The sequence below is a fragment of the Hylemonella sp. GW821-FHT12C09 genome, assembly GCF_058807395.1.
Genome location: NZ_JBXAQQ010000014.1, coordinates 1 through 54,311, shown reverse-complemented (window position 1 = coordinate 54,311; position 54,311 = coordinate 1). Strand labels below are relative to the sequence as shown.

Below are 54,311 nucleotides of genomic sequence, written 5' to 3'. Positions count from 1 at the left end.
AACCGGCCACGGGGGTGAAAGGCTCGCAGATCGTGGGCCTGGCCAAGGACCTGGCGCGTTCGCTCAGCCTGGTCTCGATCCGCGTGGTCGAGACCATCCCCGGCAAGACCACCATGGCTCTCGAATTGCCCAATGCGAAGCGCCAGTCCATCAAGCTCTCCGAGATCCTGGGCTCGCAGGTCTACAACGAGGCCAAGTCCATGCTGACCATGGGCCTGGGCAAGGACATCGTGGGCAACCCCGTGGTGGCCGACCTGGCCAAGATGCCGCACGTGCTGGTGGCGGGTACCACGGGTTCTGGCAAGTCGGTCGGGATCAACGCCATGATCCTGAGCCTGCTCTACAAGGCCGAGGCGCGCGACGTGCGCCTGCTCATGATCGACCCCAAGATGCTGGAGATGTCGGTCTACGAGGGCATCCCGCACCTGCTGGCGCCCGTGGTCACCGACATGAAACAGGCCGCACATGGCCTGACCTGGTGTGTGGCCGAGATGGAGCGCCGTTACAAGATCATGAGCAAGCTAGGGGTGCGCAACCTGGCCGGTTACAACCACAAGATCGACGAGGCCAAGGCCAGGGGCGAGTTTGTCTACAACCCCTTCAGCCTGACCCCCGAATCGCCCGAGCCGCTGGACCGGCTGCCCCACATCGTCGTCGTGATTGACGAGCTGGCCGACCTCATGATGGTGGTGGGCAAGAAGATCGAGGAGCTGATCGCGCGCCTGGCGCAGAAGGCCCGCGCCGCCGGCATCCACCTGATCCTGGCCACCCAGCGCCCCAGCGTGGACGTGATCACCGGCCTGATCAAGGCCAACATCCCCACGCGTATCGCCTTCCAGGTCAGCAGCAAGATTGACAGCCGCACCATCCTCGACCAGATGGGCGCCGAAGCCCTGCTGGGCATGGGCGACATGCTCTACATGGCCAGCGGTACCGGCCTGCCCATCCGCGTGCACGGTGCCTTTGTGAGCGACGAGGAGGTGCACCGGGTGGTCAAGTACCTCAAGAGCCAGGGGGAACCCGACTACATCGAGGGCGTGCTCGAGGGCGGCACGGTCGATGGCGAAGACGGCCCCTTGGGCGAGGGCGGCCCCAGTGGCGAGAAGGACCCCATGTACGACCAGGCGGTGGAAATCGTCCTGAAGAACCGCAAGGCCAGCATCTCGCTGGTGCAGCGTCATTTGAAGATCGGCTACAACCGCGCGGCGCGCCTGGTGGAAGACATGGAGAAGGCCGGCCTGGTCAGCGCCATGAGCACCAACGGCCAGCGCGACATCCTGGTGCCGGCGCGCGCGGAGTGAATTCCATGAAAAAATTGATTGCTATTATTTCGATAGCGTCTTGTGCCATGGCGGCTAGAGCCGATGGCCTGGGTGCGCTCGAACTCTTCCTCAAGACCGCGACCAGCGGCCGCGCCGATTTCATCCAGGTGGTGACGGCGCCGCCGCGCGAGGGGCAGCTGGCGCGCACGCGCACCTCCAGCGGCAGCTTCGAGTTCCAGCGCCCGGGGCGCTTCCGTTTCGTCTATGGCAAGCCCCTGGCCCAGACCATCGTGGCCGATGGCCAGACCCTGTGGCTGCACGACGTCGACCTGAACCAGGTCACGGCGCGCGCCCAGGCCAGCGCCCTGGGCAGCACGCCCGCGGCGCTGATTGCCGCGGCGCCCGATATGCGTGCCCTGCAGGCCGATTACCAGCTGGCCAACGGGCCCGAGCGCGAGGGCCTGCAGTGGGTGGTGGCGACGCCGCGCGCGCGCGACGGCCAGGTGCAGACCGTGCGCGTGGGCTTGCGCGAAGTCGAGTTGGGTGGCAAGAAGACGGCCGAGCTGGCGGCGCTGGAGATCGTCGACAACTTCGGCCAGCGCTCGGTGCTGACCTTCACCCGCGTGCAGCTCAATGTGGGCCTGCCGCCCGAGACCTTCCGCTTCAAGGCGCCGGCCGGCGCCGACGTGATCCGCCAGTAAGCGGACTCGCGCGGCGGCTCAGCGCTCGCGCGTGTACTCGTTGTGCAGGTGCACCGGCTTGGCGGAGCGCTTGCGCATGCGGATGTTGAGCATCTCCACCCCCACCGAGAAGGCCATGGCAAAGTAGACGTAGCCCTTGGGCACGTGGTGGTCGAAACCTTCGGCCAACAGCACCACGCCGACCACGACCAGGAAGGACAGGGCCAGCATCTTGATGCTGGGGTGGTCCGACACGAAACGGCCGATGGCCCCGGCAAACACCATCATCAGCGCCACCGAGGCAATCACCGCAGCGATCATGACGGCGATTTCGTCCACCATGCCCACGGCGGTGATGATCGAGTCCAGCGAGAACACCAGGTCGATGACCATGATCTGCAGGATCACGGCGGTGAAGGTGGCTTTCACGGCGCCGGAGGAATGGCCTTCTTCGCCTTCGAGCGACTGGTGGATCTCGCCGGTGCTCTTCCAGATCAGGAACAGGCCGCCGGCGATCAGGATCAGGTCACGCCCCGAAATCTCCTGGTTGAACACCGTGAACAGGGGGGCCACCAGGCCGATGATCCAGGACAGGACCAGCAGCAGGCCGATGCGCATGAACATGGCCATGAACAGGCCCAGCCGGCGTGCCAGTACACGTTTTTCGGGGGGGAGCTTGTCGACCAGGATGGAGATGAAGATGATGTTGTCGATCCCCAGCACCAGCTCCAGCATGGTCAGGGTGGCAAAGGCGATCCACGCCTGGGGGTCCGTCAGCAGTTCCATCATCACGTTCTCCTGTTGTTGTTCAGCGGTTCAATTCGAGGCGATGGCCTCGCGCACGGCGGCCAGCTGCCGGCGTGACACCGAAAGCAGCTCGTCCGAGCCACTCAGGCGTACGGCCCAGCCCTCGCCCTCTTCGGGATCGTAGTGCTTCTCCAATGCCCGCACGGCACGGCGGGCCACCAGGGCATTGCGATGGACACGCATGAACCGGGCGGCATATTTCTCTTCGAGTTCGCTCAGGGCACCGTCCAGGATGTAGGTCTTGGCCGGCGTGCGCACCGTGATGTACTTGAGCTCGGCCTTGAAGTAGAGCACTTCGGCCAGCGGCACGCGTTCGGTACGGCCGCGTTCCTGGATCAGCAGCACCTCTTCGGGCGCTGCCGTGGCGGCATCCGGGCGGTTGCGCAGCAGGCGCTCCACCTTCTGCAGGGCCTGTTGCAGGCGTTCCAGGCGCACCGGCTTGGTCAGGTAGTCCGCCGCCTCCAGCTCGAAGGCCCGCACGGCGTGTTCGGCGTGCGCGGTCACGAAGACCACCGCCGGAGGGCGAGGCAGGGTGTGCAGGGTCTGCGCCAGCGTCAAACCGTCGGCGCCGGGCATGTGGATGTCCAGCAAGGCCAGGTCGTAGGGCTGGCGGCGCAGCAGCTCGATGGCCTGGGTGGCGTTGGCGGCTTCGCCTTCCACGCTGGCCGCGGGTGCCTTGCAGTCGCCCAGCAGGGTGCGCAGGCGACTGCGCGCCAGGGCCTCGTCGTCGACGATCAGGACCCGCAGCGTCGTCATGCCGGCACCTCCATGCGCACCTGGTAGATGCCGTCCTTGTGCACCGTCTGGAAGCTGCACTGCACGTCGTGCAGCAGGCGCAGGCGGTCACGCACATTGTCCAGCGCCACGCCATGGCCGTGCGGGCCGGGGCCCGACGGCACGGTGTTGGTCACCTTGATCACTACGGTGGAGCCGCGGCGCTGGGTGGAGATGCGGATCTGCGCCCCGGTTGGGCTGGGCTCCACGCCGTGGCGCACGGCGTTTTCCAGCAGGGGTTGCAGCAGCAGCGGCGGCAGGCGGGCGCCGTCGGCCAGCGGGTCGAGCGCCCATTGGAGCTGCAGGCGTTCGCCGAAGCGCACCTGTTCGATGTCCAGGTAACGCCGGGCCAGCGCGATCTCGTCGCCCAGTGTGACCGACTCGCCCTGGTCCACCAGGGCGTGGCGGAACAGGTCGCTCAGGTCTTCCAGCAGGGCTTCGGCCTTGGCCGGTTCGGCACGCACCAGGGCGATGGCGCTGTTGAGGGTGTTGAAGAGGAAGTGAGGCCGGATGCGCGACTGCAGCTCGGACAGGCGGGCTGCAGTGTCGGCCGGCATGCGTCCGCGCGCTCGCAGGGCCAGCACGGCCACCAGCACGCCGGCCAGCAGGGCGCCGCTGGCGGCACTGGCCAGCCAGGGGGCGGGGCTGAGCAGGCCGGCCAGCAAAAGCATGCTGCAGCCGTAGAGGCCGGCCAGGGCGCCCAGCAGCACGCCGGCGCCGTACTGGGCCTGGCGCGGCAGGCGCCCCAGCGGGCGCTTGAAGAGGCAGGCCACGACCAGCCAGAACACCGTGGCCGGCAGGGCGCTGCCGGTCAGCAGGGCCAGGCGCACGATCCAGTCCAGCGCGGTGTTGGTGCCGTACATGGCGCCCACAGCCACCACGGCCTCCACGAAAAGCACGGCACGCAGGGCTACCCCGACCTGGCAGGCGTCGTACAGCAGCACGGCGGGCGCAGCGCTGGCCGGGCGCTCCGGGGCCAGTTCCTGGAAGGCCGATAAAATCTGGGTGTCTCTCATAGATGCTGGGGATCGGCCTTGGGGCCGACCCCATTATTGGTGAATTGGCTGTGGTCGCACAATGGCTATCACGCCGGTCCCTCGCTCCCTTCTCTTTTACGCCCGCCCGCCATGTCCCAAAACCAACTCGACAAGAAATCCCAAGCCTGGTCGGCGCTGTTCTCCGAACCCATGAGCGATCTGGTCAAGCGCTACACGGCCAGCGTCTTTTTCGACAAGCGCCTGTGGCATGCCGACATCACCGGCAGCCTGGCGCACGCCGAGATGCTGGCCGCGCAGGGCATCATCGGCGCCGCCGACCTCGCCGCCATCCGCGACGGCATGGCCCAGATCATCGCCGAGATCGAGACCGGCCAGTTTGAGTGGAAGCTCGACCTGGAGGACGTGCACCTCAACATCGAGGCTCGCCTGACCCATCTGGTGGGTGACGCCGGCAAGCGCCTGCACACGGGCCGCAGCCGCAACGACCAGGTGGCCACCGATGTGCGCCTGTGGCTGCGCACCGAGATCGACCTCATCGGCAACCTGCTGGTGGACCTGCAAAAGGCCCTGGTGACGGTGGCCGAGCAGAACGTGGAGGTGATCCTGCCGGGCTTCACCCACCTGCAGGTGGCCCAGCCCGTGAGCTTTGGCCACCACATGCTGGCCTATGTGGAGATGTTTGCGCGCGACGCCGAGCGCATGGCCGACGTGCGCAAGCGCGTGAACCGCCTGCCGCTGGGCAGCGCGGCCCTGGCGGGAACGAGCTACCCGCTGGACCGCGAGCGCGTGGCCAAGACCCTGGGCATGGACGGCGTCTGCCAGAACAGCCTGGACGCCGTGAGCGACCGCGACTTTGCCATCGAGTTCACCGCTGCCGCCTCCCTGGTCATGGTGCATGTCAGCCGCCTGAGCGAGGAGCTGATCCTGTGGATGAGCCAGAACTTCGGTTTCATCAAGATTGCGGACCGCTTCACCACCGGCTCGTCCATCATGCCGCAGAAGAAGAACCCGGACGTGCCCGAGCTCGCGCGCGGCAAGACCGGTCGTGTGGTGGGCCACCTCATGGGCCTGATCACCCTGATGAAAGGCCAGCCCCTGGCCTACAACAAGGACAACCAGGAAGACAAGGAACCGCTGTTCGACACGGTGGACACCTTGAAGGACACGCTGCGCATCTTCACCGAGATGGTGGGCGGTCAACGCAATCCCGCCACCGGCACGCTCGAAGGCGGCATCACGGTGAACGCGCAGGCCATGGAGCAGGCCGCCCTCAAGGGCTATGCCACCGCCACCGACCTGGCCGACTACCTGGTCAAGAAGGGCCTGCCTTTCCGCGACGCGCACGAGACCGTGGCGCACGCGGTCAAGGCGGCCATCACGCATGCCTGCGACCTGTCCGAGCTGCCGCTGACCGTGCTGCAGCAGTTCAACAAGAGCATCGAGAAGGACGTCTATGACGTGCTCTCGCTGCGGGGCTCGCTCAATGCGCGCCACACGCTGGGCGGGACGGCGCCGGTCCAGGTGCGGGCGCAGATCGAACGCCATCGCGCCCGCCTCAACTGACACCCGAAAGACAAGCGATGTCCTCTACCCACACCCTGAGCTGGACCGACGAACTGCTGCTCGGCGACCCGCGCACCGACCACACCCACCAGGAGTTCATCGACCTGGTCAACGCCACCACGGCGGCAGCGGCCGATCAGAAGCTGGGCGTCTACCGTCAACTGGTCCAGCACACCATCGAGCACTTCGCCCAGGAAGAGCGCTGGATGCTCGCCTGCGGCATCCAGCCCGACTTCTGCCATTTCGGCCAGCATGCCAGCGTGCTGCAGGTGATGCAGGAAGTCGAGCGCCGCGCGCTCAATGGCGAGATGGAATACATCGGCAGCATGATCGAGGCCCTGGTCGAGTGGTTCCCCTCGCACGCCAGCGGCATGGACGCCGGCCTGGTGAGCTATCTGCAGGAAAAGGGTTACGACACCGCGACCGAGACTTTCAAGGAAGGCGCCGCGGCCGACTCGGCAGCGCTGCCCTCCTGCGGTCATGCGCCGGATCAGCCCTGCGCCTGATCATCAAACGCGCATGACGCAGCCCATCCGACGCATCGCCATCAGCACCGGGGGTGGTGACGCCCCAGGCCTGAACGCCGTCATCAGTTCGGTGGTCTGGGCTGCGGCCAATCGCGGCTGGGAATGCGTGGGCATTCGCGACGGCTTCAACGGCATCCTGTCGCCGCAGCACTACGCCCAGGGCGGCGTGGAGCTGCTCACCCGCGACCGCGTGCGCGGCATCGCCCACCTGGGCGGAACCATCCTGGGCACCACCAACAAGGGCGATCCTTTTCACTACCCCGTACGCCAGACCGACGGCCGCGTGGTCGAGCAGGACCGCTCCGGCGAGATCCTGGACTACTTCCGGCGCGAGGGCATCGATGCGCTGGTCATCGCGGGGGGCGACGGCACCTTGACCATAGGCAACGAGCTGCACCGCCGGGGCCTGCGTGTGGTGGGCGTGCCCAAGACCATCGACAACGACCTGGACAAGACCCACACCACCTTTGGCTTCGACACCGCCGTCGCCTTCGCCACCGAATGCCTGGACCGCCTGCACAGCACGGCCGAGAGTCACCAGCGTGTGATGGTGGTGGAGGTGATGGGGCGCTACGCCGGCTGGATCGCCCTGCACGCGGGCATCTCGGGTGGCGCGCACGCCATCCTGATGCCCGAGCTGCCCTATGACATCGAGAAAGTGGCGGCCGCCATCCGCGAGCGAGACGCCCATGGCCGCCTGTACTCGCTGGTGGTGGTGGCTGAAGGTGCGCAGCCTCGCCAGGGCCAGCGTGCCCTGCTGGCGGCGGCCGAGGCTGGCCATGCCGAGCGCCTGGGCGGTATCGGCGAGCAGGTGGCCAGGGAGCTGGCCGGGCTGACCGGCAAGGATGCGCGGGTGGTGGTGCTGGGGCACCTGCTGCGCGGCGGCAGCCCCACCACCTTTGACCGCCTGGCGGCCAAGCGTTTCGGCACGGCCGCCGTGCGCGCGCTGGACGACGGGCACTCGGGCGTGATGGTGGCCCTGTCGCACCCGAATGTCATCTACGTCCCGCTGGAGGACGTGGCCGGCCGCATGAAGGCGGTGCCGCCCGACAGCGACACCCTGCAGACCGGGCGCGACCTCGGCATCTGCTTTGGAGATTGAGGGGCACGGCCAGGCCGGGCCCCGAGCATTTAACATTGAGAGACATACAGGAGACAAAACGATGCCCGTCATCACCAACATCGAAGACCTGCGCGTGCTGGCCCAGAAGCGCGTGCCGCGCATGTTCTACGACTACGCCGACAGCGGTTCCTGGACCGAAAGCACCTACCGCGCCAACGAAAGCGACTTCCAGAAGATCAAGCTGCGCCAGCGTGTGGCCGTCAACATGGAGGGCCGCACCACGCGCAGCACCATGATCGGCCAGGAGGTGGCCATGCCGGTGGCCATCGCCCCGGTGGGCCTGACGGGCATGCAGCACGCCAACGGCGAGATCCTGGCGGCGCGTGCGGCCAAGGCCTTCGGCATTCCGTTCACGCTCTCGACCATGAGCATCTGCTCGATCGAGGACGTGGCCGAGGGCACGGGCGGGCACCCCTTCTGGTTTCAGCTTTACGTCATGAAGGACCGCGACTTCATCGAGCGCCTGATCGACCGCGCCAAGGCGGCCAACTGTTCGGCCCTGGTGATCACGCTGGACCTGCAGATCATCGGCCAGCGCCACAAGGACCTGAAGAACGGCCTGTCGGCGCCGCCCAAGCTCACCCTGCCCAACATCATCAACATCGCCAGCAAGCCGCGCTGGGCCCTGGGCATGCTGGGGGCCAAGCGCCGCGAGTTCGGCAACATCGTGGGCCACGTGCACGGGGTGGAGAACATGAGCTCGCTGTCGGCCTGGACCAACCAGCAGTTCGACCCGCGCCTGAACTGGGGCGACGTGGAATGGATCAAGAAGCGCTGGGGCGGCAAGATCATCCTCAAGGGCATCCAGGACGTGGAGGACGCGAAACTCGCCGTCAACTCCGGTGCCGATGCCCTGATCGTTTCCAATCACGGCGGTCGCCAGCTCGACGGCGCCGACTCCAGCATCAACTCCCTGCCGGCCATCGTGCAGGCCGTGGGCCAGCAGATCGAGGTGCACATGGACGGCGGCATCCGCTCCGGGCAGGACGTGCTCAAGGCGCGGGCGCTGGGCGCGCGCGGTGTCTACATCGGCCGCTCCATGGTCTACGGCCTGGGTGCCATGGGCGAGGCCGGCGTGACCAAGGCGCTGCAGATCATCCGCAACGAGCTCGACATCACCATGGCCTTCTGCGGCCATACCGACATCAACACGGTGGACCGCAACATCCTGCTGCCCGGGACTTACCCGACGGCCTGAGTCGCCTGCACTTCCAGGTGGTACAGGCCCCAGGGGCATTGCGCATAACGCTCGACCAGCGGCCGGGCCATCACATCCGCGTGCCGGTCGGCGTCGAACACCGCCCATAGCGGGCCCAGGCCGCCCAGTGGCATGGGCTGGCCGTCCAGGTGGGTGGCGATGATGAAGCGGTAACGACGCGCCTGCGCCAACGTCAAGGTGACGTTGTAGCCGTCGATGGCGCGCAGCACCAGCTTGAGGGTGTTGTCCATGCGGGCACCCGTGGCCTCGATGACCTGCCCCAGCAGCGGACCCCGCAGGGTGTGGACCTTGGCGTCGTATTCCAGCGTCGGCTTGATGGTGATGCTGGGCAGCGCGCGCAGGGCCTCGAAATCAAAGACGTGGGCCTTGTCGAAAGCCAGTTGCTGCTTGACCATCATCTGGTCCAGCGCCTTGTCCAGCGGGCCGCGGTTGCCGTGGCCGATGGCGCCGGTCACGGTCAGCAGGGTGGGGCCGGTCCGCTGCGGGCGGTCCTGCGCGGCCGGTGCGGCGTTCGCCAGGGTGGTGGCGCCGAGGGCGGCCAGAAAGTGACGTTTTTGCATGGTGTCTCCCGAATGGCAGGGGGTTCCAGCACCTATTCTGCCTGCGCCGGCGCGCTATGCTAGCCGGGTGATTTCCCTGCCCTCCGCCAGCACTGGCTCACCCGCCTTGCGTCGCATCGCGCATCTGGACATGGATGCGTTCTACGCCTCGGTCGAGTTGCTGCGCTACCCGCAACTCCAGAGCCTGCCGGTGGTCATCGGGGGGCGCCGGCGGCGCGACGACGACGCGCTGCTGCAAGACCATGCGGGCCTGCCGCTGGCCGAGATTCCGGTGGTCGACTTTCCCCTGCTCAAGGACTATACCGGCCGCGGTGTCATCACCACCGCCACCTATGCGGCACGCCAGTTCGGCGTGGGCTCGGCCATGGGCTTGATGAAGGCCGCGAAGTTGTGTCCGCAGGCCATCCTGTTGCCGGTGGACTTCGACGAATACCGCAAGTATTCGCGCCGCTTCAAGGAGGTCATCACCGAGATTGCGCCGGTGATGGAGGACCGCGGCGTGGATGAGGTCTACATCGACTTTACCGACGTTCCGGGCGGCCAGCGCGATGGCGGACGCAGCCTGGCGCGTCTGATCCAGAAAAGTATTTTCGACGCCACCGGCCTGACCTGCTCCATCGGCGTGGCGCCCAACAAGCTCATTGCCAAGATGGCCAGCGAATTCAACAAGCCCAGAGGCATTTCCGTCGTTTTGCCCGATGACCTGCAGGCGCTGATCTGGCCCTTGCCCTGCCGCAAGATCAACGGCGTGGGCCCCAAGACCGACGAGAAACTCAAGGCGCACGGCATCCAGACGATAGGCGAGCTGGCGGCGCGCGAGCCCGGTTGGCTGATCGAGCACTTTGGCAAAAGCTACGGCGCCTGGCTGTTTGATGCGGCTTGGGGGCGTGACGAACGCCCCGTGGTGACCGAAAGCGAACCCGTTTCGCTGAGCCGCGAAACCACCTTCGAGCGTGACCTGCACGCCGTGCGCGACAAGGCCGAGCTTGGGGCCATCTTCACGAGCCTGTGCGAGCGCGTGGCGGCCGACCTGCAGCGCAAGGGTTATGAAGGCCGCACCATAGGCATCAAGCTGCGCTACGACGATTTCAAAAGCGTCACCCGCGATCTGACCCTGGAGCACTACACCGCAGACGCCAAAATCCTGCGCCAGGCCGCGGGCCTGTGCCTCAAGCGCGTGGACTTGAGCCGCCGCCTGCGCCTGCTGGGGGTGCGCGTCGGCTCGCTGCGTCGCCTGGGCACCGACGATGTTGCGTCGCAGCAGAAAAATGCGCATGCCAGTGCTTCATTGAGTGCTATTGATTCAGGAGCAGATACGCTGCCTCTGTTCTGATCCGCCGGCCAGCTTGGCCGGCATTGACAAGGGCTGACGTCAAACTTACAGTGGAGCCGTCCCCAGCGGAGGCCGTCATGCACCATCCCCTGACCCTGGCAGAAATCAAGCGTATCCGGCTCTGGCATGTCGCGCACAGGGAGGACCATCCGCTGGAATACCAGCTCTGGGATGGCGTGCTGTGCTGCTGGCTCATGGGCTGGGTCGGCTGGATGCCGGTGCTGATGTTCGACCTGCTCTGGATCGGGCCCCTGTGCCTGCTGGGCAGCGCCGCTCCCAGGCTTTACGTGGCCTGGCGTGCCCACGCGCACCGCGCGCAACGCCTGCGTTGCGACTGGTTGTCCGGCCGGGCCTGAGCACAAGCTGGGTAAAGTAGGGGCATGAACACCCTGCACTGCTTTACCCTTTCCATCACCGACCACGTCGCCCACCTCGTGCTGAATCGCCCCGAGGCGATGAACACCATGCACCCGCAGTTCTGGCGCGAACTGGACCAGGTGCTCACGCAGCTGCATGCCGGCACCGAGGCGCGTGTGCTGGTGATCAGCAGCACCGGCAAGCATTTCAGCGCCGGCATGGCGCTGGAGACCTTCAGTGGCGCGATCACGCTGGACGACAAGAGCGCGGAAGGCCGTGCCGCCATCTTCGACCTGTTGACCGACATGCAGGCCACCTTCACCAGGCTGGAGACGCTGCGCATCCCCGTCATCGCAGCCATCCAGGGCGGCTGCATCGGCGGCGCGGTGGACATGGTCAGCGCGTGCTGCCTGCGTTACGCCACGATGGATGCCTTCTTCTGCATCCAGGAGATCAATATCGGCATGGTCGCCGATGTGGGCACCCTGCAGCGCCTGCCCAAACTCATGCCGCTGGGTGTCGTCAAGGAACTGGCCTACACGGGCCGGCGCATGCCGGCGGCACAGGCCCAGGGCTACGGCCTGGTCAACCAGGTGTTCGACACGCCGCAAGCCTTGCTGGCCGGCGTCTTGCAGACGGCCAGGGAGATCGCATCCAAGCCGCCGGTGGCCATCTGGGGCAGCAAGCAGGCCCTGCACTACGCGCGCGACCACGGCGTGGACGACGCGCTCAAGCAGATGGGCTGGCTGCAAGGCGCGATCTGGAGCAACAGGCACGTGATGGAAGCCGTCACGGCCCTGAAGGAAAAGCGGGCAGGCCAGTTCCCGGAACTGGCGCCGCTACGGTCGTTCCGCGATGCGGGCCAGTAAGGCCGGTCGGGGCCTGCTCCTCGTCCTGGCTTGTGGCCTGACGCAGGCGGCCGAGAAGGACGACGCGCTGTACGCCAGCTACGCCTGCCAGCAATACGCCCTGGCGGCGCTCAAGACCCTGGGCAAACCCAGGATGGACACGACACGGGCAGCCACACCAGCGAACGACAAGCGCTGGGCGGGGATGGCCGACGTCTGGCTGGCCTCAGGCGCACTCCATGCACAGGCCAGTTTTGGTGCGGCCATGGTCCGTTCCGAGTACCAGTGCGCCGTGCAGAAGACGGCAGGAACCGGCTGGAAATTGCTCGATCTGCAATGGCCGCAGGGGCGCCCTTGATCCCGCGCCCTCAGGGCGCGCTCACTGCCGTGCCGTGCGGACGTTGGCCGGCAGGGCCTGCGGGTGGCTGGTGCGCCAGGGGTTGATGTCCAGGCCGCCGCGGCGTGTGTAGCGTGCATAGACCGTCAGCTTGGTCGGCTTGCAGCGCGTCCAGAGGTCCATGTAGATGCGCTCCACGCACTGCTCATGGAATTCGTTGTGGTTGCGAAAGCTCACCAGGTATTGCAGCAGGCCGGCCTGCTCGATCTGCGGCCCGCTGTAGCTGATCTGGACGCTGGCCCAGTCGGGCTGGCCGGTCACCAGGCAGTTGCTCTTGAGCAGGGAACTGGTCAGCACCTCGCTCACGGGCTGTTCGTCAAAGGCGGCTGTCAGCAGTTCGGGCGTCGGCGTGTAGTGTGTGCATTCGATGTCCAGCCGGTCCAGGCTCAGGCCGTCGAGTTCATGAATGGGCTGCTGGTCGAACAGTTCGGGCGCGATGATTTTCACGCCCACGGTGCCGCTCTTGTCGGAATCACGCCAGACCGCTGTGCTGATGTCGGCGCGGATACGCGCCTGCACCTCGGCCGCGTCGGCGAATTTCGTGTTGTTGTAGCTGTTGAGGTAGAGCTTGAAGGACTTGCTCTCGACGATATTGGGCGTCTCGCAGGGCACGGTGATCTGGGCGATGGCCACTTGTGGTTTGCCGCGTGCGTTGAGCCAGCTCAGCTCGTAGGCCGTCCACAGGTCCGCTCCCATGAAGGGCAGGGTGGCCGGCACGCCGATCTCCTGGCGCTTGGTCAGGCGTGGGATGGGAAAGAGCAGGCTGGCGTCGTACTGGTCGACATAGGGGGCCGCCTTGCCCAGCAGCGAGTCTTCGGGGTGGCTCATCTCAGTCCTGCACTTTCCGGCGGAAGACCAGGCGATCGGGTTGAGACGCCTGCGCCGCGTAAGCATAGCCCTCGAGGTTGAACTTCTCCAGCTGCTTCGGTGTGCTCAGGTGTTTGGTTGCCGCGTAGCGTGCCATCAGGCCGCGCGCGCGTTTGGCCAGGAAGCTGATGACCTTGTACTTGCCGCCTTTCCAGTCCTCGAACACGCACTCGATCACGCGGGCCTGGAGCGTCTTGCTGTCCACGGCCTTGAAGTACTCCTGCGAGGCCAGGTTCACCACCACGGGCGACTTGTCGGCTTGCAGGCGTTCGTTCAGGTACTCGGAGATTCTGCTGCCCCAGAATTTGTAGAGGTTCTTGCCCTGCGGGTTCTCCAGGGCGGTGCCCATCTCCAGGCGGTAGGGTTGCATCCAGTCCAGCGGGCGCAGCACGCCGTACAGGCCGCTGAGGATGCAGACATGCTCCTGCGCCCAGGCCAGGTCCTGGGCCTTGAGCGTCTTGGCGTCCAGCCCTTCGTAGACGTCGCCGTTGAAGGCCAGCACGGCCTGTTTGGCGTTTTTGGCGGTGAACTTCGGGCTCCAGGCCTGGTAGCGCGCCACGTTCAGTCCGGCGAGCGCATCGCTCAGGTCCATCAGTTCGGAAATCTGTTGCGGTGAGTAGCCGCGCAGGATCTGGATGAGCTCGCTCGATTGCTTGACGAACAAGGGTTGCGTGTGCGGCACGTCGCCGGCCGGGGTGTCGTAGTCCAGTGATTTCGCGGGCGATAATAAAAAAAGCATGTTCTTGCGTATCCTGTATCAGGACAATTATCTAGTAGCCGTGGACAAGCCGCCGGGGCTGCTGGTCCACCGCACGGGACTCGACGCCGGCGAGACCTTGTTTGCCCTGCAGTTGCTGCGCGATCAGCTCGGCCGCCCGGTCTGGCCCGCACACCGGCTGGACAAGGGCACCAGCGGGGTGCTGTTGTTTGCGCTGGATGCCGGCACGGCCCGCGTTCTGGGAACTGCCTTCGAGGCACCGGATCAGGTGCGCAAGAGCTACCAGGCGGTGGTGCGCGGCTGGCCGCCCGAATCGGGTTTGATCGATCACCCGCTCCAACGCATGGACGACGACGCCCGCGCTGGCCGTACGCCCGTGCAGGACGCCCGGACGCGCTATCGCACGCTGGCGCGGTACGAGCTGCCGCTGCCGCAGGGTGACTTTCCTACGACGCGTTGTGCGCTGGTGGAGCTGCAGCCCCTGAGCGGTCGGCGGCATCAGTTGCGTCGCCATCTCAAGCACATCGCCCACCCCATCATCGGCGACGCCACCCATGGCAAGGGGCCCCTGAATCGCGCGCTGGCGGCGCTGCTGGGGGCGCAGCGCCTCTGGCTGCATGCGCTGCGCCTGGAGCTGGTCCATCCGGTGCATGGCACGGCGCTGTCGCTGGAGGCCCCGCTCGGACCTGACTGGGCGCTGTGGCGCCGCAGCTTTGATGTGGGTCAAGATGGGCGTGCGGGCGCCGACTAGACTGGATTTCTTGCCGCTGTGTCGGCGCCGTTCCTGATCTGGAGATGCCATGAAGCTTCTTGTCAATTTCTTTGTGATGCTCGGCCTGCTGGCCTGCTTGGGGGCCCAGGCGGCCGATCCGGTGACGGAAGCCATCAACCAGGCTTACGCCCCCTACCGTGCGGCCTTGTTCCGCACCAACAGCAAGGCGCAGGCCGAGTCGGAGCAGGCCATGGTCCAGGCCCGGCAGGCCTGGCAGGCTATCCTCGACAGGTTCGCTGCCCAGCCTTCCATCCCCTACGACAGGGACCCTGAATTCCGTACCTCCCTGAATGCCGTGCTCAAGGTGTATGAGCAGGCTGCAGGCGAGGTTGGCCAGGGCAAGCTGGTGCAAGCGCATGAAACGCTGGAGCAGGCGCGCGACATCATGGCTGAATTGCGGCGGCGCAATGGCGTCGTCGTCTTCAGCGACCACATGAATGCCTACCACGCCGAGATGGAATATGTGCTGCAGCAAGGGCCTGCCATGACGAGCAATCCGCAAGCCATGCTGACGCTGGTGAAGCGGGTGGGCGTGCTGGAGTATCTGGCCCAGCGGCTGCGCAGCGAAGCCCCGAAGGCCCTGCAGAGTGACGCTGAATTTGGTGCCGCCCTGCAGGCGCTGGAGGCCTCTGTGGCTGCGCTGCAGCGGGCCGCCATGAACCTGGACGCGACCGCCGCGCGGGAGGCGCTGGGCCGGCTCAAGGGACCCTATAGTCGCATGTTCCTGAAATTCGGCTGACCCCCCCGGGGTGGGCGTCTGTCCGCGGGCTCAGGCCAGTTCGCGCAGCGCAGCGACCGTCTCCGCTTCCGTGCGGTAGAGACGATGGGCCGGGTCGGCGAGTTTCCAACCCGCCTGCAGCAGGGTGCGTTCCACCGGCAGCTTCATGCCGCTGATGTGCAGCAGCACACCTTGCTGGTGCAACTGCCCGCTGAGTTTGAGCAGGGCATCGACGCCCGTCGCATCGATGTGGTTGATGGGCTGGGCGAAGAGGCATACGTGGCGGGTGTCTGGTTGGGCCGCCAGGTACTCCACGACAGCGCGCTCGAACTCGGCCGCGGCGGCGAAGTCCAGCGCCGCATCCATGCGCAGGGCATAGGTGTTGGCGGCTAGCGGCGGCAGCTTCCAGAGGTGGCGATCACGCAGGCTGCCGTCCGGGTGCAGGCCCACTTCGATGATGCGCGGATGCAGGCGCTGGTAGAGGAAATAGCTCAGCGACATCAGCACGCCGGCAAGCACGCCCCAGTAGAGCTGGGGCGACACCAGCAGGGTGATGAGGAAGGTGGCGCCCGCGATCACCGCTTCGACCCGGGCGATGCGCCACAGGCGCAGGAACTCGCGCGGTTTGATCAGGCCCAGCACCGCGGCCACCACGATGGCCGCCAGCACGGCCTGCGGCACGTGGCGCAGCACCGGAATGAAGAGCCACAGCGCCAGCAGCACGACGCCTGCGGAGAACACCGTGGCCCAGCCGGTGCGCGCGCCGGCGTAGAGGTTGAGCGCCGAGCGCGAGAAGGAGGAACTGGTCGGGAAGGCGCCGCTGAGGCCGGCCGCCAGCTTGCCCAGGCCCTGGCCGATCAGGTCCTGGTCCTGGTCCCAGCGCGTGCCGCGGCGTTCGTTGTCGACCTTGGCGCTGGAGGCCGTCTCCAGGAAGCTCACGAGGGTGATGACCAGGGTGGGCAGCAGCAGCTGGCCCAGCACGGAGAACTCGGGCAGGGCCGGCAGGTTCAGCGCGGGCAGGCCCGCCGGCAGGGCCCCGACCACCTGGCCTCCTGCCGCCTCGAAGCCCAACCCGCGGGACAGTCCTGCCGCGGCCAGCACGATCAGCAGCACCGAGGGAAAGGCCGGGCGCCAGCGACGTGCTGCAAGCAGCAGCACCAGCGTGCCGATGCCGAAGGCCAGGGAGGGCAGGTGCCAGGGGGGCAGAACGCCGGATCGCAGGCTGTGCCAGCCCGGCAGGCCCATCAGGTCGGGCAGCTGCGAGGTGATGATGAGCACCGCCGCCGCCTGGGTGAAGGCCGTGAGCACCGGCGCATTGACCAGGTTGAGCAGCCAGCCGAAGCGCATGAAACCCAGCACCAGCTGCAGCAGGCCGGTGAGCAGGGCCAGCCAGATCGCCAGCTGGACCCATTCGGCCGAGCCGGGCGGGGCCAGTCCCGTGAGGCCGGCAGTCACCAGCAGGCAGGTCAGCGCCGTGGGGCCCACCGAGAGCCGGGTCGAGGCGCTGAACAGCACCGCCAGCAGGGCCGGCAGGATGGAGGCGTAGATGCCGGTGACGGGCGGCATGCCCGCCAGCACGGCGTAGGCCACGCCTTGGGGAATCACCATGAGGCCGACGGCCAGGCCGGCGAGGGCCTCGCTGCGCAGCAGTTCGGCCGTGGGACGTGGCCAGTTCAGGAAAGGCAGCAGTGCACGCAGACGGGCGGAGACAGGGGGCATGGCAGATAGTTTAGGGCCTGTTCAGGCGCATTTCTCAGGCGCGATCAGGCACGGGCTGCCCGCCCAGGCACAGGGCCCTGGCGCTGATGTGCGGGCCCTGTCGGCGAGGCCTACTTCAGGTCGCCAGCCAGGGAGGCCAGGGTCTCCGCGCTGACCGTGACGTGCGCCGGGTAGTTGGTGTGGTCGCAGCCCACCTTGACACTGGCGCCGGCCTTGACGGCGGCACACATGGCAGGCGTGAGCTCGAAGCGCACAAAGTGCACGGCCGAGGTCTTCTCCTCGTTCTCGCGGTCCAGGTCCTCGTCGGCAATGGCGTAGACGCGCGGGTAGCCTTCTACCTCGACGAACATGCGGTCTTCCACCCCGATCAGGCGGCCCAGCTCGCGCTTGCGTTCGTTGATGTCGGGGTATTCGATCAGCATCGTCGCCTTCCAGTTCGTGCCGTCGGGCACCAGTGGGGCATAGGCGTGGATCTCGTCCAGGACGCCTTCCTCTTCGAAGATCTTCTCGATGCGCAGCATCTCCTGGATCTGGTAGCGGATGGTCAGCTCGGACTCGAACTGCAGGTTGATGTGTTCGCCCAGTAGTACGCTGCGCAGCTTGCGGTGGGCGATGACCTCGCCCTTATGCGCCTTGCGCCACTTGCTGTAGGCCTCCAGCGACATGAGGTTGTCGGGGCTGATCTTGCCGGTGAGTTGCATAGTGTTTTCCGTTACCGTTTTAGTAACCAGCCCGCAACGCATGAAAGGGTCTAACCGCGGAACGCCGTGGAGCCGGCTTTGCCGGGCCACTGGCGTTGCCCCCTGCAAGGGGGGTGGCGGAGCGACACGCAGTGCGCGCAGCCTGGGGGTGTTTCATTTCAATCCGTACGCCATGCGCACCAGGCTCAGCGGGTGCTGCAGCTCGGGGGCGCCCAGGCCGTTGACTTCGAAGCCCTGTGCGATGTGGTGGCCGCCCAGCGGGCAGTCGGAGCTGATGTAATCGGGCTTGCTGCCGTCCTTCATGGTGGCCATGGCCTTGAACACGGGCTTGCCGATCTTCATGGCCTGCTGGTGGTAGGCCTTCTTCACGCCGAAGGTGCCGGCGTGGCCCGAGCAGCGCTCGATCGTGTTGATCGTGGTGTCGGGAATCATCTTGAGCATCTCTTCGGTCTTCTTGCCGATGTTCTGCACACGGCCATGGCAGGGGATCTGGTAGCTCACATTGCCCAGCTTCTGCGGGAAATCGGTCTTGAGCAGGCCGTCGCGCTTGCGCGCCATCAGATACTCAAAGGGGTCCCACATGGCCTCCTTCACCGCCTGCACGGCGGTGTCGTCCGGGTACATCAGCGGAATCTCCTGCTTGAACATCAGGGTGCAGCTGGGCACGGCCGACAGGATGGCGTAGCCTTCCTGTGCGTACTGGTGCAGCACGGGGATGTTGGCTTCCTTGCTGCTGTTGACGGAGTCCAGGTCACCGAGCTCCAGCTTGGGCATGCCGCAGCACTTCTCCTTGCTGACCAGTACGTAGGGGATCTCGTTGTGGTCGAGGATCTTGAGCAGATCGTGGCCGATGCCGGGTTCGTTGTAGTTGACGTAGCAGGTGGAGTAGATCGCAACCTTGCCCGGTGTCTTGTCCCCGTTCTTCACCGTGTAAGGCTGGCTGTCGGCGGCGCCGGCGCGGAACTTCTGCGTCGCCAGCGAGGGCAGCCAGGCGTCCTTGTCGACGCCGGCCACGCTTTCCATCACGCTGCGCGCGGCCTTGGTATGGGTCACGGCGTTGGCGATCTGCACGACGATGGGGATGCCGGCAAAGGAGCCGTGCAGATCGGTGGAGGCCAGCAGCTTCTCGCTGGTCTTGACCTCGCCCTTCTTGAACTTGATGGCCTTGGCGCGCAGCATGGTGTGCGGGAAGTCCAGATTCCATTCGTGCGGCGGCGTGTACGGACACTTGGTCATGTAGCACAGGTCGCACATGTAGCACTGGTCGACCACCTTCCAGTAGTCGGGCTTGGCGACGCCGTCGACTTCGCCGGTCGCACTCTCGTCGACCAGGTCGAACAAGGTGGGGAAGGAGCCGCACAGGCTGACACAGCGGCGGCAGCCGTGGCAGATGTCGAAGATGCGTTCCAGTTCCTTGAAGGTGGAGGCCTCGTTGTAGAAGTCGGGGTTCTTCCAGTCCAGCGGGTGTCGGGTCGGGGCTTCCAGGTTGCCTTCGCGCGCCATGGTGTGTCCTCTTTGTTGTGTCGGTTGGAAAAAGAACTCTTGAAGTCTTGAAGAAGAGTTCTTTCAGCAACCGCTACGCCTCGCGGCGTAGCGGAAGAAAGGCGCAATCAATCCACCAGTTCGTTCAGGGCTTTCTGATAACGGTTGGCGTGCGAGCGCTCGGCCTTGGCCAGGGTCTCGAACCAGTCGGCGACTTCGTCAAAGCCTTCCGAGCGGGCGGTCTTGGCCATGCCCGGGTACATGTCGGTGTACTCGTGGGTTTCGCCGGCGACAGCGGACTTCAGGTTGTCGCGGGTGGAGCCGATGGGCATGCCGGTGGCGGGGTCGCCGGATTGCTCCAGGAACTCCAGGTGGCCGTGGGCGTGACCGGTTTCGCCTTCAGCGGTGGAGCGGAACAGCGCTGCCACGTCGTTCTGGCCTTCCACGTCGGCCTTGTTTGCGAAGTACAGGTAACGGCGGTTGGCCTGCGATTCGCCGGCGAAGGCGTCCTTCAGGCACTGTTCCGTTTTGGAACCTTTCAGTGCGGGCATGGCTATCTCCTTGTTGGGTTGAAAAACACGGGAACGCTTTGAACAGGTCAAAGACGAAACCTAGGGTAGTCCTGCGGCTTGCCTGCGTCTAATTGGCAGTTTCAATATGACGAATTACCCCTGCCTATTGAATATCGCTATTGATATTCATTCGCAATAACTATCGGGGGCTCGGGCGCCACGACGGTCGGCAGAGGTGGGGAGTTACGTTAAAGTGAATGGATTACGTATAAGTGAATTGTCTGCCCGAGGAGCACACATGAGCAACAGCCCCCGAGAGGCGACGGCCCTGCCGGCACCGCCACCGATCCAGCAGCTGCACCACTACGCCTACCGCGCGCGCGACGCGGAGGAGACGCGGCACTTCTATGAAGACATCCTGGGCTTGCCGCTCTACCACATCATCCAGAGCGATCACGTGCCCAGCACGGGCGAGTACTGCCCCTACACGCACTTCTTCTTCCGCCTGCAGGACGGCTCCTTCATCGCCTTCTTCGACCTGGGCGACGACGTGGCCGCCGAGCCCAGCGCGAACACGCCGCGCTGGGTGAACCATATCGCCTTCCGGCTCGACTCCATCGCGCAGCTGGAGGCCATGAAGGCGCGACTGCAGGGCAGCGGCATCGAGGTGATCGGCGTGACCGACCACCACATCTTCAAGAGCATCTACTTCTTCGACCCCAACGGCATCCGGCTCGAGCTCTCGGCCCAGGTGGCCGACGAGTTTCAGATGCTCAAGGAAAGCACCACCGCCCACGACCGCCTGAATGAGTGGACGGCACGCAAGCAGCTCTGGCGCCAGGAGCGCGCGGCCGGCAAGGTGGCCGCACCGCTCAAGCCACAACAGAACGACCGACCCGAAGTGGCCGCGCGCGCCGCGCAGAAAGGCCGCGCATGAACGCTGCCTACCGCGACGTGGCCTATACGAACGGCTACGAATTCACCCAGGGCAAGGGCTACGAACTGCCCGAGTACCCCTTTATTGAACCGCCGGAGCTCAAGGGTGGCACGAAACGCCACAAGGTTGTCATCATCGGCGCCGGCATCACCGGCCTGACGCTGGCTTGCGCCCTCGCGAAGCTGGGGGTGGAGGCCGTGCTGCTGGACGAGGACAACACGGTGGGTGTCAAGGGCGCGTCCTCGCGCGGCATCTGCTACACGCAGAAGTCGCTGGAGATCTTCCAGCGCCTGGGCGTGTACGAACGCATCGCCGCCAAGGGCATCCAGTGGAGCGTGGGCCGCACCTTTGCCGGCCAGGACGAGGTCTATTCCTTCGACCTGCGGCAGAACAGCAGCTACAGCCTCTCGGCCCAGCCGCCCTTCATCAACATCCAGCAGTTCTACATCGAGGGCTACCTGGTCGAGCGCATCTATGGCCTGGGCCATGTGGACCTGCGCTGGAAGTCGCGCGTGTCCGGCTTCAAGCAGCACGCGGGCTACGCCACGTTGACCGTGGACACCCCGGCCGGATCCTATGCGCTGGAGGCGCAGCACGTGATCGACGCCAGCGGCTCGCACACGCCCTTCCATGCCTGGACCGGCGCCACCATGACCTCGCGCCGCGGGGATGACCGCTGGTGCATTGCCGACGTGCGTTTCAAGCACCGCCCGCCGCAGGAGCGCCACACCTGGATCGAGGCCCCCTTCAACGGCAACCGCGCCGTCTGGCAGCACCTGATGGGCGACGAGGTCTGGCGCATCGACTACCAGATGGAGCCCAACGCCGACCCGGAGCAGGTGAGCCGCGAGGATGTGGTCCGCGAGCGGCTGCGGCAACAGTTCGGCTCGGACGTGGAGGCCGAGATCGTCTGGGTCGGCCCCTACGCCTACCGCAGCCAATGCCTGGACAAGCTGCGCATCGGCAGCGTGTTTTTCATGGGCGACACGGCCAAGATCGTCAGCCCCTTCGGTGCGCGCGGCGGCAACACCGGCGTGGCCGATGCCGACAACCTGGCCTGGAAGCTGGCGGCCGTGCTGCGCGGCCAGGCGCCCGCCACCTTGCTGGACAGCTACAACGACGAGCGGCACGAGGCCGCGGCGCAGAACGTCATGGTGACCAACCGCACGGCGCGTTTCCTGCGCCCGGCCGATGGCATGGAGCGCATCTTTCGCAGCGCGGCCATCAGCCTGGCGCGCCAGCATCCGTTCGCGCGCGCGCTGATCAACACGGGCCGCATGGCCGTGGCCAACAGCTACACCCGTTCCGGCATCTGCGACCGCAGCGGCGGCCTGTCGGTACAGAACGTGAGTTTTCGCTGGGCCGACCACAGCGCTGGCTGCGTCAACGACCTGATCGAATGGGCCGGCGGCCAATTGCTGGTGCTGGTCTTCGGCGACATCTCGGTGGCTGCGGCGCAGCGTCTGCGGCACCTGGGCAGCGCGGCACCGGTACGCTGCGTGCAGGTGGTGGGGCCAGACACCCGGCCCCAGGCGCGCGAGTTCGTGATCGATCCGCAGGGCCATCTGCAGGGCGCCTGCCACGTCTTCGGCCACGCCTGGGCCCTGGTGCGGCCCGATGCCTACATCGCCGCCACGGGCGAGAGCGTCGACGCCGGCCTGATCCAGGCCATCGAGCGCGCGATGGGCATCAAGGAGTAATGGATGAAAACCACCCCCCATTTCCAGGACGCCGACACCTTCTACGAGCAGCTGCTGGACGCCCACACCGGCCTGAGCCGGGAGCAGTCCGAACTGCTGAACGCCCGGCTGATCCTGCTGCTGGCCAACCAGATCGGCAGCAGGGATGTGCTGGCCCAGTGCATCCAGGCGGCCAGGGAACTGCCCCGGTAAAATCGGGGCAGTTCCCAAACACCCCATGGAACGGCGCCCTCGCGGGCGCCGTTCTTCATTTCCTGTCTGCACCATGACCGACACCGTCCAGCAACCGGGCCTCAACAGCCTGTCCAAGTCCTTCGAACCCGCCGCCCTGGAGGCGCATTGGGGCCCCGAATGGGAAAAACGCGGCTACGGCAAGGCCGGCTTCCGCGGCACCGGCCAGGCGAAGGCGGGCGCACCGTCTTTTGCCATCCAGCTGCCGCCGCCCAACGTGACGGGCACGCTGCACATGGGCCACGCCTTCAACCAGACCATCATGGACTCGCTCACGCGTTACCACCGCATGGCCGGGGCCAACACGGTCTGGGTGCCGGGCACGGACCACGCGGGCATTGCCACGCAGATCGTGGTGGAGCGCCAGTTGCAGGAGCAGAAGGTCAGCCGCCACGACCTGGGGCGCAAGAACTTCGTGGCGCGTGTCTGGGAGTGGAAAGAGCAGAGCGGCAACACCATCACCACGCAGATGCGCCGTATGGGCGACAGCGTGGACTGGAGCCGCGAGTACTTCACCATGGATGACAAGCTGTCCAAGGTGGTGACCGAGACCTTCGTGCGTCTCTATGAACAGGGTTTGATCTACCGCGGCAAGCGTCTCGTGAACTGGGACCCGGTGCTGCAGTCGGCCGTGTCCGATCTGGAAGTCGAGAGCGAAGAAAAGGACGGTTCGCTCTGGCACATCGCCTACCCGCTGGCCGACGGTTCGGGCAGCCTGACCGTGGCCACCACCCGCCCCGAGACCATGCTGGGTGACGTGGCGGTGATGGTGCATCCCGATGACGAGCGTTACAAGCACCTGATCGGCAAGATGGTGACCCTGCCCCTGGTGGGCCGCCAGATCCCGGTGATTGCCGACGCCTACGTGGACAAGGACTTCGGCACGGGTGTCGTGAAGGTCACGCCCGCACACGACCCGAACGACTACCAGGTGGGCCAGCGCCACAAGCTGGCGCTGATCTGCGTGCTCACGCTGCAGGCCACCGTCAACGAGAACGCCCCCGAGAAATACCGCGGCCTGGACCGTTTCGTGGCGCGCAAGGCCATCGTGAAGGATCTGCAAGCCATCGGTGCGCTGGTGGAAACCAAGAAGCACAAGCTCATGGTGCCCATCTGTACCCGCACCGGCCAGATCGTCGAGCCCATGCTGACCGACCAATGGTTCGTGGCGATGTCGAAAGTCTCTGACCAGGACCCGACCGGCAAGAGCATCGCGCAGAAGGCCATCGATGCGGTGGACAGCGGCGCGGTCAAGTTCGTGCCCGAGAATTGGGTCAACACCTACAACCAGTGGATGAACAACATCCAGGACTGGTGCATCTCGCGCCAGCTCTGGTGGGGCCACCAGATCCCGGCCTGGTACGACGAGGCTGGCAACGTCATCGTGGCCCGTAATGAGGCCGAAGCGCAGGCCAAGGCTGGCGCGGGCAAGAAGCTCACGCGTGACGAAGACGTGCTCGACACCTGGTACTCGTCCGCGCTGGTGCCCTTCAGCACCATGGGCTGGCCCGAGCAGACAGAAGACTTTGATCTCTACCTGCCCTCCAGCGTGCTGGTCACAGGCTACGACATCATCTTCTTCTGGGTCGCGCGCATGATCATGATGACGACCCACTTCACGGGCAAGGTGCCCTTCAAGCATGTCTACATCCACGGTCTGGTGCGTGATGCGCAGGGCCAGAAGATGAGCAAGAGTGAAGGCAATGTGCTGGACCCGGTGGACCTGATCGACGGCATCGCACTTGGGCCCCTGCTGGACAAGCGCGTCGTCGGCCTGCGCAAGCCCGAGACCGCGCCCCAGGTGCGCAAGAACACCGAGAAGGAATTTCCTGCAGGCATCCCGGCCTTCGGTGCCGATGCCCTGCGCTTCACCTTCGCCTCGCTGGCTTCGTTGGGCCGCAACATCAACTTCGACAGCAAGCGCTGCGAGGGCTACCGCAACTTCTGCAACAAGCTCTGGAACGCCACACGTTTCGTGCTGATGAACTGCGAGGGCCATGACTGCGGCCTGGAGGAGCACACCAAGGAACAATGCGTGCCGGGCGGTCCCTTCCACGGCTACCTGAGCTTCAGCGCGGCCGACCGCTGGATCGTCTCGCTGCTACAGCAGGTCGAAGCCGAAGTGGCCCAGGGCTTTGCCGATTACCGGCTGGACAATGTTGCCAACACCATCTACGACTTCGTCTGGAACGAGTTCTGCGACTGGTACCTGGAAATCGCCAAGGTGCAGATCAACACCGGCGACGATGCGCAAAAACGCGGCACCCGCCGCACCCTGATCCGTACGCTGGAGACCATCCAGCGCCTGGCGCATCCGCTGATCCCCTTCATCACCGAAGAGCTGTGGCAGAAGGTGGCGCCCGTGGCCGGCCGGGCCGGTGCGTCGGTGAGTGTGGCCGCCTACCCCGTGAGCCAGCCCGAGCGCATCGACGCCGCGGCGATGGCCGAAGTCGCCCGCCTGCGCCAGTTCGTCGACGCCTGCCGCAACCTGCGGGGTGAGATGAATGTGTCGCCGTCCACGCGCCTGCCGCTGTACGCCGTGGCCGGCAGCGCCAGCGAGACGGCTTTCCTGGAGCAGTGGGCGCCGGTGCTGCAGGCCCTGGCCAAGCTCAGCGAAGTCAAGGTGTTCAAGGTCGAAGCCGAGTGGGCCGCCGCCGCCCAGGCCGCGCCCGTAGCCGTGGTCGGCGAAGCCCGCCTGTGCCTGCACATGGAAGTGGATGTGGCCGCCGAGAAGCTGCGCCTGGGCAAGGAAGCCACGCGGCTGGAAGGCGAGATTGCCAAGGCCAGGGGCAAGCTCTCCAACGAGGCTTTCGTGGCCAAGGCGCCGCCGGCGGTGATCGAGCAGGAGAACAAGCGCCTGGCCGACTTCGCCGCCACGCTGGCCAAGATCCGGGACCAGCTGGCCCGCTTGAACTGACATATTTCGCAGGGAGAATCGGGGCATGACGCAAAAAATCAAAACCGCCGTTTTCCCTGTCGCCGGCCTGGGCACGCGTTTCCTGCCCGCCACCAAGGCCGCGCCCAAGGAGATGCTGCCTGTCGTCGACAAGCCGCTGATCCAGTACGCGGTGGAAGAGGCTTACGCGGCCGGCATCCGCCACATGGTCTTCGTGACCGGGCGCAACAAACGCGCCATCGAGGACCATTTCGATACCGCCTACGAGCTGGAGAACGAACTTGAGCAGGCCGGCAAGCAGGCCCTGCTGGACCTGGTGCGTTCGGTGCAGCCGGACGACATGCTGTGCTCCTATGTGCGCCAGCCGCGCGCCCTGGGCCTGGGCCATGCGGTGCTGTGTGCCGAGCACCTGACCGAAGGCGCACCCTTTGCCGTGCTGCTGGCCGACGACCTGATGATGGGTCCGCCGGGTGGCCAGCCTGTGCTGGCGCAGATGGCTGAACAGTTTGATCGCTTGAACAACTCGGTGATCGCCGTGCAGGAGGTGCCGCAGGAACAGGTGCGTCGTTACGGCATCGTGGCCGGCAAGGCCGATGGCGAGCGCCTGCTCAAGATCAGCCATATGGTGGAGAAGCCGGCGCCGGATCAGGCGCCGTCACGCCTGGCCGTGGCCGGTCGTTACATCCTCACGCCGGCCGTGTTTGACCAGATCCGCCAGCAGCCGCGCGGTGCGGGGGGCGAGATCCAGCTGACCGACGGCATTGCCGGCTTGCTCAGGCACGAAGCCGTGCACGCCTACACCTATGCGGGCAAGCGTTATGACTGCGGCAGCAAGGAAGGTTTTCTGGAGGCTACGGTGGAGCTTGCCCTGGCGCATCCCGAGGTGGGGGCGAGCTTTCGCGCCTATCTGAAGTCGCTCAAGGTCTGAGCGCGGCCGCCGGCTGCAGGGCCAGGGGCACCTCAGCGGCGCTTGAGGACGTGGATGTAATCCTTGCCCTCGGTGGTCTGTTCCAGCAGCTCGTTACCGGTCTGCTTGGCAAAAGCCACGAAATCACGGACCGAACCCGCGTCGGTGGCCACGACCTTGAGTGTCTGGCCGCTGGTCATTTCCGACAGGGCCTTCTTGGCCTTGAGGATGGGCAGGGGGCAGTTCAGGCCGCGGGTGTCGAGTTCTCGGTCAGCGTTCATCACAAGTCCAGATTGGCTAATAGCAGCGATTTTAAGCAATCCTGGATTCAGGCGGGCGCCGAGGGGTCTGGCGAGGGGCGGGACCATTCGATGAACTGGGGCTCATGGCCGCGTGAGCGCAGCCAGTCGGCCAGGGCGTAGCCGGTGCCGGCGGGCCAGCATTTGACCTTGTCGGGGGTGAAGAGCCGGTAGTCCACCAGCTCGGGCGAGAGCTGCACCTCACCTTCGCAGCGCGCGTGGTAGGCAATGATCACCTGGTTCATGCGCTGGAAATCGTAGACGCCGATCAGGTGGATTTCCCGGACCTGAAGATTCGTTTCCTCCAGGATCTCGCGGGCGATACCGTCCTGCGGCGATTCGCCTGCCTCCATGAAACCGGTGATCAGCGCGTACATCCTGCCTTCCCAGGCGGCGTTACGTGCCAGCAGGATCTGGCCCTGGTACTCGACCACGGCGGCGAGTACCGGCGTGGGGTTGTTCCAGTGCGTCCAGGTACAGGCCGGGCAGCGCAGGCGCTCCTTCGGCCCGCCGTCTTCCAGCAGGGTGACGGGTGCCAGCGGTGCGGCACAGACCGGGCAGTAGCGATAGGCCTCGCTCATGGCCGGGCGCGTCAGGCCGGAAAGACGCCCGTTGAAAGATATCGATCGCCGCGGTCGCAGACGATGAAGGCGATGGTGGCGTTGGTCTCGCGCGCGGCGATCTGCTGCGCGACCCAGCAGGCCCCGGCGGCCGAAATACCGGCAAAGATGCCTTCCTCGCGTGCCAGGCGCCGGCACATCTCCTCGGCGTCGCTCTGGCTCACATAGACCAGTTCATCCACAGATTTGGGATCGTAGATCTTGGGCAGGTATTCCTCGGGCCATTTGCGGATGCCGGGAATGCGCGAGCCCTCGCTGGGCTGGGCGCCGATGATCTTGATCGCCGGGTTCTTTTCCTTCAGGAAACGCGACACGCCGGTGATGGTGCCCGTGGTGCCCATGGCGCTGACGAAGTGCGTGATGCGTCCATCGGTCTGCTCCCACAGCTCGGGGCCGGTGGTTTCGTAGTGGATGCGCGGGTTGTCGGCATTGGCGAACTGGTCCAGCACGCGGCCCTTGCCGCCTTTTTCCATCTGCTCGGCCAGGTCACGGGCGTATTCCATGCCGCCGGACTTCGGGGTCAGGATCAGCTCGGCGCCGAAGGCCTTCATGGTCTGGGCCCTTTCGATGGACAGGTCCTCCGGCATGATCAGCACCATGCGGTAACCCTTGATGGCTGCGGCCATGGCCAGGGCGATACCCGTGTTGCCCGAGGTGGCTTCGATCAGGGTGTCGCCGGGCTTGATGTCGCCGCGTTCCTCGGCGCGTTTGATCATGGACAGGGCTGGGCGGTCCTTGACCGAGCCGGCCGGGTTGTTGCCCTCGAGCTTGCCGAGGATGACGTTGCCGCGCGCGGCGTTGTCCGTGGCGCCGATGCGTTGCAGGGCGACCAGCGGTGTCTTGCCGATGGCGTCTTCGATGGTGGGGTACTTCATGAACGCCACTGTGCCATAATTTCGGCCTTCTCTCCCTTAGGGGTGGGGTTCGAACCCGCATGGCGCGCGTTTCGAAATCCATCCCATGCCCGGGTGGTGAAATTGGTAGACGCAGGGGACTCAAAATCCCCCGCCGCAAGGCGTGCCGGTTCGATTCCGGCCCCGGGCACCACCTCCTTCGAGTTCCAGTGGGTTTGCACGCGCGAACCGGCACGCCCAAGGCGGTATGGTTGAAGCGCGCTTCGCGCGCGGGTTCGATTCCGGCCCCCGCACCATCGCCTCGAGTCGCAGCGCCGCCTCGTTCGCGAATCGGGAGGCCCAAGGGCGGTCATGTTGAAGCGCACTTCGTGCGCAGGTTCGATGCCGGCTGCGCTAGGGCTGGCTGGATTGCTTACGCAAGCCAGTGTCCACCGACGGATACCTGAGCCTGACGCGCAATTCCTTCTTCATCCTCGTGTTATCCATGCGCCGCGATTCACTCATGAAGCTCAGCAGCATCGGTGAAAGCTGCGCTTGGGCCTCCTGGCGCGAGATGCGGCGTGGCTGGGGCAGGCCATACAGCCTGGCGGCCAGGTCGACGTAGTCGCCCATTTTCAGCCGCGTGTCGTCGCTCACGTGATAGACGCGCTGTGCGGCGCCGCGCCACAGGGCGGCCACGCAGGCGCGGGCCAGGTCATTGGCGTGGATGTGGTTGGTGTAGACGTCGTCCTCCGCGCGCAGCACCGGCGTGCCGCGTTGCAGCCGTTCGCGCGGGGTGCCGCCTTCGCGATCGGGTGCATAGATGCCCGGGATGCGCAGGATGCTGGTGCGCAGGCCACTGCGACCGTGGAAGCGCACCAGTCTCTCGGCTGCCACGCGCCGCTGCGCGCGTGGCGTGCCAGCGCGCAAGGGGCGGGTTTCGGCGACCCAGTCGCCGGCGCAGTCGCCGTAGACGCCGCTGGTGGAGCCGTAGACAAAGGCGGTCGGTGGCGTACGGCGTCGCAGGGCATTCAGCAGCGCGTCGGTGCGCGGATCGCCCAAGCCCTCACCCGGCGGCGGCGCGAGATGCAGTACCCGCGTAGCCAGGCCGGCCAGGCGGCGCAGCGTGGCCGCATCATCCAGATCGCCTGACAGCGGCGTGATGCCCCGTGCGCGCAGTTCAGCGCGTCGTCCTGGTGTCGAGGTGAGGGCCAGCACCCGAACGCGGGTCGGCAAGGCGGCTACAGCGCGCAGGCCTACGTCGCCGCAGCCGACGATGAGCACGCGCTGGCGTCTGAAGCGTATGGGCAGCGCGCCGTGGGGGCTTGTTAACACTGGCAAAATTCCTGTTTTTCCGTCGACGAAGCATTCAAGGATAACGAAAAGATGGCGCCCAGTGAAACTGCTTTCCAGGTCAGTGTCTTGCCCAGCGGGCGCAGTTTCCAGGTCTTGCCCGGTGAAGCCATGCTGGCCGCGGGCATCCGCGCCGGCGTCGGCCTGCCCTATGGCTGCAAGGACGGTGCCTGTGGCTCCTGCAAATGCAAGAAGATTTCCGGTACCGTGGTGCATGGCCCCCACCAGAGCAAGGCCCTGAGCGAGGCCGAGGAGGCCGCCGGTTACGTGCTGACCTGCTGCGGCTTGCCGCAGAGTGATGTGGTGCTGGAATCGCGCCAGGTGACGGAGGCCGGCGCTTTCCCGATCCGCAAGATGCCGGTGCGCGTGAACGAGATGCAGAAGGTCTCGCCCGATGTCATGCGCCTGGTGCTGCAGCTGCCGGCCAATGACAGCTTCCAGTTCCATGCCGGCCAGTACGTCGAATTCCTGCTGCGTGACGGCGCGCGGCGCAGCTATTCCATGGCCAATGCGCCGCACAGCCGCTCGGGCCAGCCCACGGCCACGCCGCCGGTGGGCGCGACGATGGAGCTGCACATCCGCCACATGCCCGGCGGCAAGTTCACCGACTATGTGTTCGGTGCCATGAAGGAAAAGGAGATCCTGCGCATCGAAGGCCCCTACGGCAGCTTCTACCTGCGCGAGGACAGCGACAAGCCTCTGGTACTGCTGGCTTCGGGCACGGGCTTTGCGCCGATCAAGGCGCTGATCGAGCAGATGCAGCACAAGCACATCACACGTGCGGCCACGCTCTACTGGGGCGGCCGCCGCCCGGCCGACTTGTACATGCACGACTGGGTGCTGCAGAAGACGAAGGACATGCCGAACCTGAGCTACGTGCCTGTCGTGTCCGATGCCCTGCCCGAAGACCACTGGGCCGGCCGCGCAGGTTTCGTGCACCAGGCCGTGCTGCAGGATTTCCCCGATCTGTCGGGCCACCAGGTCTACGCCTGCGGCGCGCCCATCGTGGTCGACTCGGCCCGGCGCGACTACGTAACCCAGGCCGGGCTGCCCGAGGAAGAGTTCTACGCCGACGCCTTCACCAGCGAAGCGGACAAACATGGCGCATAGCGCCATGTTTGCGGTGAAGACTCACTTTGCGCAGCAAAGTGAAGGTGCTTGAGCACCGGGTCGGAACCACAACACTTCTGTTGCGGCGCAGGTTTACTTTGCGCAGCGATTCGACAAGGCATGAAAAACAGAGGGCCGGCAGTCGCCAGACTGCCGGCCCTCTGAGTTGGCGCCACTGGTTCGCGGGCGCTTGATCAGCGACGGCGATTGTGTTCGCCGCGCTCGGCGTGCTGGGCCGGGCGGTCCTTGCGGCCGTCGTGGTTCATGTCGCGCTGGCGGTCGTGCTTCTCGCGGGCGATGTCGTGGCTGGCACGGTCCTGCATATTGCCCAGGTGGGCACGTTCCCTGGCGGTGACCTTGCCGTCGGCCTTGGCCTTGTCTTCGGCGCGCTCGATGCGGCCTTGCTGGTTTTCCAGGCGGGCGGCTTCGCGCTGTGTCAGCTGGCCCGAGTTCACGCCCTGCTGGATGCGGCGCTCCTGGTTCGCTTCGCGCTGGTCTACACGCGGCGTGGCCGTGGGGTTGGGTGCACTACCCATATTGGCGGATTGGGCGTGGGCGCCGGCGGCGGCCAGTGCCAGGATACCGAGCAACATCTTGGTCTTCATGCGGAACTCCTTGGGGGTTGAAGCATGGAAGAAAAAGCTTCCATGGACCTGCAACGCGGTCGACCGGGCGGTCGGCTGACCTCTTTCTGCAAAGTCTTGTAAAGGGTTGTGACGGATGACTGGGGCGCCGGATTTTGCACAATGCGGGCATGAAACGACGCGCCCTTCCATTCCTCGTCCTGGCCGCGCTGGCGCTGGCCAGCCTCCCGGCCTTGTCCCAGACCCGGCCGATCCGCCTGATCGTGCCCTATGCGGCAGGGGGCCCTGTCGACATCACGGCGCGCGTGCTGGCTGAAGGCGTTCGGGACACGCTGGGCCCGGTCGTCATCGAGAACCGCGCGGGTGCCGGCGGCAATATCGGTGCCGACCTTGTGGCCAAGGCCGCACCGGATGGCCTGACCATCGGCATTGCCGCCACGGCCACGCACGCCGTCAACCCCTGGCTCTACAGCAGGATGCCCTACCGGGCCGATACCGACTTCGCGCCCATCACACAGATGCTGCGCGTGCCTAATGTGCTGGTCATCAACGCCGAGACCGCGCAGCGTCTGAACATCCACACCCTGCAGGACCTGATCGCCTACGCCCGGGCCAACCCTGGCAGGCTCAACTACGGCAGCGGCGGCAATGGCAGTGCCGGTCACCTGGCGGGCGAGCTGTTCAAGTCGCAGGCGGGCATCTTTGCCGTGCACATCCCCTACAACGGCGGCAGCCCGGCGCAGCTGGCCTTGCTCAGCGGGCAGGTGGATTTCAACTTCGACAACCTGGCGACGGCTTCGGCCAACATCCGTGCCGGCAAGCTCAAGGCCCTGGCCGTGACCACGCTGAAACGTTCGTCCGCCCTGCCGCAAGTCCCGGCGGTGGCCGAGACGCTGCCGGGCTTTGCGGTGGATACCTGGTGGGGGGTGGTGGCCCCGGCCACCACCCCCAGGGACGTGCTGGCCCGCCTGAACCAGGCCTTCGTGGCTGCGCTCCAGGCACCGCAGACGCACGCCCGCTTTGCCGCGCTCATGGCCGAAGCTGTGCCGACCACGCCCGAGGAATTCGGCGTCTTCATGAAGGCCGAACTGGCCAAGTACGAGAAGGTCGTCAAGGCCTCCGGCGCAAAGGTAGATTGACGCCTCTGAGTCGGCTCAGAGCCGGTTCGAGACCTCGATCAGGTTCTGATCCGGGTCGCGGAAATAGACCGAGAGGATGGGACCCTGGGCACCGGTGCGCTGCACCGGGCCTTCACTTACCGTCACGCCGCAGGCCGCCAGGTGCGCCTGCACCTGGGCCAGCGGGACCGAGGTGAGGAAACAGAGATCCGCCGAGCCCGGCGTCGGCCGCTGCGCCTTGGGCTCGAACTCGCGGCCGGCCTGGTGCAGATTGATCTTCTGCGCGCCGAAGGCCAGGGCCTTGCGGCCGGCACCGAAGGTCACCACCTGCATGCCCAGCACACGCTGGTAGAAGGCGCAGGTGGCCTCCACGTCGGCCACCGTCAGCACCAGGTGGTCGAGGCTGTCAATCTGCATGCGTTTCAAAACTCCAGGCTGTCGGCAATCGCCTTGATGCCGGCCTTGGCGCAGGCTTCGTCGGCATCGCCACCCGGGGCGCCCGAGACGCCGATGGCGCCCAGCAGGTTGCCCCCGCCTTCGATCGGCAGGCCGCCGCCGGCCGCGATGACGCGGGGCACCTGGCGGATGCCGCTCATGGGCTTGCCGGGCTGGGTGTCCTTGCCGAACTCCAGCGTCGAGTTCTTGAAGCTGGCCGCCGTCCAGGCCTTGTCGGTGGCAACGCCGGGCGTGTGGGCGCCGGCATAACGGTCGCGCAGCAGCACCTGCAACACGCCGCTGCGGTCGACGATGGCGACAGCAGTCTGGTAGCCCTGCTTGCGGCAGGACTCCAGCGCGGCGCGCGCTGCCGTCAGCGCAGCCTCGGGCGTCAGTGATTTGGTCTGGAACACGGCTTCCTGGGCCGTGGCGTGGCCCGCGAGCAGCAAGGCCAGCAGAGAGAGGAACCTGAGTTTCATGATGGAGTCCTTCAGATCAGACACAGTGGCTGCCATCGTAGCCTGACAGCGGCAGCCGGTCCAGCGGCGCACGCACTGGAGCTCGCCGGAGCCCAGGCTTCAGGGCCGCTGCAGATCCTCGGCGAGCTTGCGTGCCTGGGCTGCACCGGCCGGGTCGCCCTGGGCGATGCGCGCATCGGCAATGAGGTGCCAGTTCAGGGCTTGCAGGGTGCGTTCCCGGACTGCCAGGCTGTTCGACTTCTGGGACAAGGAGACGGCCTGCGCATACTGGCCCTGGGTCAGGCGCAGCCGTGCCAGTTCATGCCACAGCCAGGCGTTGCGTGGTTCGATGCGCAGGGCGCGCTCCAGCGAAGCGCCGGCAGACTCACGACGCCCACTGCCGGCTTCCTGGCGTGCGCGTTCCAGCAGGGCGACCACGGCGCGATTGCCGGATACCGGGGGCAGCGGCGCCACCGTCCCGCTGCCGGCGTCGGCCGGTGCGGCCGGCAGGGGTGTGGCGGTGTCGGTCGGCTGGGCTACCGCAGACGGGACGGCGGGCGGCGGAACATGGCCCGTGGTCGCCTGTTCCTGCGGCCCGCCCGGCCCTGCCGGCTGCGAGGTCTGGGTACCTGGCGGCGACACGCTGGCACAGCCGGTCAGCCAGGCGACGATGGACGCGACCAGGGCCAGACGCAGAAGAGGCAGGAAGCTGAGGTGAAGCATGGTGTGATCCGGGTCGTGCTCTGGCGCGTGCAGGCGCCGGACGCTAGGGGCTGTTGGGCAGGGGGGCGCTCAGGCAGGCGGTCTCGGGCGGCAGCGAGCTTTTGATGAAGGGCACGGACACGGCGCCCTTGCATTCTTCCGGGTAACGCTGGCCGCTGACCGGGTCGATGAAGGCGAATTCGATGTCTTCCGGCACTTCGGGCAACAAGGGCTCGGGCTGGAGGTTCTTCATCATCTCGCCCCAGATGGTCATGGCGCCCGTGGCACCTGTGAGGCCGGTGGACTTGGCGTCGTCGCGGCCGACCCAGACCACCGCCACCATATCGCCCGTGTAGCCGGCGAACCAGTTGTCGCGCAGGTCATCCGTGGTGCCGGTCTTGCCGGCCACGCGGACGTCGGGCGCGACCCAGTTGCTCAGGCCCTGGGCCGTGCCATCGCGCACCACGCCCTGCAGGGCTGTGGTCAGCAGATAGACCGGGGCCGGGCTGGCCACAGCTTCGACGCTCAGCGGGTAGCGCTGCAACGGCCTGCCGTCGGCCGTGACGATCTCGCGGATGGCGCGCAGGGGCGTGCGAAAGCCGCCGTCGGCCAGGGTCTGGTAGACCTGTGCCACTTCGATGGGCGAGAGCTCGAACGCACCCAGCAGGCTGGACGGATAGGGTGACGGCCGCCCAACGCCAAAGCGCGGCAGCTTGTCCAGGATGCGGTCCACACCCAGCTCGATGCCCAGGCGCGCCGTGGACACGTTCAGCGAGCGTGCGAGTGCCGTGCCTAGCGGGACCTGGCCGTTGAACTTGCGGTCGTAGTTCATCGGTTTCCAGTCCGGCGCGCCGCGCTGGCGCCAGACGAGCGGCGAGTCGTCCAGCGGCGTGAGCAGCGTGTATTTGGAGGGTTGTTCCAGTGCCGTCAGGAACACGAGGGGCTTGGCCAGGGAGCCGACCTGCCGCTTGGCGTCGATGGCCCGGTTGTAGCCCGCGTAGCGCGCCTGGCGCCCGCCCACCAGCGCCAGCACCTCGCCTTGCTGCGTGCTGCTGACGACCACCGAGCCTTCCAGGGAATTGACCGGGATCTTGCGTGAGATCTCGAGCTGGGTCAGGCGCTGCGCCAGGGCCTGTTCGGCCTCGCGCTGCACGCGCGGGTCCAGCGTGGTGAAGATGCGCAGGCCTTCGCTGCGCAGGTCTTCCTCGCGGTAGTCGCGCTGCAGTTGCCGCTGCACGTACTGCAGGAAGGCCGGGTAGGGTGAGGTGCCCGTGGGCGCGCGGCGGATCACGCCCAGGGGCCTGTCGCGCGCCGTCACGAACTGGGCCTGCGTGATGACGCCGAGTTTCACCATCTCCTGCAGCACCACGTTGCGCCGCTGCAGCGCCTGCTCGGGCTTGTTGCGCGGATCGTAGACGCCCGGCCCCTTGATCATGCCGACCAGCAGGGCGATCTCCTGCAGCTCCAGCCGCTCCAGCGGGCGGTCGAAATAGAAATGGCTGGCCAGCCCCACGCCGTGGATCGCGCGGCTGGCGTCCTGGCCGAGGTACACCTCGTTCAGGTAGGTCTCGAGGATCTCGTCCTTGCTGTAGTGCATTTCCAGCAGCAGGGACATGAGCACCTCCGTGCCCTTGCGCGTGAGCGTGCGTTCCGAGCTGAGGAAGAAATTCTTGACGAGCTGCTGGGTCAGTGTGCTGCCGCCTTCCACCCGCTGACCGCTGAGCGTGCGGTACAGCGCGCGCGCAATGCCGCGCGGATCGATGCCCCAGTGCGTGGGGAACTTGCGGTCCTCCACGGCCATCAGCGTGTCGATCAGCACACGCGGTACCTGGTCCAGCCGCAGCAGCGCGCGGTCTTCGTTGTGCCCGGGGTAGATGCCGCCGATCAGGGGCGGCTCGATGCGCAGCAGCGGCATCTCCTTGTCCTCGGTGCCGCGCTCCTGCAGCTGGGTCAGCTTGCCCTCGGCAAACACCGCGCGCAGGCGCTGGCTGGGCTGCGGCCCGTCCCAGAACACGAAGTCGCGGGTCGTGAACTCCACGCCGTCCTGGACATTGCGGTAGGTGGCCGCCTCCCGCGGCTCGGGGTTCTCGCGGTAGCCCAGGGCGCGCAGCTCTTCCACCAGTCGCGCGGGTGTGAGCTTGAGGCCGGGGTACACCTCCAGCGCGCGCCCATAGACGCGTGCCGGCAGGGCGAACTTGCGGCCCTCGAAGGCCTCGCGGATGGTGATGTCCAGGTACAGGGTAAAACCCGCCAGGACCAGCAGCAGCAACCAGGCGATGAGCCGCAAGGCCAGCCCCGGTTTTTTCCAGGGCAGGCGGGGCAAGGCACGCAGACGATGGAGGAACGGTGACAGCCTATGCATGGGGAGGTCCGTGAGGGGCGGGGCAGCGGCGTGCGCGCCCACAGGGTGAACTCTGTGGATTGTAGGGGCCGGGGCAGGCGGCCCGCGGGCCTGTACGGCTTGTTACGCGCTGGCGCGCCTTATTCGCCCAGGTAGGCGGCGCGCACGGCCGGGTCGTGCAGCAAGTCCTGCGCCGGGCCGGCCAGGGTGATGAGGCCGGACTCCATGACGTAGCCCCGGTCGGCCAGGGCCAGCGCACGGCTGGCGTTCTGCTCCACGAGCAGCACCGTCATGCCCTGGCTGGAGACCTCGCGCACCACCTCGAAGATCTTGTCCACCATGATGGGGCTCAGGCCCATGGAGGGCTCGTCCAGCAGCAGCAGCTGGGGGCGGCTCATCAGCGCACGACCCATGGCCAGCATCTGCTGCTCACCGCCGGAGAGCGTCCCGGCCAGTTGCGTGTGGCGTTCCTTGAGGCGCGGGAACAGGGTGTACATGCGCTCCAGATCGGTGGCGATGCCGTCGCTGTCGTCGCGGGTGTAGGCGCCCATGAGCAGGTTCTCGGCAATGCTCATGCGTGTGAACACGCCGCGCCCCTCGGGCACCATGGCCAGGCCCTGGCGCACCAGGTCCCAGGGGCCCTGACCACGCAGGGGCTTGCCCAGGTAATGCAACTGGCCCAGGCAGGGCAGGGTGCCGGTCACGGCCTTCATGGTGCTGGTCTTGCCCGCGCCGTTGGAGCCGATCAGGCAGACCAGTTCCCCCCGACACACCTCGAAGTCCACGCCCTTGACGGCCTGGATGCCGCCGTAAGCCACCTTCAGCCCGTGGACCTGCAGCAGCACTTCTTTGTCTTCGCTCATGATGCCGTGGCCTCCGCGGCGGCCTTGGCGCCAGCGTGGCCCAGGTAGGCTTCGATCACCTTCTCGTTCTTCTGCACCTCGGCTGGCGTGCCTTCGGCGATCTGGCGGCCGTAGTCCAGTACGGTGACGCGGTCGCACAGGCCCATGACCAGTTTCACGTCGTGTTCGATCAGCAGCACGCTGACACCGTCCTGGCGGATGCGCTCGATCAGCGCGCGCAGTTCCACCTTCTCGGTGGCGTTCATGCCGGCGGCCGGTTCGTCCAGGGCCAGCAGCTGCGGCTCGGTGGCCAGGGCGCGTGCGATTTCCAGGCGGCGCTGGTCGCCGTAGCTCAGGGTGCGGGCCTTGTAGTCACCCAGGTGGCCGATGCCCACGTAGTCCAGCAGCTCGTTGGCGCGCCGGGTGATGGCGGCCTCTTCGCGTTCGAAGCCGCCGGTGCGGAAGATGGCGCCCAGCAGGCCGGACTGCGAACGGGTGTGCCGCCCCACCATCACGTTTTCCAGCGCCGTCATGTCGGCAAAGAGGCGGATGTTCTGGAAGGTGCGCGCGATGCCGGCGCGCGCCACCTCGTGCACGGCCGTGGGCCGGTAGGCCAGGCCGGCCAGCTCGAAGCTGCCGCTGTCGGGCGTATACAGGCCGGTGATGACGTTGAAGAAGGTGGTCTTGCCAGCGCCATTGGGGCCGATCAGGCCATAGACCTGGCCGCGCTGGATGCGCAGGTGCACGTCGCTGAGCGCTTGCAGGCCGCCGAAGCGTTTGGAGACGCCGCTCACGTGCAGGAGAACAGTTGCCCCCACGCTCGTCACTTCGTGTACTTCGCTGCCCCCCGAGGGGGCCCTCGCGCCTTGAGACGGCCCGGCGCCGCTCGTTTCACTCATGCCGGCCCTCCCTTGGTACGCCGCACTTTGCCGTGTTCCGGCGAGGGCCAGAGGCCACGCGGGCGCAGCAGCATGACGACGATCATGGCCAGGGCGATCAGCAGCTGGCGCAGGATGGAGGCGTCGAGCCGTCCGTCCGTCATGGACTGCAGCGGGCCGGCCACGTAACGCAGCACCTCGGGCAGGGAGGCCAGCAGCACCGCGCCCAGGATCACGCCGGGCAGATGGCCGATGCCGCCCAGCACCACCATGGCCACGATCATCACGGACTCCATGAGGCTAAAGGACTCGGGCGAGATGAAACCCTGGAAGGCCGCAAACATGGCGCCCGAGACACCGCCGAAGGTGGCGCCCATGCCGAAAGCCAGCAGCTTCATATTGCGCGTGTTGATGCCCATGGCCTTGGCGGCGATCTCGTCCTCGCGGATGGCCATCCAGGCGCGGCCGATGCGCGAGAACTCGATGCGGTGGCAGATCACCACGCTCACCACCACCAAGGCGAGGAAAAGGTAGTAATACATCGTGACCGGCGCCACGTCGAAACCGAAGACGTTGAGCTTCTTGCCCAGGTCGAAGCCGAAGAACTTGATCGAGTCGATCTGGCCTATGCCCTTGGGTCCGTTGGTGATGTTGACCGGGTGGTCCAGGTTGTTCAGGAAGACGCGGATGATCTCGCCGAAGCCCAGGGTCACGATGGCCAGGTAGTCGCCGCGCAGCCGTAAGGTGGGTGCCCCCAGCAGCACGCCAAAAGCGCCGGCCAGCAACGCGCCGAGCGGGATCACCAGCCACAGCGGCGTGTGCAGGCCATGGGGGAACATGGCGGCGAAGGCGGGGAAGTGGTCGCTCAGGTGCGGCGAGGCCAGCAGGCCGAACATATAGGCGCCGATGGCGAAGAAGGCCACGAAACCCAGGTCCAGCAGGCCGGCGTAGCCCACCACGATGTTCAGGCCCAGGGCCAGCAAGACGAAGAGCAGGGCCATGTCCAGGATGCGCACCCAGGCATTGCCGTAGCCCTGCAGGATCAACGGCAGCACCAGCAGGCCGATGGCGGCCAGCAGGATGGCGAAGATGCGGTGGCGGGAATTCATCTGCATGGTCAGGCTCGATCAGCGACTCGTTCACCCAAGAGGCCAGAGGGGCGCAGCGTGAGCACCACGATGAGCACGATGAAGGCAAAGATGTCGGCGTAGTGGCTGCCCAGCACGCCACCGGTCAGGTCGCCGATGTAACCCGCACCGATGGATTCGATCAGGCCCAGCAGCACACCGCCCACCACGGCCCCGGCCAGGTTGCCGATGCCGCCAAAGACCGCGGCCGTGAAAGCCTTGAGCCCGGGCAGGAAACCCATGGTGTGCTGCACCGTGCCGTAGTTGCTGGCCCACATCACGCCGGCGATGGCGGCCAGCACGGCGCCGATGATGAAGGTGGCCGAGATCACGCGGTCGGGTTGCACACCCATGAGCGCAGCCACACGCGGGTTCTCGGCCGTGGCGCGCATGGCGCGGCCGAGTTTGGTGGCGTGCACCAGCCACATCAGTGCGGCCAGCGTCAGCGCCGTGACCACCAGGATCATGATCTGGGTGGGCGTGATGCTGGCGCCGCCGAGCTGGATGGGGGTGCTGGGCAGCAGCGTGGGGTAGGACTTGAAGTTGGGCTTCCAGATGATCATGGCCATGGTCTGCAGCAGGATGGACATCCCGATGGCGGTGATCAGCGGCGCCAGGCGCGGGCTGTTGCGCAGCGGCCGGTAGGCCACCTTCTCGATGCTGTAGTTCAGCGCGGCGGCCAGCACACAGGCCACGATGAGGGCGATGATCAACACCAGCCAGGGCGGCAGCAGGGGCTGCAGCAGGCCGATCACGCTCCAGCTCACCAGCGCGCCGACCATGAGCACCTCGCCATGGGCGAAGTTGATCAGGCCGATGATGCCGTACACCATGGTGTAGCCCAGCGCCACCAGCGCGTACATGCTGCCCAGTACCAGCCCGTTGATGATTTGCTGCAGGAAGATATCCATAGATTCCCATCAGCAAGCTTCATGCCACTTGCATCCGGTCCCGTGTTTTTATGGCTGGTTCCGACTCTTTTCGTTCAGCGCGCGCAGCGCACGCATCTTCTCGGCGATTTTGATCTCCAGGCCGCGCTCCACGGGTCGGTAGAAACCCGGCTCGGCCATGCCCTCGGGCAGATAACTCTCACCGGCCGCAAAACCGCCGGCCTCGTCATGCGCGTAGCGGTAGCCCTTGCCGTAGTCCAATTCCTTCATGAGCTTGGTCGGTGCATTGCGCAGGTGCATGGGCACCGGGCGGGTGCCGTCCTTCTTGATGAAGGCCTTGGCCTCGTTGTAGGCCTTGTAGACGGCATTGCTCTTGGGCGCGATCGCCAGATAGACCACGCACTCGGCCAGGGCCAGCTCACCCTCGGGTGAGCCCAGCCGTTCGTAGACTTCGGCCGCGTCCAGCGCCAGGCGCAAGGCGCGCGGATCGGCCAGGCCGATGTCTTCGCTGGCCATGCGCACCAGGCGGCGCGCCATGTAGCGCGGGTCAGCCCCGCCGTCGAGCATGCGCATGAACCAGTAGAGCGAGGCGTCGGGGTCTGAGCCACGCACCGACTTGTGCAGTGCGCTGATGGTGTCGTAGAACTGCTCGCCGCCCTTGTCGTAACGCCGCATGCGCTCGCCCAGCACCTTGAGCAGCCACTCGTCGCTGATGCGTTCCTGCTTCTGCTGCGTGGCCGCCACGGCCAGAGTTTCGAGGGTGTTGAGCAGGCGGCGCGCATCGCCGTCGGCATAGGCAATGAGCCGGTCGCGCGCCGCATCGTCCATGGCTGGCACAGCCTCGATGTCCAGCGCGCGCTGCACGATCTGCTTCAGGTCCTCTTCGCTCAGCGACTGCAGCACGTAGACCGCCGCGCGTGACAGCAGGGCGGAGTTGACCTCGAAGGACGGGTTTTCGGTGGTGGCACCGATGAAGGTGAAGAGCCCACTCTCTACATGCGGCAGGAAGGCGTCCTGCTGGCTCTTGTTGAAACGGTGCACCTCGTCGACAAAGACGATGGTGCGCTTGCCCTGGCCCAGCGCCACCTGCGCCAGTTCCACCGCCTCGCGGATGTCCTTCACGCCGCCCAGCACGGCGCTGATGCTGATGAACTGCGCGCCAAAGGCATCGGCCATGAGCCGCGCTATCGTGGTCTTGCCCGTGCCCGGCGGGCCCCAGAGGATGCAGCTGTGGGGCTGGCCCGACTCGAAGGCGATGCGCAGCGGCATGCCTTCCCCCAGCAACTGCTGTTGGCCGATGACTTCGCCCAGGGTTTTGGGGCGCAGGCGTTCGGCCAGGGGCTGGTGCGGGGTGGAGCTGGGGGGCATGGCGGGGATTCTATGGGTTGGCGTTGTCGTGGCATCCTGCCACGCGTGGCTTTGCCGGGTCTCGCCCCGGCGGGCGACTCCCTTTTCTTGTCTCGCCAAGAAAAGGAAGCAAAAGAAGGCGAGCCGGATTCGTCGTCCCTCCGCTGCGCTGCGGGCACGCTGCGTTGCTCGGCCCGGGCGGGGTGCGCGCAAACTCGCTGCGCTCAAACATGCGCGCCCCTGTTCCCGCCCGGTCCTGTGCTACTCGCCTCCTCATAACGGCGGGAGGAATCGAATACCGAAAACCACGAGGACGCGCTATGGCGCGTCCTCGTGCGGTTGACACTATTGGGGCTAACGGAGACGAGGTAAACCAGACTGCCAGCAGAGTGCTTGGCGGAATCGCACGAACCTAGAAATCTAGCGGCCGAATGGTTTGCCCTTTGCAGCTAGACATGCAGACCGCTCCGCCTCGGGGATAGATATGCCTTGCTTCGCTGCATGCGTAGTGAAGATATCAAATGCTTCGTCTGGAGAATCCGCGTTGGCGTCGAAGTTTATGTTGCCAAGCTGAGTCGAAAGACTGCCGTTCGCGTCTCGCGTGCGGAAGTCGGCGCGCCAATTTACTGCGCTGCTTGTGCCAAGCGGGCGCAGCACAAAGCGTACATGGAAATCGCCAACAGTGAAGTTGTGAGCATTCTTGAAATAGATGTCCATTGATGGCTCCCCAAACGGTTTAAAAGTATGTTCCCGTGCGCTGGCGTCACCCGCAATCTTGGATTGGCTCCATATCCTCTCCTATCGTCGTAGGGTTGTTTTTTCACCAATTCGTCTTTGCCTGTGCTTAGTAGCAATTTGTTGTGATGCCACCTGCCGGACTCTGTGTTGAATAGCAGTTGTAGGTTGGCTTTGGCGTGTACGACGGCATCGTCGACGCGGGAGATGGAGAAGGCGGCGAAATCGGCTTCCACAGTTCCGAGTTGAAATTCGGCGATGAGTTTGGATAGCTTAGGCCGTTGGACAACGAATTGATAGCATTTGCCATCGCGGCGTCATTTGCCGCTTTGCGGCGCTCCTCTTGTTGTTGCACGTGTATTGCCCATTGGATATCCGATTCGAGGCCTGGCGCCCCTTGAGGACGTTGGAATGTGTAGAACCCTGCTTGTCCGCCTATCAAGCGTATCCTCATCGTCGTCTTGGCGCCTGAAACCCATGTGGCAGTGATCGGCTCAGTGATGCCAACGCTCTGATCATTGGCGATGGTGAAGAGAAGCGTATACGGGGCTATGCCTCTGTTTCCGCTCGGGCTTGAATTGTTGCGCCAGGGGGGTCAGTTTGGAGCGTTAATCGGGTCTGGTTCTTCCCGAGAGGCGTGGCGCAGCCCATAAGTAGTAGCAGGCCACAAAACGTGGCAATCAGCATTCTCATTTGATTTCTCCCGTTGCCTGGGCCTTCCCCGCCAATCTGGCAGAGCATGGTAGCTCGGTTGGCTGTCCGGGGCAATCCCAGTGCAACTGACAGGAAACAAGGACGCGCCATGGCGCGTCCTTGTGGTCTTTGATCTTCGGCCCCCCCGCCGTCAAGAGGAGGCGAGTAGCGCAGGGAGCGGCGGAAAAAGAAGCGCAGATGTCTGAGCGCAGCGAGTTTCTGCGCTTCCCGCCGCTCCCGAGCAACGCAGCGTGCCCGTAGCGCAGCGTAGGGCCGACGAATCCGGCTCGCCTTTCTTTCGGTTACCTTGCTTTGGCGAAGCAAAGAAAGGTGACTCGCCCGCCGGGGCGAGACCCGGCTTGCAGCGATCGCCAAGATGCAGGAGGTCAAGACACGCGATTCCCCGTTTACGCAAGAGGGAATCAGGCCGGCAGCAGCTGGCATCGCTCGATGCGCGCCAGCGTCTCGCCCATGGCCTCGCGAGCGATGGCCATGTCGTAATTGGCCTGGCCGCGCAGCCACCAGCCATCGCTGAGGCCGAAGTAGCGGCACAGGCGCAGGTCGGTGTCGGCGGTGATGGCGCGCTTGCCGGCGACGATGTCGCCGATGCGCTGGGGCGGGACGCCGATGTCCTTGGCCAGACGGTATTTGGTCAGGCCCAGGGGTTTGAGGAACTCTTCGTCCAGCATTTCACCGGGAGTCACGGGGGCAACAACACGACGCATCTTCAACCTCCTTCAGTGGTAGTCCACGATCTCCACAGCCATCCCACCTTCGGGTGTCCAGACAAAACACACACGCCACTGTTCGTTGATGCGTATGCTGTGCTGTCCCTTGCGGGTGCCCTTCAAGGCCTCCAGCTGATTGCCCGGGGGAACACGCAGGTCTTCCAGGATGGCCGACCAGTCCAGCTGCTCCAGCTTGCGCAGGGCCGGGCGCTCGATGTTGATCCAGCGGCGGACCCGTTGACCGAGAAACAGGGCCTGCGTGTCCTTGCACTTGAAGCTTTTGATGGTCACGGCGGTACATATTAACGAGATGCGTTAATAACGTCAAGCATGCACAAGAGGATGGCGGGTGGCGGCTGGCAGACCCGCAAACTGCGAAAATACCCCCATGACCTACGCTGTCAAAGAAATCTTCTACACCCTGCAGGGCGAGGGCGCGCAATCCGGGCGGGCGGCAGTGTTCTGCCGCTTTGCGGGCTGTAACCTCTGGAGCGGGCGCGAGGAAGACCGCTCGGGCGCTGTCTGCAAGTTCTGCGATACGGACTTCGTGGGTACGGATGGCACGGGCGGCGGCAAGTTCGTCACGGCCGATGCCTTGGCTGATGCCATTGAAAAGACCTGGGAGCCCCAGGGGCGTGCCGGTCGTTACGTGGTGCTGACCGGCGGCGAGCCGCTGCTGCAGGTGGACGAGGCGCTGACCGCGGCCCTGCACGCGCGCAGCTTCACGATTGCCGTGGAGACCAATGGCACCTTGCCCGCGCCTCCGGGGCTGGACTGGATCTGTGTGAGTCCCAAGGCTCAGGCTGAGGTGGTCTTGAAGCAGGGCAACGAACTCAAGCTGGTCTACCCGCAGGTGGAGGCGGCCCCGGCGCGTTTTGCCGGTTTGGCCTTTGAACATTTCTTCCTGCAGCCCATGGACGGGCCGGACCGCGCGGCCAACACAGAGCGTGCCATTGCCTACTGCCAGCAACACCCGCAATGGCGACTGGGCATCCAGTCGCACAAGATGATCGGAATTCGTTGATGTTTGAAATCAGCCAGCGTTTTTTCTTTGACGCCGCCCACACCCTGCGCCGCGAGATCGAGGCCGAGGGCAGCAAGCGCGTGCATGGCCATACCTATTACGCCGAGGTCTTCGTGCGCGGCGAGCCCAAGGGCACGTCCGGCATGGTGCTGGACCTGGGTTATGTCCGGCGCGAGGTGGAGGTGCTGCGCGAGAAGCTGGACCACCATTTCCTCGACGAGGTGCCGGGCCTGGGCATCCCCACGCTGGAAAACCTCTGCGCCTTCATCTGGAAGGAACTGCAGCCCAAGGTGCCGGGCCTGTCGGCAGTGACGGTGGAGCGGCATGCCATTGGTGACAAGTGCGTCTACCGGCCTGATTGAGGCCAGGCAGGGCGGCACATCGGGGCGCCGCTCCTTTCATTCTTCAAGTACATCCCATGCGACCTGTCCCCACCTCCTATTACTGGCGTGGTGAAAGCCTCCGCAGCCGTAACGTGAGTGATGTCGTCCCGACAGGAACGCTCGAAGTGCCGGCGCCCCCTGCCAGGCTGGTGGCCGACTGGAACCGGGAGATCTCGCTGCGTCTGCGCCTGGAGCCCGGCGACGTCGAGCCCCTGCCTTTGGCGCGGGCGCGTATGCGCTGGCCGGAGTATCGACTCTGTGTGCAGGCGGTGGCCGAGTGGACGCGTACGCTCGGCCTGCAGGAGGTGCTGGCCTCCAGTGAAGTCGCCCTGATGGCCTGCCGCGGCGCAAGGTACCACCATGATGGCGAACGTTATGGCGGAGCGGCCTTCTGCAATTTCTTCCTGAGTGAGGACCGGGGGCTGGACCTGCATTTCCCGGCGACCGGCCTGCGCATTCCCCTGGCCCGGGGGGCGGTCGTGATCTTCGATACGGGCCAGCCGCACGCCGTCATTGATCGCAACAGCGGCAGCTTTGATGTGGGCGATTTCCCGCCCGAGCGGGAGCGCGATCAGGTATTCCTGAGCTGGGAGCTACCCATCGAGGATGTCCATGTGGCGCACGCGCTGCGTATCGCCTTCGATATCGACCCTACAACGGCCTTGCGCCTCGAGGATGAGCAGGTCTGGCTGAACGGCGCACGGGCCCGTGTGTGCCCGGCGACGGGCCGGTGGACCCCGGCTGATCCAGCCTAGCCCGTGTTGCGCAAACCCGCCGCAATCCCGTTGATCGAAATGTGGATACCGCGGCGCACGCGCTCATCGGCCTGGCCCGCACGGTAACGCCGCATCAGCTCCACCTGCAGGTGGTGCAGGGGGTCGATGTAGGGGAAACGGTGGCGGATGGAGCGTTGCAGGGCGGCGTTGCCGGCCAGGCGCTGTTTCTCGCCGGTGAGCAGGGTGAGGGCATGCACGGTGCGCTGCCATTCGGCCTCGATCTGCGCGAAGACTTTTTTGCGCAGCTTGCCGTCACCGACCAGTTCGGCGTAGCGCGAGCCCAGGGCCAGGTCGCTCTTGGCCAGCACCATGTCCATGTTGGAGAGCAGGGCCTTGAAGAAGGGCCACTGCCGGGCCATTTTCTGCAGCAGGGCCAGGCGCTCCTTGGCGGCCTTGGGGCCTTCGGCGTTCAGGAAATTCTCCACCGCGGTGCCGAAACCGTACCAGCCGGGCAGGGTGACGCGGCATTGGCCCCAACTGAAGCCCCAGGGGATGGCGCGCAGGTCTTCGATCTTCTGCGTGGCCTTGCGCGAGGCCGGGCGCGAGCCGATGTTGAGCTCGGCGATCTCGCGGATGGGGGTGGAGCCGAAGAAGTATTCGGCAAAACCCGGGGTGTCGTAGACCAGGGCGCGGTAGGTGGCCATGCTGCCCTGCGACAGGGCTTCGGCGGCCTTCAGATAGGCGGGGGCGGCCGGCTTGGTGGGTTGCAGCAGCGTGGCTTCCAGCGTGGCGGCCACCAGGGTTTCCAGGTTGCGCCGGCCGATCTCGGGGTTGGAGTACTTGGAGGCGATCACCTCGCCTTGTTCGGTGAGGCGGATCTGGCCGCGCACCGTGCCCGGGGGCTGGGCCAGGATGGCCTGGTAGCTCGGGCCACCGCCGCGGCCCACGGTGCCGCCGCGGCCGTGGAAGAGGCGCAGCTGCACCGGGGCCAGCTGGTCGAACAGCTCCACCAGCGCGATCTCGGCGCGGTAGAGCTCCCAGTTGCTGGTGAAGATGCCGCCGTCCTTGTTGCTGTCAGAGTAACCCAGCATGATGTCCTGCTCGCCCCCGCTGCGCCGGATCAGCGCGGCGATGCCGGGCAGGGCGTAGTAGTCGCGCATGATGGGTGCGGCCTGGCGCAGGTCTTCGATGGTCTCGAACAGGGGCACGACGATCAGGTCGTTCATGCAGTTCGGATCGTCCAGCGTGCCACGCATCAGGCCCACTTCCTTCTGCAGCAGCAGTACTTCCAGCAGGTCGCTGACCGTCTCGGTGTGGCTGATGATGTAGTGGCGGATGGCCTCGACGCCGTAACGTTTACGCATCTGCTGCGCGGTCTCGAACACGGCCAGTTCACTCTGCGTGTGCGCGCTGTAGTCCACGCCCACCACGCGCAGCGGCCGGGCGTCACCCAGCAGGCGCAGCAGCAGGGCACGCTTGGCCATTTCGTCCAGCTTCGAGTACTGCGACTCGATGCGCGCCGTGGCCAGCAGTTCGGCGATGACTTCCTCATGCTTGTCCGAGCTCTGGCGCAGGTCCAGCGTGGCCAGGTGGAAGCCGAAGACTTCGACGGCGCGGATCAGCGGGCGCAGGCGCTGCTGCGTCAGCGCAGCGCCGTGGCGCGTGTTGAGCGAGGCGTCGATGGTCTGCAGGTCGGCCAGGAAATCGGCCGCGCTGGCATAGGGGTTCTGGGGGGCCACGGCGTGGCGCGCAGCCTCGCCCCCGGTGAGTTCGTGCAGGGTGGCGGCCAGCCGCGCGTAGACGCCGATCAGCGCTCGGCGGTAGGGCTCGTCCTTGCGGTGCTCGCTGGTGTCGGGCGAGCTGTCGGCCAACTGGCGCATTTCAGGGCTGCAGCCGACCAGCAGGTCGGAGACGGAGAGCTCACTGCCCAGCAGGTGCACCTCGGTCAGGTAGTGGCGCAGCGCCACGTCGGCCTGGCGTCCCAGGGCCATGGCCATGGTGTGTGCGCCGACGTTGGGGTTGCCGTCACGGTCCCCGCCGATCCAGTGGCCCATGCGCAGGAAGCTGTGCACATGGGCCTGGCCCAGCTCGCGCTCCAGGTTGGCATAGATGGCAGGGATCTCGCGCAGGAAGGTGGGCTCGTAGTAGCTCAGCGCGTTCTCGATCTCGTCGGCGACGCTGAGCTTGCTGCTGCGCACCAGGCGGGTCTGCCAGAGTTGCAGGACGCGTGCGCGCAACTGGGCTTCGTTGGCGGCCAGCTCGCGCGGGGTCAGCATGTCCTTGCGCGGGTCCACACCCACGGCGCGGGTCTTGATCTCGTCGCGCTGCGTCAGCAGGCGGGCGATATCGCGCTCGGCATCCAGGATGCTCTTGCGCTGCACCTCGGTGGGGTGGGCGGTGAGCACGGGCGACAGGTAGCTGTGCGCCAGGGTGTTGGCGATCATCTTGGGGCTGATGCCGGCCCAGCGCAGGCGCGACAGGGCGACGTCGATGCTGCCTTCCTGCTCGTTGCCGGCACGTTCGTGCACGGCGCGCCGGCGGATGTGGTGGCGGTCTTCGGCCAGGTTGGCCAGGTGGCTGAAATAGGTGAAGGCGCGGATGACGCTGACAGTCTGGTCGTCGCTCAGGCCCTTGAGCAGCTTTTTCAGGGTCTTGTCGGCTTCCGTGTCGTCGTGGCGGCGAAAGGCCACCGAGAGCTTGCGGATCTGTTCGATCAGCTCGTAGGCCGGGCTGCCCTCCTGTTCGCGGATCACATCACCGAGGATGCGGCCGAGCAGGCGGATGTCTTCGACCAGCGGTCGTTCGTTGTCTCGGGAGCGGGCGGCGGGGACAGGCATGGCGATGTGTCGTAGAGTGGTAAAACAGGGGCTGTGCGATGCATGCTAGCATCGCCGGCTCGCTGATGTGTCTACGCTCTGTAACTGATGCGTTGGCGACTTTTCCACACTCTCCAAGCGCCCGATGAAACTGACCATTGCAACCCGTGAGAGCCGCCTGGCCCTCTGGCAGGCCGAGCACGTGAAAGCCCTGCTTGAGCAGCAGGGGCATGTCGTCGTGCTGCTGGGCATGACGACCAAGGGCGACCAGATCCTGGACCGCTCCCTGAGCAAGGTGGGAGGCAAGGGACTGTTCGTCAAGGAACTCGAAGTCGCGCTGGAAGAGGGCCGCGCCGACCTGGCCGTGCATTCGCTGAAGGATGTGCCCATGGAACTGCCCGAGGGCTTTGCCCTGGCCTGTGTGATGGAGCGTGAGGACCCGCGCGACGCTTTTGTTTCCCCGAAATACGCCAATCTGGCCGCGCTGCCACAGGGCGCCGTGGTGGGCACCTCCAGCCTGCGCCGCGTGGCGCTGCTGCGTGCCGCCCGTCCGGACCTGAAGATCGAGCCGCTGCGCGGCAACCTCGACACCCGTCTGCGCAAGCTGGACGACGGGCAATACGACGCCATCGTGCTGGCTGCGGCCGGCCTCAAGCGCCTGGGCCTGGAAAACCGCATCCGCGCCGTTTTCGCGCCGGGCGAGATGTTGCCCGCGGCCGGGCAGGGCGCGCTGGGCATCGAGATCCGCAGCGACCGCCAGGATGTCCAGCAGGCGCTGGCCCCCCTGGTGCACGCCGGCACCTGGCTGCGCGTGGCGGCCGAGCGCGCGGTCAGCCGTGCCATGGGCGGCAGCTGTTCCATGCCGCTGGCGGCCTATGCCACGCTGGATGGCGGCCATCTCACCATCCAGGCCGCCTGGGGTGACCCAGAGGGCCGCGTGGCCCTGGTGCGCGCCGACGCGGCGGCCTCCGTGGCGGAGCTTTCCGCCGCAGAGACGCTGGGCACGCAGGTTGCGGCCCGGCTCAAGGAGGGCGTGCTGCGTGCCGGTGGTTCGCTGGATACCGAGAAGCACTGAGCACCATGCGCGTCATCGTCACCCGCCCCCAGCGCGAGGCGCAGGACTGGGTGCAGGCGCTGCGGCAGGCAGGCCACGAGGCGCTGGCCCTGCCCCTGATTTCCATCGCTGCGGCGCCCGACGCAGCCGCGCTGCAGCTGGCCTGGCGCCGGCTCGGCGGCTACCTGGGCCTGATGTTCGTCAGCGCCAATGCAGTCGACGGTTTTTTCGCCGCCCGCCCGGCCGATGCGCCATTGCCTGCCCAGGCCTGGGCCACCGGGCCCGGCACGGTCAACGCGCTCCTGCGCGCCGGCGTGCCGGCCTCGCAGATCACCGCGCCGCCAGCCGATGCCGCGCAATTCGATTCCGAAGCCTTGTGGCAGCAGGTCGCCGGCCGGACCCATCCTGGGGTGCGCGTGCTGATCGTGCGCGGCGCCGATGCGGCCGAGGGCAGCAGCAGCCAGGGCGCCGGGCGCGACTGGTTTGCGCGCCAGCTTGCCGCCGCGGGCGGCACGGTGGATTTTGTCGCCAGCTATCAGCGCCAGCGTCCCTTGCTCGACACCACCCAGAGGCAACTCGCGCAGGCCGCAGCGGGTGATGGCTCGGTCTGGCTGTTCAGCAGCAGCGAGGCCGTGCTGAACCTGCAGGCCAGCCTGCCGCAACAGGACTGGGGCGCCGCGCGTGCCGTGGCCACGCACGCGCGCATTGCCCGGGCGGCGCGTGCGGCCGGCTTTGCCGTGGTGCGCGAGTCACGCCCGGCCCTGGCCGACGTCCGGGCCTCGATAGAATCGATGTAATGACCACCCCCGAGTCCCTGGAGACCCAAGCCACCGGCAGCACGGAGCCTGCCGGCGCGGTGCTGCCTGCACCATCCGCTGCGCCCGACGCCAAGCCGGCTGCACCGGTGTCGCGACCCCTGGTGCTGGTCCTGGGCGCCGCGGCCCTGCTGGCCCTCCTGTTCAGCGTCCTGCTGTGGGAACGCCTGTCCACCCTGCAGGACCAACTGGCCCGCCAGACCGCCGAGGCCGGCGCGAACGCGGCGGAGGCACGGATGCTGGCCCGCCAGACCCAGGAGCAGGAACGTGAACTGGCCGCGCGTCAGGCCGTGATGGAAGCGCGCCTGGGCGAGGTGGCGCTGCAGCGCAGCCAGCTCGAGGAACTGATGCAGAGCCTGTCGCGCTCGCGGGACGAGAATCTGGTGGTGGACATCGAATCGGCCATCCGACTGGCGCAGCAGCAGGCGCAGCTGACCGGCAGCGTGGAGCCCCTGCTGGCGGCGCTGCGCACGGCCGAGCAGCGCGTGCAACGTGTGCCCCAGGCCCGGCTGGCGCCGCTGCAGCGCGCGCTGGCGCGCGACATGGCGCGCATCAAGGCCACGCCCCTGACCGATACGCCGACCCTGCTGGCCCGTCTCGACGAACTGGTGCGTCTGGCCGACGAATTGCCGCTGGCCAACGCGGTCGCGCCGGCGAAGGCGCCTGCGGACACCACCGCCAAGCCGCGTGACGAGGCCGGGCTGACGGCCTGGTGGCAGCGCAGCCTGCAGCTGGTGCTGGACGAGGTGCGCGGCCTGGTGCGCGTCAGCCGCATCGATCACCCGGAGGCGGTGCTGCTCACGCCCGAGCAATCCTTCTTCGTGCGCGAGAACCTCAAGCTGCTGCTGCTCAACGCCCGGCTGGGTCTGCTGGCACGCCAGCCCGAGGCTGCCCGGGCTGATCTGCTCAAGGCGGCGACCGCCATGGAAAAGTATTTCGATGCCAATTCACGCCGCCTGCGCGTGGCTGCGGGGCTGCTGCAACAGACCCGTGAGCAGATGAAGACGCTGGAGCTGCCGCGCGTGGATGACACGCTGGCGGCACTGACCACGGCCGCTGCCGGCCGCTGAGCACACGGGACGGCTGGCCTCATGCGCAACGTTCTGTGGTTCCTGGCCCTCTTCGCCATGGCGGCGGGCGTGGCGCTGTTTGCCGGCAACAACCAGGGCACGGTCACCCTGTTCTGGCCGCCTTATCGCGTCGACCTGTCCCTCAACCTGGTGCTGCTGTTGCTGCTGGCGGCCTTTTTGTCGCTCTATGCGGCCTTGCGCAGCCTGGCCCTCCTGCTGGCCCTGCCGGGTGAGGCGCTGCGCTGGCGCTTGCGCCATCAGGAGCGCGTGCTGCAGCAGGGTCTGCTCGATGCACTGTCGCATCTGACCGCGGGGCGCTACATCCGTGCGCGCAAGGCGGCCGAACATGTGCTGGCCCAGACCGAGGCGCTGACGCGCGGCGAACAGGGCCTGCCCTACGGTACCCGGCTGGCCGCCATGGCCCACTTGCTTGCCGCCGAGTGCGCCCATGCCTTGCAGGACCGCAGTGCGCGTGACGAACATGCACGCCAGGCGCTGGAGCGGACCCAGTCCCGGCGCCGCGACGAACTGGAAATCCGGGAGGGTGTGCAGCTGCGCGTGGCACGCTGGGCCTTCGACGACCGAGATGTGCAGGCGGCCTTGCAGCGGCTGGATGAACTGCCCCAGGGCGTGGCGCGGCGCACCCTGGCACTGCGCCTGCGCCTGCGGGTTACGCGCCTGGCCGGCCAGTCCCGTGCGGCGCTGGAGACCGCACGCCTGCTGGGCAAGCACCGCGCCTTTTCCGAATCGGCCAGCCGCAGCATCGTGCGCGGCTTGGCCACCGAATGGCTGCGGACCTGCCACGATCCGGCCCAGTTGCAGAAGGCCTGGGCCCAGCTCGACGAGGCCGAGCGTCGTTTGCCCGAGGTGGCCCTGCAGGCCGGCGAACGCATGCTGGTCCTGGGCGGTGACTTTGCGCTGGTGCAGCAGTGGCTGCTGCCGGTCTGGGAGCAACTGGTGCGACCGGCCTCTGCGCTGCCGCAGGAGCTGCGCCTGCGCCTGGTGCTGCTGCTGGAACGCGGTTTTCACCAGACCCCGGGCCAGCCCGACGCGGCCTGGCTGGCGCGCATCGAGGCGGCCCAGATGGGCAACCCGCGTGAAGCCCTGTTGCAGTACCTGGCCGGCATTGCCTGCATGCACCTGAGCCTGTGGGGCAAGGCGCAACAACTGCTGCGCCAGTCCCTGACCCAGCTGACGGACGAGTCGCTGCGTCGGCGCGCCTGGGCCGCGCTGGCCCGCCTGGCCGAGCAGCGCGAGGATGGCGCGGCCGCGCTGGAAGCCTGGCGCCAGGCTGCCCAAGGCTGACCAGCACACTCTTGTCCCCCGGTGCAAGCAGGGGGTGACGTCTGCGGCTTTCCCGGCTAATATGGTCAGCACTATGGCGACCCTGACCGAACACCTGATCAAGCTGACCGACCACCGCGAGCGCGATCTGCTGGAGTTGACGCTGGCCAAGGCCCTGATCGACCTGGTGCCGATCCAGCGTGTCGTGATTGCGCGCGTGAGCACCGAAGACAACGAGAGGCGCTGGCTGGACGTCGTCTCGCTGGACTCGCGCGGCGGTGGCAAGGTGGTGGACCCGCTGCGCATCGATTTCCAGAGCCTGCCGCGCCTGGAAGACGCCTATGACCGCCTGCGCAGCCTGCGTGGACGCCAGGAGATCGAAGTGGCCTGGGCCGGCGAGGACGGCCCGCGCATCTACTACCTGCCCCTGTTTGCCGATTCGCGCGCCGACGACGAGCAGGGCGTGATCGAGATCCATTCGGCCGGCGTGCTGGCGCCGGAAGACCGGCAGACCATCGAGCAGCTGCACCACATCTACCGCAACATGTACACGCTGCTGGCCTACAGCGACCGCGATGCGCTGACCGGCCTGCTCAACCGCAAGTCCCTGGACGATACCTTTTACAGCGCCGTGCTGGAGGAGTTGGACGGCATCCTGGAGGACGCCAAAGACGAGCCGTCCCCGGGCAAGGAGCGCCGCCACCGCGTGCCGCCCAACTACTGGCTGGGCACCATCACCATCGACAACTTCCATCTGCTCAACGACAAGCACGGTCACCTGATCATGGAAGAGGTCACGCTGCTGGTGGCGCGCATCATGAACAGCACCTTCCGCACGCACGACCGGCTCTACCGTTTCGGCGGCGAACAGTTCGCCGTGCTGTTCCACTGTCCCGAGGAAGCCCTGGCCCTGGGCGCCTTCGAGCGCATGCGCGCCAACGTCGAGAAGTTCAATTTCCCGCAGGTCGGCCGCGTCACCATCAGCGCCGGCTTCACCCGCGTGCTGGCCGACGATTCGCCGAGCACGGCCCTGGAACGCACCGAGCAGGCCATCGACTTTGCGCAGAAGAACGGGCGCAACAAGGTCTGCAGCCATCTGGATCTGGTGCGGCGCGGGCTGTTTGGGGAAGTGGCCAGGACGGGGTCGGTGGACGTGTTCTGAAGCGTCTTGCCGGTTTGTCACGCGGAGGCCACCGATTCAGGTGGCTTTTCTTTTTCTGCGTTGAGGATTGTTTGTCGTGGCTTTGCCGGGATGTGCCCCCGGCAGTGCAGTGACTTTCTTTTGCTTCGCCAAAAGAAAGTCACCAAAGAAAAGGCGAGCCGGGTGCGTCGTCCTTCCGCTGCGCTCCAGGCACGCTGCGTTGCTCGGCCAGTGCGGGAAGTGCAGAAACTCGCCCTGCGGGCTCAGACATCTGCACTTCTTTTTCCGCCCTGGCCTGCGCTACTCG

General features: G+C 66.3%; 55 protein-coding genes and 1 tRNA gene (1 of these 56 running past the window's edge). 28 read left to right on the top strand and 28 right to left on the bottom strand.

Going from position 1 to position 54,311, the window contains the following annotated elements; genetic code table 11:
- Both AC1RRP_RS18765 and lolA read left to right on the top strand, forming a co-directional pair.
- Positions 1–1,301, top strand: partial view of a DNA translocase FtsK gene (locus AC1RRP_RS18765; RefSeq protein WP_493038894.1) — the 3' portion only. 1,048 nt of this gene lie to the left of the window's left edge; the window shows 1,301 of its 2,349 coding nt (coding positions 1,049–2,349); its start codon lies beyond the left edge, outside the window; the stop codon is at positions 1,299–1,301.
- Between the two features lie 5 nt (positions 1,302–1,306).
- On the top strand, positions 1,307–1,963 hold the full coding sequence (lolA, locus tag AC1RRP_RS18760) for an outer membrane lipoprotein periplasmic chaperone LolA (RefSeq protein ID WP_493038893.1): 657 nt from the start codon (positions 1,307–1,309) through the stop codon (positions 1,961–1,963).
- Positions 1,964–1,981: 18 nt separating this feature from the next.
- On the opposite strand, the gene AC1RRP_RS18755 is transcribed toward lolA, so the two are convergent.
- The 3 genes from AC1RRP_RS18755 to AC1RRP_RS18745 are packed head-to-tail and all read right to left on the bottom strand — an operon-like array spanning position 1,982 to position 4,539.
- The gene (locus AC1RRP_RS18755) at positions 1,982–2,731 is read right to left on the bottom strand and encodes a TerC family protein (protein WP_493038892.1); all 750 of its coding nucleotides are present in this window, start codon (positions 2,729–2,731) and stop codon (positions 1,982–1,984) included.
- A 27-nt stretch (positions 2,732–2,758) separates the two neighbouring features.
- Entirely contained in the window at positions 2,759–3,505 is a 747-nt protein-coding gene (locus AC1RRP_RS18750; protein WP_493038891.1) for a LytR/AlgR family response regulator transcription factor, read from the bottom strand.
- Entirely contained in the window at positions 3,502–4,539 is a 1,038-nt protein-coding gene (locus AC1RRP_RS18745) for a sensor histidine kinase (protein WP_493038890.1), read from the bottom strand. The genes AC1RRP_RS18750 and AC1RRP_RS18745 overlap by 4 nt, the downstream gene beginning before the upstream one ends.
- 111 nt (positions 4,540–4,650) lie before the next feature.
- Here AC1RRP_RS18745 and argH point away from each other — a divergent pair, with 111 nt between their 5' ends.
- The 4 genes from argH to AC1RRP_RS18725 all read left to right on the top strand — a co-directional run bounded on the left by argH (position 4,651) and on the right by AC1RRP_RS18725 (position 8,932).
- Positions 4,651–6,084 (top strand): argininosuccinate lyase, encoded by a 1,434-nt coding sequence (gene argH / locus AC1RRP_RS18740; RefSeq protein ID WP_493038889.1) that lies wholly within the window; start codon positions 4,651–4,653, stop codon positions 6,082–6,084.
- A 17-nt stretch (positions 6,085–6,101) separates the two neighbouring features.
- A complete protein-coding gene (locus AC1RRP_RS18735; protein WP_493038888.1) occupies positions 6,102–6,590 on the top strand; it encodes a hemerythrin domain-containing protein in 489 nt (162 codons plus the stop codon).
- Between the two features lie 13 nt (positions 6,591–6,603).
- Positions 6,604–7,713, top strand: a complete 1,110-nt coding sequence (locus AC1RRP_RS18730) for a 6-phosphofructokinase (protein WP_493038887.1) — start codon at positions 6,604–6,606, stop codon at positions 7,711–7,713.
- A 61-nt stretch (positions 7,714–7,774) separates the two neighbouring features.
- On the top strand, positions 7,775–8,932 hold the full coding sequence (locus tag AC1RRP_RS18725; RefSeq protein WP_493038886.1) for an alpha-hydroxy acid oxidase: 1,158 nt from the start codon (positions 7,775–7,777) through the stop codon (positions 8,930–8,932).
- On the opposite strand, the gene AC1RRP_RS18720 is transcribed toward AC1RRP_RS18725, so the two are convergent.
- Complete coding sequence (locus AC1RRP_RS18720; protein WP_493038885.1) at positions 8,917–9,513, bottom strand: putative pterin-binding protein; 597 nt, start codon at positions 9,511–9,513, stop codon at positions 8,917–8,919. The genes AC1RRP_RS18725 and AC1RRP_RS18720 overlap by 16 nt on opposite strands.
- Before the next feature lie 130 nt (positions 9,514–9,643).
- Between AC1RRP_RS18720 and dinB the strand changes: the two genes are divergently transcribed.
- The 4 genes from dinB (at position 9,644) to AC1RRP_RS18700 (ending at position 12,409) form a co-directional block, all read left to right on the top strand.
- A complete protein-coding gene (gene dinB / locus AC1RRP_RS18715) occupies positions 9,644–10,846 on the top strand; it encodes a DNA polymerase IV (protein WP_493038884.1) in 1,203 nt (400 codons plus the stop codon).
- A gap of 77 nt (positions 10,847–10,923) precedes the next feature.
- Complete coding sequence (locus AC1RRP_RS18710) at positions 10,924–11,202, top strand: hypothetical protein (RefSeq protein ID WP_493038883.1); 279 nt, start codon at positions 10,924–10,926, stop codon at positions 11,200–11,202.
- 24 nt (positions 11,203–11,226) lie between these two features.
- Positions 11,227–12,072, top strand: a complete 846-nt coding sequence (locus AC1RRP_RS18705; RefSeq protein WP_493038882.1) for an enoyl-CoA hydratase-related protein — start codon at positions 11,227–11,229, stop codon at positions 12,070–12,072.
- The gene (locus AC1RRP_RS18700) at positions 12,059–12,409 is read left to right on the top strand and encodes a hypothetical protein (protein ID WP_493038881.1); all 351 of its coding nucleotides are present in this window, start codon (positions 12,059–12,061) and stop codon (positions 12,407–12,409) included. Before AC1RRP_RS18705 ends, AC1RRP_RS18700 begins: the two co-directional genes overlap by 14 nt.
- Before the next feature lie 21 nt (positions 12,410–12,430).
- Here the strand turns inward: AC1RRP_RS18700 and queF are convergent, their stop codons facing one another.
- Positions 12,431–13,276, bottom strand: coding sequence for an NADPH-dependent 7-cyano-7-deazaguanine reductase QueF (gene queF, locus AC1RRP_RS18695; RefSeq protein WP_493038880.1), 846 nt, complete (start codon positions 13,274–13,276; stop codon positions 12,431–12,433).
- Position 13,277: 1 nt separating this feature from the next.
- Positions 13,278–14,054, bottom strand: a complete 777-nt coding sequence (gene yaaA / locus AC1RRP_RS18690) for a peroxide stress protein YaaA (protein WP_493038879.1) — start codon at positions 14,052–14,054, stop codon at positions 13,278–13,280.
- Here yaaA and AC1RRP_RS18685 point away from each other — a divergent pair.
- Complete coding sequence (locus AC1RRP_RS18685; RefSeq protein ID WP_493038878.1) at positions 14,053–14,784, top strand: pseudouridine synthase; 732 nt, start codon at positions 14,053–14,055, stop codon at positions 14,782–14,784. The two genes, yaaA and AC1RRP_RS18685, sit on opposite strands and share 2 nt — an antisense overlap.
- Before the next feature lie 49 nt (positions 14,785–14,833).
- A complete protein-coding gene (locus tag AC1RRP_RS18680; protein WP_493038877.1) occupies positions 14,834–15,544 on the top strand; it encodes a hypothetical protein in 711 nt (236 codons plus the stop codon).
- 30 nt (positions 15,545–15,574) lie between these two features.
- Here the strand turns inward: AC1RRP_RS18680 and AC1RRP_RS18675 are convergent, their stop codons facing one another.
- From AC1RRP_RS18675 to AC1RRP_RS18660, 4 genes are all read right to left on the bottom strand, one after another.
- Positions 15,575–17,242, bottom strand: coding sequence for a SulP family inorganic anion transporter (locus AC1RRP_RS18675; RefSeq protein ID WP_493038876.1), 1,668 nt, complete (start codon positions 17,240–17,242; stop codon positions 15,575–15,577).
- A gap of 110 nt (positions 17,243–17,352) precedes the next feature.
- The gene (locus AC1RRP_RS18670; protein WP_493038875.1) at positions 17,353–17,943 is read right to left on the bottom strand and encodes a DUF3501 family protein; all 591 of its coding nucleotides are present in this window, start codon (positions 17,941–17,943) and stop codon (positions 17,353–17,355) included.
- 153 nt (positions 17,944–18,096) lie between these two features.
- A complete protein-coding gene (locus AC1RRP_RS18665; RefSeq protein ID WP_493038874.1) occupies positions 18,097–19,446 on the bottom strand; it encodes a (Fe-S)-binding protein in 1,350 nt (449 codons plus the stop codon).
- A gap of 107 nt (positions 19,447–19,553) precedes the next feature.
- Positions 19,554–19,976, bottom strand: coding sequence for a rubrerythrin family protein (locus tag AC1RRP_RS18660; protein WP_057676928.1), 423 nt, complete (start codon positions 19,974–19,976; stop codon positions 19,554–19,556).
- Positions 19,977–20,235: 259 nt separating this feature from the next.
- Here AC1RRP_RS18660 and AC1RRP_RS18655 point away from each other — a divergent pair, with 259 nt between their 5' ends.
- The 5 genes from AC1RRP_RS18655 to galU all read left to right on the top strand — a co-directional run bounded on the left by AC1RRP_RS18655 (position 20,236) and on the right by galU (position 26,629).
- Entirely contained in the window at positions 20,236–20,874 is a 639-nt protein-coding gene (locus AC1RRP_RS18655) for a VOC family protein (RefSeq protein ID WP_493038873.1), read from the top strand.
- Complete coding sequence (locus tag AC1RRP_RS18650) at positions 20,871–22,574, top strand: FAD-dependent oxidoreductase (protein ID WP_493038872.1); 1,704 nt, start codon at positions 20,871–20,873, stop codon at positions 22,572–22,574. The genes AC1RRP_RS18655 and AC1RRP_RS18650 overlap by 4 nt, the downstream gene beginning before the upstream one ends.
- Positions 22,575–22,577: 3 nt before the next feature.
- Complete coding sequence (locus AC1RRP_RS18645) at positions 22,578–22,766, top strand: DUF2783 domain-containing protein (protein ID WP_493038871.1); 189 nt, start codon at positions 22,578–22,580, stop codon at positions 22,764–22,766.
- A 73-nt stretch (positions 22,767–22,839) separates the two neighbouring features.
- Positions 22,840–25,722: a valine--tRNA ligase gene (locus AC1RRP_RS18640; RefSeq protein ID WP_493038870.1), complete on the top strand. Its 2,883-nt coding sequence runs from the start codon at positions 22,840–22,842 to the stop codon at positions 25,720–25,722.
- A gap of 25 nt (positions 25,723–25,747) precedes the next feature.
- The gene (gene galU / locus AC1RRP_RS18635) at positions 25,748–26,629 is read left to right on the top strand and encodes a UTP--glucose-1-phosphate uridylyltransferase GalU (protein ID WP_493038869.1); all 882 of its coding nucleotides are present in this window, start codon (positions 25,748–25,750) and stop codon (positions 26,627–26,629) included.
- A 32-nt stretch (positions 26,630–26,661) separates the two neighbouring features.
- Here the strand turns inward: galU and AC1RRP_RS18630 are convergent, their stop codons facing one another.
- From AC1RRP_RS18630 to cysM, 3 genes are read right to left on the bottom strand one after another with little or no spacing between them, the layout of a single operon-like run.
- On the bottom strand, positions 26,662–26,889 hold the full coding sequence (locus AC1RRP_RS18630; RefSeq protein WP_493038868.1) for a sulfurtransferase TusA family protein: 228 nt from the start codon (positions 26,887–26,889) through the stop codon (positions 26,662–26,664).
- 47 nt (positions 26,890–26,936) lie between these two features.
- Entirely contained in the window at positions 26,937–27,488 is a 552-nt protein-coding gene (locus AC1RRP_RS18625) for an NUDIX domain-containing protein (RefSeq protein ID WP_493038867.1), read from the bottom strand.
- A gap of 11 nt (positions 27,489–27,499) precedes the next feature.
- Positions 27,500–28,402 (bottom strand): cysteine synthase CysM, encoded by a 903-nt coding sequence (cysM, locus tag AC1RRP_RS18620; protein WP_493038866.1) that lies wholly within the window; start codon positions 28,400–28,402, stop codon positions 27,500–27,502.
- A gap of 87 nt (positions 28,403–28,489) precedes the next feature.
- On the opposite strand from cysM, the gene AC1RRP_RS18615 reads away from it, so the two are divergent.
- Positions 28,490–28,574, top strand: a tRNA-Leu gene (locus tag AC1RRP_RS18615).
- Between the two features lie 200 nt (positions 28,575–28,774).
- Here AC1RRP_RS18615 and AC1RRP_RS18610 read toward each other — a convergent pair.
- Positions 28,775–29,701, bottom strand: a complete 927-nt coding sequence (locus AC1RRP_RS18610) for an SDR family oxidoreductase (RefSeq protein ID WP_493038865.1) — start codon at positions 29,699–29,701, stop codon at positions 28,775–28,777.
- A gap of 45 nt (positions 29,702–29,746) precedes the next feature.
- Between AC1RRP_RS18610 and AC1RRP_RS18605 the strand changes: the two genes are divergently transcribed.
- A complete protein-coding gene (locus AC1RRP_RS18605; protein ID WP_493038864.1) occupies positions 29,747–30,823 on the top strand; it encodes a CDP-6-deoxy-delta-3,4-glucoseen reductase in 1,077 nt (358 codons plus the stop codon).
- A 194-nt stretch (positions 30,824–31,017) separates the two neighbouring features.
- On the opposite strand, the gene AC1RRP_RS18600 is transcribed toward AC1RRP_RS18605, so the two are convergent.
- Positions 31,018–31,428 (bottom strand): hypothetical protein, encoded by a 411-nt coding sequence (locus tag AC1RRP_RS18600; RefSeq protein ID WP_493038863.1) that lies wholly within the window; start codon positions 31,426–31,428, stop codon positions 31,018–31,020.
- A 149-nt stretch (positions 31,429–31,577) separates the two neighbouring features.
- Between AC1RRP_RS18600 and AC1RRP_RS18595 the strand changes: the two genes are divergently transcribed.
- On the top strand, positions 31,578–32,546 hold the full coding sequence (locus AC1RRP_RS18595; protein ID WP_493038862.1) for a tripartite tricarboxylate transporter substrate binding protein: 969 nt from the start codon (positions 31,578–31,580) through the stop codon (positions 32,544–32,546).
- 15 nt (positions 32,547–32,561) lie between these two features.
- Here the strand turns inward: AC1RRP_RS18595 and AC1RRP_RS18590 are convergent, their stop codons facing one another.
- The 12 genes from AC1RRP_RS18590 to AC1RRP_RS18535 form a co-directional block, all read right to left on the bottom strand.
- On the bottom strand, positions 32,562–32,942 hold the full coding sequence (locus AC1RRP_RS18590; protein ID WP_493038861.1) for a VOC family protein: 381 nt from the start codon (positions 32,940–32,942) through the stop codon (positions 32,562–32,564).
- 5 nt (positions 32,943–32,947) lie between these two features.
- Entirely contained in the window at positions 32,948–33,439 is a 492-nt protein-coding gene (locus tag AC1RRP_RS18585) for a GlcG/HbpS family heme-binding protein (protein WP_493038860.1), read from the bottom strand.
- Between the two features lie 99 nt (positions 33,440–33,538).
- Complete coding sequence (locus AC1RRP_RS18580; RefSeq protein WP_493038859.1) at positions 33,539–34,141, bottom strand: tetratricopeptide repeat protein; 603 nt, start codon at positions 34,139–34,141, stop codon at positions 33,539–33,541.
- 43 nt (positions 34,142–34,184) lie between these two features.
- Positions 34,185–36,482: a penicillin-binding protein 1B gene (gene mrcB / locus AC1RRP_RS18575; protein WP_493038858.1), complete on the bottom strand. Its 2,298-nt coding sequence runs from the start codon at positions 36,480–36,482 to the stop codon at positions 34,185–34,187.
- Positions 36,483–36,601: 119 nt separating this feature from the next.
- On the bottom strand, positions 36,602–37,324 hold the full coding sequence (locus AC1RRP_RS18570) for an ABC transporter ATP-binding protein (protein WP_493038857.1): 723 nt from the start codon (positions 37,322–37,324) through the stop codon (positions 36,602–36,604).
- Entirely contained in the window at positions 37,321–38,202 is an 882-nt protein-coding gene (locus AC1RRP_RS18565) for an ABC transporter ATP-binding protein (RefSeq protein WP_493038855.1), read from the bottom strand. Before AC1RRP_RS18565 ends, AC1RRP_RS18570 begins: the two co-directional genes overlap by 4 nt.
- Positions 38,199–39,290 (bottom strand): branched-chain amino acid ABC transporter permease, encoded by a 1,092-nt coding sequence (locus AC1RRP_RS18560; protein ID WP_493038915.1) that lies wholly within the window; start codon positions 39,288–39,290, stop codon positions 38,199–38,201. The genes AC1RRP_RS18565 and AC1RRP_RS18560 overlap by 4 nt, the downstream gene beginning before the upstream one ends.
- An 8-nt stretch (positions 39,291–39,298) precedes the next feature.
- Positions 39,299–40,219 (bottom strand): branched-chain amino acid ABC transporter permease, encoded by a 921-nt coding sequence (locus AC1RRP_RS18555; RefSeq protein WP_493038853.1) that lies wholly within the window; start codon positions 40,217–40,219, stop codon positions 39,299–39,301.
- A gap of 48 nt (positions 40,220–40,267) precedes the next feature.
- Positions 40,268–41,566 carry a replication-associated recombination protein A gene (locus AC1RRP_RS18550; protein WP_493038851.1) on the bottom strand — a complete coding sequence of 433 codons (1,299 nt, stop codon included), beginning with the start codon at positions 41,564–41,566 and terminating at the stop codon, positions 40,268–40,270.
- Between the two features lie 399 nt (positions 41,567–41,965).
- On the bottom strand, positions 41,966–42,262 hold the full coding sequence (locus tag AC1RRP_RS18545; RefSeq protein ID WP_493038849.1) for a hypothetical protein: 297 nt from the start codon (positions 42,260–42,262) through the stop codon (positions 41,966–41,968).
- Between the two features lie 1,133 nt (positions 42,263–43,395).
- A complete protein-coding gene (locus AC1RRP_RS18540; protein WP_493038847.1) occupies positions 43,396–43,698 on the bottom strand; it encodes a HigA family addiction module antitoxin in 303 nt (100 codons plus the stop codon).
- Between the two features lie 12 nt (positions 43,699–43,710).
- Complete coding sequence (locus AC1RRP_RS18535) at positions 43,711–43,992, bottom strand: type II toxin-antitoxin system RelE/ParE family toxin (RefSeq protein WP_493038845.1); 282 nt, start codon at positions 43,990–43,992, stop codon at positions 43,711–43,713.
- A 97-nt stretch (positions 43,993–44,089) separates the two neighbouring features.
- On the opposite strand from AC1RRP_RS18535, the gene queE reads away from it, so the two are divergent.
- The 3 genes from queE to AC1RRP_RS18520 are packed head-to-tail and all read left to right on the top strand — an operon-like array spanning position 44,090 to position 45,863.
- Complete coding sequence (gene queE, locus AC1RRP_RS18530; protein WP_493038843.1) at positions 44,090–44,725, top strand: 7-carboxy-7-deazaguanine synthase; 636 nt, start codon at positions 44,090–44,092, stop codon at positions 44,723–44,725.
- Entirely contained in the window at positions 44,722–45,087 is a 366-nt protein-coding gene (locus tag AC1RRP_RS18525; RefSeq protein WP_493038841.1) for a 6-pyruvoyl trahydropterin synthase family protein, read from the top strand. The genes queE and AC1RRP_RS18525 overlap by 4 nt, the downstream gene beginning before the upstream one ends.
- 56 nt (positions 45,088–45,143) lie before the next feature.
- Positions 45,144–45,863 (top strand): hypothetical protein, encoded by a 720-nt coding sequence (locus AC1RRP_RS18520; RefSeq protein WP_493038840.1) that lies wholly within the window; start codon positions 45,144–45,146, stop codon positions 45,861–45,863.
- Here AC1RRP_RS18520 and ppc read toward each other — a convergent pair.
- Positions 45,860–48,661: a phosphoenolpyruvate carboxylase gene (gene ppc, locus AC1RRP_RS18515; RefSeq protein WP_493038838.1), complete on the bottom strand. Its 2,802-nt coding sequence runs from the start codon at positions 48,659–48,661 to the stop codon at positions 45,860–45,862. The genes AC1RRP_RS18520 and ppc overlap by 4 nt on opposite strands.
- A 124-nt stretch (positions 48,662–48,785) precedes the next feature.
- Between ppc and hemC the strand changes: the two genes are divergently transcribed.
- From hemC to AC1RRP_RS18490, 5 genes are all read left to right on the top strand, one after another.
- Positions 48,786–49,715, top strand: coding sequence for a hydroxymethylbilane synthase (gene hemC / locus AC1RRP_RS18510; RefSeq protein WP_493038836.1), 930 nt, complete (start codon positions 48,786–48,788; stop codon positions 49,713–49,715).
- A gap of 5 nt (positions 49,716–49,720) precedes the next feature.
- The gene (locus AC1RRP_RS18505; RefSeq protein ID WP_493038834.1) at positions 49,721–50,491 is read left to right on the top strand and encodes a uroporphyrinogen-III synthase; all 771 of its coding nucleotides are present in this window, start codon (positions 49,721–49,723) and stop codon (positions 50,489–50,491) included.
- On the top strand, positions 50,491–51,579 hold the full coding sequence (locus AC1RRP_RS18500; RefSeq protein WP_493038832.1) for a uroporphyrinogen-III C-methyltransferase: 1,089 nt from the start codon (positions 50,491–50,493) through the stop codon (positions 51,577–51,579). Before AC1RRP_RS18505 ends, AC1RRP_RS18500 begins: the two co-directional genes overlap by 1 nt.
- 21 nt (positions 51,580–51,600) lie before the next feature.
- Positions 51,601–52,884: a heme biosynthesis protein HemY gene (locus AC1RRP_RS18495; RefSeq protein ID WP_493038830.1), complete on the top strand. Its 1,284-nt coding sequence runs from the start codon at positions 51,601–51,603 to the stop codon at positions 52,882–52,884.
- Between the two features lie 73 nt (positions 52,885–52,957).
- Positions 52,958–54,025 (top strand): GGDEF domain-containing protein, encoded by a 1,068-nt coding sequence (locus AC1RRP_RS18490; RefSeq protein ID WP_493038828.1) that lies wholly within the window; start codon positions 52,958–52,960, stop codon positions 54,023–54,025.
- The last annotated feature ends 286 nt before the right edge of the window (positions 54,026–54,311 follow it).

Excerpts from the sequence above, each read along its gene's own strand:
- AC1RRP_RS18590 (WP_493038861.1), bottom strand. The coding sequence starts at position 32,942 with ATGCAGATTGACAGCCTCGACCACCTGGTGCTGACGGTGGCCGACGTG.
- queF (WP_493038880.1), bottom strand. The coding sequence starts at position 13,276 with ATGAGCCACCCCGAAGACTCGCTGCTGGGCAAGGCGGCCCCCTATGTC.
- AC1RRP_RS18600 (WP_493038863.1), bottom strand. The coding sequence starts at position 31,428 with ATGAAGACCAAGATGTTGCTCGGTATCCTGGCACTGGCCGCCGCCGGC.
- dinB (WP_493038884.1), top strand. The coding sequence starts at position 9,644 with ATGGATGCGTTCTACGCCTCGGTCGAGTTGCTGCGCTACCCGCAACTC.
- AC1RRP_RS18745 (WP_493038890.1), bottom strand. The coding sequence starts at position 4,539 with ATGAGAGACACCCAGATTTTATCGGCCTTCCAGGAACTGGCCCCGGAG.
- AC1RRP_RS18665 (WP_493038874.1), bottom strand. The coding sequence starts at position 19,446 with ATGGCGCGCGAAGGCAACCTGGAAGCCCCGACCCGACACCCGCTGGAC.
- AC1RRP_RS18595 (WP_493038862.1), top strand. The coding sequence starts at position 31,578 with ATGAAACGACGCGCCCTTCCATTCCTCGTCCTGGCCGCGCTGGCGCTG.
- hemC (WP_493038836.1), top strand. The coding sequence starts at position 48,786 with ATGAAACTGACCATTGCAACCCGTGAGAGCCGCCTGGCCCTCTGGCAG.
- AC1RRP_RS18585 (WP_493038860.1), bottom strand. The coding sequence starts at position 33,439 with ATGAAACTCAGGTTCCTCTCTCTGCTGGCCTTGCTGCTCGCGGGCCAC.
- AC1RRP_RS18650 (WP_493038872.1), top strand. The coding sequence starts at position 20,871 with ATGAACGCTGCCTACCGCGACGTGGCCTATACGAACGGCTACGAATTC.
- AC1RRP_RS18735 (WP_493038888.1), top strand. The coding sequence starts at position 6,102 with ATGTCCTCTACCCACACCCTGAGCTGGACCGACGAACTGCTGCTCGGC.
- queE (WP_493038843.1), top strand. The coding sequence starts at position 44,090 with ATGACCTACGCTGTCAAAGAAATCTTCTACACCCTGCAGGGCGAGGGC.
- AC1RRP_RS18725 (WP_493038886.1), top strand. The coding sequence starts at position 7,775 with ATGCCCGTCATCACCAACATCGAAGACCTGCGCGTGCTGGCCCAGAAG.
- AC1RRP_RS18710 (WP_493038883.1), top strand. The coding sequence starts at position 10,924 with ATGCACCATCCCCTGACCCTGGCAGAAATCAAGCGTATCCGGCTCTGG.
- yaaA (WP_493038879.1), bottom strand. The coding sequence starts at position 14,054 with ATGCTTTTTTTATTATCGCCCGCGAAATCACTGGACTACGACACCCCG.
- AC1RRP_RS18680 (WP_493038877.1), top strand. The coding sequence starts at position 14,834 with ATGAAGCTTCTTGTCAATTTCTTTGTGATGCTCGGCCTGCTGGCCTGC.
- AC1RRP_RS18755 (WP_493038892.1), bottom strand. The coding sequence starts at position 2,731 with ATGATGGAACTGCTGACGGACCCCCAGGCGTGGATCGCCTTTGCCACC.
- AC1RRP_RS18675 (WP_493038876.1), bottom strand. The coding sequence starts at position 17,242 with ATGCCCCCTGTCTCCGCCCGTCTGCGTGCACTGCTGCCTTTCCTGAAC.
- AC1RRP_RS18720 (WP_493038885.1), bottom strand. The coding sequence starts at position 9,513 with ATGCAAAAACGTCACTTTCTGGCCGCCCTCGGCGCCACCACCCTGGCG.
- ppc (WP_493038838.1), bottom strand. The coding sequence starts at position 48,661 with ATGCCTGTCCCCGCCGCCCGCTCCCGAGACAACGAACGACCGCTGGTC.
- AC1RRP_RS18645 (WP_493038871.1), top strand. The coding sequence starts at position 22,578 with ATGAAAACCACCCCCCATTTCCAGGACGCCGACACCTTCTACGAGCAG.
- lolA (WP_493038893.1), top strand. The coding sequence starts at position 1,307 with ATGAAAAAATTGATTGCTATTATTTCGATAGCGTCTTGTGCCATGGCG.
- AC1RRP_RS18660 (WP_057676928.1), bottom strand. The coding sequence starts at position 19,976 with ATGCCCGCACTGAAAGGTTCCAAAACGGAACAGTGCCTGAAGGACGCC.
- AC1RRP_RS18490 (WP_493038828.1), top strand. The coding sequence starts at position 52,958 with ATGGCGACCCTGACCGAACACCTGATCAAGCTGACCGACCACCGCGAG.
- AC1RRP_RS18655 (WP_493038873.1), top strand. The coding sequence starts at position 20,236 with ATGAGCAACAGCCCCCGAGAGGCGACGGCCCTGCCGGCACCGCCACCG.
- AC1RRP_RS18640 (WP_493038870.1), top strand. The coding sequence starts at position 22,840 with ATGACCGACACCGTCCAGCAACCGGGCCTCAACAGCCTGTCCAAGTCC.
- AC1RRP_RS18500 (WP_493038832.1), top strand. The coding sequence starts at position 50,491 with ATGACCACCCCCGAGTCCCTGGAGACCCAAGCCACCGGCAGCACGGAG.
- AC1RRP_RS18570 (WP_493038857.1), bottom strand. The coding sequence starts at position 37,324 with ATGAGCGAAGACAAAGAAGTGCTGCTGCAGGTCCACGGGCTGAAGGTG.
- AC1RRP_RS18550 (WP_493038851.1), bottom strand. The coding sequence starts at position 41,566 with ATGCCCCCCAGCTCCACCCCGCACCAGCCCCTGGCCGAACGCCTGCGC.
- AC1RRP_RS18685 (WP_493038878.1), top strand. The coding sequence starts at position 14,053 with ATGTTCTTGCGTATCCTGTATCAGGACAATTATCTAGTAGCCGTGGAC.
- cysM (WP_493038866.1), bottom strand. The coding sequence starts at position 28,402 with ATGAAGTACCCCACCATCGAAGACGCCATCGGCAAGACACCGCTGGTC.
- AC1RRP_RS18625 (WP_493038867.1), bottom strand. The coding sequence starts at position 27,488 with ATGAGCGAGGCCTATCGCTACTGCCCGGTCTGTGCCGCACCGCTGGCA.
- AC1RRP_RS18505 (WP_493038834.1), top strand. The coding sequence starts at position 49,721 with ATGCGCGTCATCGTCACCCGCCCCCAGCGCGAGGCGCAGGACTGGGTG.
- AC1RRP_RS18750 (WP_493038891.1), bottom strand. The coding sequence starts at position 3,505 with ATGACGACGCTGCGGGTCCTGATCGTCGACGACGAGGCCCTGGCGCGC.
- AC1RRP_RS18495 (WP_493038830.1), top strand. The coding sequence starts at position 51,601 with ATGCGCAACGTTCTGTGGTTCCTGGCCCTCTTCGCCATGGCGGCGGGC.
- galU (WP_493038869.1), top strand. The coding sequence starts at position 25,748 with ATGACGCAAAAAATCAAAACCGCCGTTTTCCCTGTCGCCGGCCTGGGC.
- AC1RRP_RS18560 (WP_493038915.1), bottom strand. The coding sequence starts at position 39,290 with ATGAATTCCCGCCACCGCATCTTCGCCATCCTGCTGGCCGCCATCGGC.
- AC1RRP_RS18540 (WP_493038847.1), bottom strand. The coding sequence starts at position 43,698 with ATGCGTCGTGTTGTTGCCCCCGTGACTCCCGGTGAAATGCTGGACGAA.
- mrcB (WP_493038858.1), bottom strand. The coding sequence starts at position 36,482 with ATGCATAGGCTGTCACCGTTCCTCCATCGTCTGCGTGCCTTGCCCCGC.
- argH (WP_493038889.1), top strand. The coding sequence starts at position 4,651 with ATGTCCCAAAACCAACTCGACAAGAAATCCCAAGCCTGGTCGGCGCTG.
- AC1RRP_RS18580 (WP_493038859.1), bottom strand. The coding sequence starts at position 34,141 with ATGCTTCACCTCAGCTTCCTGCCTCTTCTGCGTCTGGCCCTGGTCGCG.
- AC1RRP_RS18630 (WP_493038868.1), bottom strand. The coding sequence starts at position 26,889 with ATGAACGCTGACCGAGAACTCGACACCCGCGGCCTGAACTGCCCCCTG.
- AC1RRP_RS18605 (WP_493038864.1), top strand. The coding sequence starts at position 29,747 with ATGGCGCCCAGTGAAACTGCTTTCCAGGTCAGTGTCTTGCCCAGCGGG.
- AC1RRP_RS18555 (WP_493038853.1), bottom strand. The coding sequence starts at position 40,219 with ATGGATATCTTCCTGCAGCAAATCATCAACGGGCTGGTACTGGGCAGC.
- AC1RRP_RS18545 (WP_493038849.1), bottom strand. The coding sequence starts at position 42,262 with ATGGACATCTATTTCAAGAATGCTCACAACTTCACTGTTGGCGATTTC.
- AC1RRP_RS18700 (WP_493038881.1), top strand. The coding sequence starts at position 12,059 with ATGCGGGCCAGTAAGGCCGGTCGGGGCCTGCTCCTCGTCCTGGCTTGT.
- AC1RRP_RS18705 (WP_493038882.1), top strand. The coding sequence starts at position 11,227 with ATGAACACCCTGCACTGCTTTACCCTTTCCATCACCGACCACGTCGCC.
- AC1RRP_RS18670 (WP_493038875.1), bottom strand. The coding sequence starts at position 17,943 with ATGCAACTCACCGGCAAGATCAGCCCCGACAACCTCATGTCGCTGGAG.
- AC1RRP_RS18520 (WP_493038840.1), top strand. The coding sequence starts at position 45,144 with ATGCGACCTGTCCCCACCTCCTATTACTGGCGTGGTGAAAGCCTCCGC.
- AC1RRP_RS18565 (WP_493038855.1), bottom strand. The coding sequence starts at position 38,202 with ATGAGTGAAACGAGCGGCGCCGGGCCGTCTCAAGGCGCGAGGGCCCCC.
- AC1RRP_RS18730 (WP_493038887.1), top strand. The coding sequence starts at position 6,604 with ATGACGCAGCCCATCCGACGCATCGCCATCAGCACCGGGGGTGGTGAC.